This window comes from Bradyrhizobium sp. 521_C7_N1_3, from assembly GCF_052075975.1.
GTDB lineage: Bacteria > Pseudomonadota > Alphaproteobacteria > Rhizobiales > Xanthobacteraceae > Bradyrhizobium > Bradyrhizobium japonicum.
This window is the reverse complement of record NZ_CP197232.1, coordinates 3,250,547-3,306,794: the sequence shown is the minus strand read 5'-3', so window position 1 is coordinate 3,306,794 and position 56,248 is coordinate 3,250,547. Positions and strand designations below refer to the sequence as shown.

The 56,248-nt window shown below is 61.5% G+C and carries 52 protein-coding genes and 1 pseudogene (2 of these 53 cut by a window edge); 30 read left to right on the top strand and 23 right to left on the bottom strand.

Features of this window, described 5'->3' with window-relative positions; genetic code table 11:
- The 7 genes in view from AB7008_RS15385 to AB7008_RS15355 are tightly spaced (at most 50 nt apart) and all read right to left on the bottom strand, a layout consistent with a single transcriptional unit that may run on beyond the window.
- A protein-coding gene (locus tag AB7008_RS15385) for a branched-chain amino acid ABC transporter permease (protein WP_441259007.1) crosses the window boundary here: on the bottom strand, positions 1 to 639 show its 5' portion. It extends 243 nt beyond the left edge of the window; the window shows 639 of its 882 coding nt (coding positions 1-639); it begins with the start codon at positions 637 to 639; its stop codon lies beyond the left edge, outside the window.
- Positions 636 to 1,523: a branched-chain amino acid ABC transporter permease gene (locus AB7008_RS15380; protein WP_304493189.1), complete on the bottom strand. Its 888-nt coding sequence runs from the start codon at positions 1,521 to 1,523 to the stop codon at positions 636 to 638. Before AB7008_RS15380 ends, AB7008_RS15385 begins: the two co-directional genes overlap by 4 nt.
- A gap of 50 nt (positions 1,524 to 1,573) precedes the next feature.
- Complete coding sequence (locus AB7008_RS15375) at positions 1,574 to 2,818, bottom strand: ABC transporter substrate-binding protein (protein WP_049826269.1); 1,245 nt, start codon at positions 2,816 to 2,818, stop codon at positions 1,574 to 1,576.
- Between the two features lie 2 nt (positions 2,819 to 2,820).
- Complete coding sequence (locus AB7008_RS15370; protein ID WP_304493188.1) at positions 2,821 to 3,534, bottom strand: cysteine hydrolase family protein; 714 nt, start codon at positions 3,532 to 3,534, stop codon at positions 2,821 to 2,823.
- Positions 3,531 to 4,472 carry an allantoinase PuuE gene (locus AB7008_RS15365; protein WP_041958853.1) on the bottom strand — a complete coding sequence of 314 codons (942 nt, stop codon included), beginning with the start codon at positions 4,470 to 4,472 and terminating at the stop codon, positions 3,531 to 3,533. The genes AB7008_RS15370 and AB7008_RS15365 overlap by 4 nt, the downstream gene beginning before the upstream one ends.
- Entirely contained in the window at positions 4,469 to 5,692 is a 1,224-nt protein-coding gene (locus tag AB7008_RS15360) for a CaiB/BaiF CoA transferase family protein (RefSeq protein ID WP_304493187.1), read from the bottom strand. The genes AB7008_RS15365 and AB7008_RS15360 overlap by 4 nt, the downstream gene beginning before the upstream one ends.
- Positions 5,685 to 6,566, bottom strand: a complete 882-nt coding sequence (locus AB7008_RS15355; RefSeq protein ID WP_304493186.1) for an HpcH/HpaI aldolase/citrate lyase family protein — start codon at positions 6,564 to 6,566, stop codon at positions 5,685 to 5,687. Before AB7008_RS15355 ends, AB7008_RS15360 begins: the two co-directional genes overlap by 8 nt.
- Before the next feature lie 177 nt (positions 6,567 to 6,743).
- Between AB7008_RS15355 and AB7008_RS15350 the strand changes: the two genes are divergently transcribed.
- The 7 genes from AB7008_RS15350 to AB7008_RS15320 all read left to right on the top strand — a co-directional run bounded on the left by AB7008_RS15350 (position 6,744) and on the right by AB7008_RS15320 (position 15,182).
- A complete protein-coding gene (locus AB7008_RS15350; protein ID WP_304493185.1) occupies positions 6,744 to 7,673 on the top strand; it encodes a LysR family transcriptional regulator in 930 nt (309 codons plus the stop codon).
- A 777-nt stretch (positions 7,674 to 8,450) separates the two neighbouring features.
- Positions 8,451 to 9,452 carry an autoinducer 2 ABC transporter substrate-binding protein gene (locus AB7008_RS15345; protein ID WP_014491732.1) on the top strand — a complete coding sequence of 334 codons (1,002 nt, stop codon included), beginning with the start codon at positions 8,451 to 8,453 and terminating at the stop codon, positions 9,450 to 9,452.
- Positions 9,453 to 9,564: 112 nt separating this feature from the next.
- Positions 9,565 to 11,049 (top strand): sugar ABC transporter ATP-binding protein, encoded by a 1,485-nt coding sequence (locus AB7008_RS15340; protein WP_304493184.1) that lies wholly within the window; start codon positions 9,565 to 9,567, stop codon positions 11,047 to 11,049.
- Positions 11,042 to 12,046: an ABC transporter permease gene (locus AB7008_RS15335; protein ID WP_028156546.1), complete on the top strand. Its 1,005-nt coding sequence runs from the start codon at positions 11,042 to 11,044 to the stop codon at positions 12,044 to 12,046. Before AB7008_RS15340 ends, AB7008_RS15335 begins: the two co-directional genes overlap by 8 nt.
- Positions 12,043 to 13,050: an ABC transporter permease gene (locus AB7008_RS15330; RefSeq protein ID WP_441259006.1), complete on the top strand. Its 1,008-nt coding sequence runs from the start codon at positions 12,043 to 12,045 to the stop codon at positions 13,048 to 13,050. The genes AB7008_RS15335 and AB7008_RS15330 overlap by 4 nt, the downstream gene beginning before the upstream one ends.
- Before the next feature lie 6 nt (positions 13,051 to 13,056).
- On the top strand, positions 13,057 to 14,472 hold the full coding sequence (locus AB7008_RS15325) for a carbohydrate kinase (RefSeq protein WP_441259005.1): 1,416 nt from the start codon (positions 13,057 to 13,059) through the stop codon (positions 14,470 to 14,472).
- The gene (locus AB7008_RS15320) at positions 14,469 to 15,182 is read left to right on the top strand and encodes a class II aldolase/adducin family protein (RefSeq protein ID WP_304493182.1); all 714 of its coding nucleotides are present in this window, start codon (positions 14,469 to 14,471) and stop codon (positions 15,180 to 15,182) included. Before AB7008_RS15325 ends, AB7008_RS15320 begins: the two co-directional genes overlap by 4 nt.
- A 305-nt stretch (positions 15,183 to 15,487) precedes the next feature.
- Here the strand turns inward: AB7008_RS15320 and AB7008_RS15315 are convergent, their stop codons facing one another.
- From AB7008_RS15315 to AB7008_RS15295, 5 genes are all read right to left on the bottom strand, one after another.
- A complete protein-coding gene (locus AB7008_RS15315; RefSeq protein WP_248881815.1) occupies positions 15,488 to 16,150 on the bottom strand; it encodes a LuxR C-terminal-related transcriptional regulator in 663 nt (220 codons plus the stop codon).
- A gap of 319 nt (positions 16,151 to 16,469) precedes the next feature.
- Positions 16,470 to 17,825, bottom strand: coding sequence for an HlyD family type I secretion periplasmic adaptor subunit (locus AB7008_RS15310; protein WP_441259004.1), 1,356 nt, complete (start codon positions 17,823 to 17,825; stop codon positions 16,470 to 16,472).
- A 12-nt stretch (positions 17,826 to 17,837) separates the two neighbouring features.
- Entirely contained in the window at positions 17,838 to 20,402 is a 2,565-nt protein-coding gene (locus tag AB7008_RS15305) for a cadherin-like domain-containing protein (RefSeq protein WP_441259003.1), read from the bottom strand.
- Positions 20,399 to 22,156, bottom strand: a complete 1,758-nt coding sequence (locus tag AB7008_RS15300) for a type I secretion system permease/ATPase (RefSeq protein ID WP_304493178.1) — start codon at positions 22,154 to 22,156, stop codon at positions 20,399 to 20,401. The genes AB7008_RS15305 and AB7008_RS15300 overlap by 4 nt, the downstream gene beginning before the upstream one ends.
- 82 nt (positions 22,157 to 22,238) lie before the next feature.
- Positions 22,239 to 31,241 (bottom strand): peroxidase family protein, encoded by a 9,003-nt coding sequence (locus AB7008_RS15295; protein ID WP_441259002.1) that lies wholly within the window; start codon positions 31,239 to 31,241, stop codon positions 22,239 to 22,241.
- 356 nt (positions 31,242 to 31,597) lie between these two features.
- On the opposite strand from AB7008_RS15295, the pseudogene AB7008_RS15290 reads away from it, so the two are divergent.
- A pseudogene (locus tag AB7008_RS15290) lies at positions 31,598 to 31,896 on the top strand (PRC-barrel domain-containing protein).
- A gap of 525 nt (positions 31,897 to 32,421) precedes the next feature.
- Here the strand turns inward: AB7008_RS15290 and AB7008_RS15285 are convergent.
- From AB7008_RS15285 to AB7008_RS15265, 5 genes are read right to left on the bottom strand one after another with little or no spacing between them, the layout of a single operon-like run.
- Complete coding sequence (locus AB7008_RS15285; RefSeq protein WP_052435660.1) at positions 32,422 to 33,525, bottom strand: branched-chain amino acid ABC transporter permease; 1,104 nt, start codon at positions 33,523 to 33,525, stop codon at positions 32,422 to 32,424.
- Between the two features lie 8 nt (positions 33,526 to 33,533).
- On the bottom strand, positions 33,534 to 34,403 hold the full coding sequence (locus AB7008_RS15280; protein WP_264621389.1) for a branched-chain amino acid ABC transporter permease: 870 nt from the start codon (positions 34,401 to 34,403) through the stop codon (positions 33,534 to 33,536).
- A gap of 4 nt (positions 34,404 to 34,407) precedes the next feature.
- Positions 34,408 to 35,106 (bottom strand): ABC transporter ATP-binding protein, encoded by a 699-nt coding sequence (locus AB7008_RS15275; protein WP_028156538.1) that lies wholly within the window; start codon positions 35,104 to 35,106, stop codon positions 34,408 to 34,410.
- Positions 35,107 to 35,109: 3 nt separating this feature from the next.
- Positions 35,110 to 35,826 (bottom strand): ABC transporter ATP-binding protein, encoded by a 717-nt coding sequence (locus AB7008_RS15270; RefSeq protein WP_028156537.1) that lies wholly within the window; start codon positions 35,824 to 35,826, stop codon positions 35,110 to 35,112.
- A gap of 22 nt (positions 35,827 to 35,848) precedes the next feature.
- Positions 35,849 to 37,177, bottom strand: a complete 1,329-nt coding sequence (locus AB7008_RS15265; RefSeq protein WP_041958844.1) for an ABC transporter substrate-binding protein — start codon at positions 37,175 to 37,177, stop codon at positions 35,849 to 35,851.
- A gap of 134 nt (positions 37,178 to 37,311) precedes the next feature.
- Here AB7008_RS15265 and AB7008_RS15260 point away from each other — a divergent pair, with 134 nt between their 5' ends.
- The 10 genes from AB7008_RS15260 (at position 37,312) to AB7008_RS15215 (ending at position 44,950) form a co-directional block, all read left to right on the top strand.
- Entirely contained in the window at positions 37,312 to 38,100 is a 789-nt protein-coding gene (locus AB7008_RS15260; RefSeq protein WP_028156535.1) for an IclR family transcriptional regulator domain-containing protein, read from the top strand.
- A 116-nt stretch (positions 38,101 to 38,216) separates the two neighbouring features.
- Entirely contained in the window at positions 38,217 to 39,806 is a 1,590-nt protein-coding gene (locus AB7008_RS15255; RefSeq protein ID WP_304493172.1) for a 4-hydroxyphenylacetate 3-hydroxylase N-terminal domain-containing protein, read from the top strand.
- A 5-nt stretch (positions 39,807 to 39,811) separates the two neighbouring features.
- Positions 39,812 to 40,300 (top strand): flavin reductase family protein, encoded by a 489-nt coding sequence (locus AB7008_RS15250; RefSeq protein ID WP_028156534.1) that lies wholly within the window; start codon positions 39,812 to 39,814, stop codon positions 40,298 to 40,300.
- Positions 40,301 to 41,324: 1,024 nt separating this feature from the next.
- On the top strand, positions 41,325 to 41,570 hold the full coding sequence (locus AB7008_RS15245) for a type II toxin-antitoxin system HicB family antitoxin (RefSeq protein ID WP_441259001.1): 246 nt from the start codon (positions 41,325 to 41,327) through the stop codon (positions 41,568 to 41,570).
- Positions 41,571 to 41,677: 107 nt separating this feature from the next.
- Positions 41,678 to 42,106, top strand: coding sequence for a hypothetical protein (locus tag AB7008_RS15240; protein ID WP_441259000.1), 429 nt, complete (start codon positions 41,678 to 41,680; stop codon positions 42,104 to 42,106).
- Entirely contained in the window at positions 42,106 to 43,122 is a 1,017-nt protein-coding gene (locus tag AB7008_RS15235) for a tail fiber protein (protein WP_441258999.1), read from the top strand. The genes AB7008_RS15240 and AB7008_RS15235 overlap by 1 nt, the downstream gene beginning before the upstream one ends.
- Positions 43,123 to 43,128: 6 nt before the next feature.
- Positions 43,129 to 43,578 (top strand): DUF5681 domain-containing protein, encoded by a 450-nt coding sequence (locus AB7008_RS15230; protein ID WP_441258998.1) that lies wholly within the window; start codon positions 43,129 to 43,131, stop codon positions 43,576 to 43,578.
- Positions 43,566 to 43,781, top strand: coding sequence for a hypothetical protein (locus AB7008_RS15225; protein ID WP_441258997.1), 216 nt, complete (start codon positions 43,566 to 43,568; stop codon positions 43,779 to 43,781). The genes AB7008_RS15230 and AB7008_RS15225 overlap by 13 nt, the downstream gene beginning before the upstream one ends.
- A gap of 92 nt (positions 43,782 to 43,873) precedes the next feature.
- The gene (locus tag AB7008_RS15220; RefSeq protein WP_441258996.1) at positions 43,874 to 44,347 is read left to right on the top strand and encodes a CC0125/CC1285 family lipoprotein; all 474 of its coding nucleotides are present in this window, start codon (positions 43,874 to 43,876) and stop codon (positions 44,345 to 44,347) included.
- Positions 44,348 to 44,359: 12 nt separating this feature from the next.
- Positions 44,360 to 44,950, top strand: a complete 591-nt coding sequence (locus AB7008_RS15215; protein ID WP_441258995.1) for a hypothetical protein — start codon at positions 44,360 to 44,362, stop codon at positions 44,948 to 44,950.
- Positions 44,951 to 44,956: 6 nt separating this feature from the next.
- On the opposite strand, the gene AB7008_RS15210 is transcribed toward AB7008_RS15215, so the two are convergent.
- Positions 44,957 to 45,172, bottom strand: coding sequence for a ribbon-helix-helix domain-containing protein (locus AB7008_RS15210; RefSeq protein WP_441258994.1), 216 nt, complete (start codon positions 45,170 to 45,172; stop codon positions 44,957 to 44,959).
- Positions 45,173 to 45,378: 206 nt separating this feature from the next.
- Between AB7008_RS15210 and AB7008_RS15205 the strand changes: the two genes are divergently transcribed.
- From AB7008_RS15205 to AB7008_RS15175, 7 genes are all read left to right on the top strand, one after another.
- Positions 45,379 to 46,314 (top strand): site-specific integrase, encoded by a 936-nt coding sequence (locus tag AB7008_RS15205; protein WP_441258993.1) that lies wholly within the window; start codon positions 45,379 to 45,381, stop codon positions 46,312 to 46,314.
- Between the two features lie 61 nt (positions 46,315 to 46,375).
- A complete protein-coding gene (locus tag AB7008_RS15200) occupies positions 46,376 to 46,924 on the top strand; it encodes a DUF4258 domain-containing protein (RefSeq protein WP_441258992.1) in 549 nt (182 codons plus the stop codon).
- 13 nt (positions 46,925 to 46,937) lie between these two features.
- Positions 46,938 to 47,417 carry a helix-turn-helix domain-containing protein gene (locus tag AB7008_RS15195; protein ID WP_441258991.1) on the top strand — a complete coding sequence of 160 codons (480 nt, stop codon included), beginning with the start codon at positions 46,938 to 46,940 and terminating at the stop codon, positions 47,415 to 47,417.
- Positions 47,418 to 47,755: 338 nt separating this feature from the next.
- On the top strand, positions 47,756 to 47,941 hold the full coding sequence (locus AB7008_RS15190; protein WP_441258990.1) for a YjzC family protein: 186 nt from the start codon (positions 47,756 to 47,758) through the stop codon (positions 47,939 to 47,941).
- Positions 47,942 to 47,950: 9 nt separating this feature from the next.
- On the top strand, positions 47,951 to 48,202 hold the full coding sequence (locus AB7008_RS15185; RefSeq protein ID WP_441258989.1) for a hypothetical protein: 252 nt from the start codon (positions 47,951 to 47,953) through the stop codon (positions 48,200 to 48,202).
- 358 nt (positions 48,203 to 48,560) lie between these two features.
- Positions 48,561 to 49,457, top strand: a complete 897-nt coding sequence (locus AB7008_RS15180) for a 3'-5' exonuclease (protein WP_441258988.1) — start codon at positions 48,561 to 48,563, stop codon at positions 49,455 to 49,457.
- Between the two features lie 97 nt (positions 49,458 to 49,554).
- Positions 49,555 to 50,349: an FkbM family methyltransferase gene (locus tag AB7008_RS15175; RefSeq protein WP_441258987.1), complete on the top strand. Its 795-nt coding sequence runs from the start codon at positions 49,555 to 49,557 to the stop codon at positions 50,347 to 50,349.
- Between the two features lie 163 nt (positions 50,350 to 50,512).
- On the opposite strand, the gene AB7008_RS15170 is transcribed toward AB7008_RS15175, so the two are convergent.
- The 3 genes from AB7008_RS15170 to AB7008_RS15160 all read right to left on the bottom strand — a co-directional run bounded on the left by AB7008_RS15170 (position 50,513) and on the right by AB7008_RS15160 (position 52,723).
- Positions 50,513 to 52,093: a recombinase family protein gene (locus tag AB7008_RS15170; protein WP_441258986.1), complete on the bottom strand. Its 1,581-nt coding sequence runs from the start codon at positions 52,091 to 52,093 to the stop codon at positions 50,513 to 50,515.
- 70 nt (positions 52,094 to 52,163) lie between these two features.
- Positions 52,164 to 52,382, bottom strand: coding sequence for a hypothetical protein (locus AB7008_RS15165; protein WP_264621283.1), 219 nt, complete (start codon positions 52,380 to 52,382; stop codon positions 52,164 to 52,166).
- A 98-nt stretch (positions 52,383 to 52,480) separates the two neighbouring features.
- Positions 52,481 to 52,723 (bottom strand): hypothetical protein, encoded by a 243-nt coding sequence (locus AB7008_RS15160; RefSeq protein ID WP_441258985.1) that lies wholly within the window; start codon positions 52,721 to 52,723, stop codon positions 52,481 to 52,483.
- Positions 52,724 to 52,972: 249 nt separating this feature from the next.
- Here AB7008_RS15160 and AB7008_RS15155 point away from each other — a divergent pair, with 249 nt between their 5' ends.
- From AB7008_RS15155 to AB7008_RS15135, 5 genes are all read left to right on the top strand, one after another.
- The gene (locus AB7008_RS15155; RefSeq protein ID WP_441258984.1) at positions 52,973 to 53,227 is read left to right on the top strand and encodes a hypothetical protein; all 255 of its coding nucleotides are present in this window, start codon (positions 52,973 to 52,975) and stop codon (positions 53,225 to 53,227) included.
- A gap of 43 nt (positions 53,228 to 53,270) precedes the next feature.
- On the top strand, positions 53,271 to 53,543 hold the full coding sequence (locus tag AB7008_RS15150) for a hypothetical protein (RefSeq protein WP_441258983.1): 273 nt from the start codon (positions 53,271 to 53,273) through the stop codon (positions 53,541 to 53,543).
- A gap of 139 nt (positions 53,544 to 53,682) precedes the next feature.
- The gene (locus AB7008_RS15145) at positions 53,683 to 53,808 is read left to right on the top strand and encodes a hypothetical protein (protein WP_441258982.1); all 126 of its coding nucleotides are present in this window, start codon (positions 53,683 to 53,685) and stop codon (positions 53,806 to 53,808) included.
- Positions 53,805 to 54,086 carry a hypothetical protein gene (locus AB7008_RS15140; RefSeq protein WP_441258981.1) on the top strand — a complete coding sequence of 94 codons (282 nt, stop codon included), beginning with the start codon at positions 53,805 to 53,807 and terminating at the stop codon, positions 54,084 to 54,086. The genes AB7008_RS15145 and AB7008_RS15140 overlap by 4 nt, the downstream gene beginning before the upstream one ends.
- 10 nt (positions 54,087 to 54,096) lie before the next feature.
- Positions 54,097 to 54,252 carry a hypothetical protein gene (locus tag AB7008_RS15135; RefSeq protein ID WP_441258980.1) on the top strand — a complete coding sequence of 52 codons (156 nt, stop codon included), beginning with the start codon at positions 54,097 to 54,099 and terminating at the stop codon, positions 54,250 to 54,252.
- A gap of 51 nt (positions 54,253 to 54,303) precedes the next feature.
- On the opposite strand, the gene AB7008_RS15130 is transcribed toward AB7008_RS15135, so the two are convergent.
- Positions 54,304 to 54,513 carry a hypothetical protein gene (locus AB7008_RS15130; protein ID WP_441258979.1) on the bottom strand — a complete coding sequence of 70 codons (210 nt, stop codon included), beginning with the start codon at positions 54,511 to 54,513 and terminating at the stop codon, positions 54,304 to 54,306.
- A 590-nt stretch (positions 54,514 to 55,103) separates the two neighbouring features.
- Positions 55,104 to 56,248, bottom strand: the 3' portion of a protein-coding gene (locus tag AB7008_RS15125; protein WP_441258978.1) for a hypothetical protein. 367 nt of this gene lie beyond the right edge of the window; 1,145 of the gene's 1,512 nt are visible here — the last part of the coding sequence; its start codon lies beyond the right edge, outside the window — the gene reads right to left on this strand; the stop codon is at positions 55,104 to 55,106.

Here is a 56,248-nt window from a genome sequence, read left to right as displayed (position 1 = left end):
ATCGAGGAACAGGATGTACTGGGCATAGAAGAAGCCGCCGACGGCTGTGAGCGCAGCACTTATCATGGTGACGATCAACTTTACCCTGACCGTCTTGATACCCATGCTGGCCGCCGTTGCCTCGTCGTCGCGAACAGCGATCAGATAGAGGCCGAGCCTGCCGCGATGCATCCAGCGGGTGATCCCGTAGACCGTCATCATCAGCGCGAAGGCCGCGACGAGATAAGCCCACCGCGAGCTGAAGATGAATGTAGAGATACCTGGTTGGAACGGGATCGCGATGCCGCTTGGGCCGCGGGTGAGATCGCTCCAGTTATTGGCGACGATTTCCATCGCGATCGGGAAGACCAGCGTTGCGAGCGAGAAGAATGCTCCCCGCAGCCGAAAGCAAGGCCAGCTGATCGCGACGGCAAGCCCGGTCGTAACAAAGATACCAGCGATCAAGCCAAGCCAGGGCGAAACACCGTATCTGGTGAAGGCGATCGCGGTGATGTAGGCGCCGATGCCAAAAAAAGCCGACTGCCCGAGCGACACCAGTCCGCCATAACCCGCCATCAAATTCCAGGCTCCGGACAGCGCCGCCCAGAGACAGGTCATCACGGCGATGTTGAGGTAGTAGTCATTGAAGAACGCGCTCATTTGGTGCCGACCTCTTCCATGCCAGCGCGGCCGAATAGTCCCTGAGGACGGATCAACAGAATCAGAATGAACAGCACGAGCGCGATGACGTCCTTGAGTTCGACCGAGACGTAGAAGCCTGTCAGCGTCTGGGTGACGCCAATGATCAGCCCTCCGACCATAGCGCCGGCGACGCTGCCAAGCCCTCCGAGAACGACGACGACAAAGGCAGTGATGATCAGGTCGACCCCCGCGGTCGGAAACGTATAGAACATCGGCGTCAGGATGCAGCCGGCCACCGCCGCGCAGGCAACGCCGGCGCCGAACGCCAGCCGGTTCAGCCGCTCCGTGTTCACGCCCATCAGCGAAGCTGCATAGCGGTTCTGAACCATGGCGCGCAGCGCCTTGCCGTCGCGCGAGAGTTGGAGAAACGCGATCAACGCCCCTGCCATCAGAAAGGCGACGATGAAGGCGTAGAGTGAGCTCACTGAGATGGCGACATTCCCAACGACAAGGGATTGCGAGGAATAGGCCGTCTGAACCGAACGATAGTCGGGGCCCCAGAACGTAAGAGCAATGTTCTGGAGCACCACCGAGAGTCCGAAGGTCGCGAATATCTGCATCGCATGCGGCGCCTGCAGGATCGGCTTGATCACCACGCGTTCGGCGAGCAGGCCGAGACCGAACAGGACGGGCGTGACGATGAGGATCGACACATAGGGATCGATTCCCCATAGCGCGTTGAGCCAGAAGGCGCCGAACATGGCGAGCATGATGAACTCGCCCTGCGCGAAATTGACGATTCGCAGGACACCAAAGATCAATGTCAGGCCGATCGATAGCAATCCGTAGACACCGCCGATGAGCAGGCCCGAGACCAGCAATTGAGGAAGGATGTCCAGCATCTCGTATCCAGGCTATGGGCGGTGACTGATTGCCAGCCACCGCCGCGGGATCAGCGCTTGTCCCAGGTCTGGAGCGGCACCAGCACCGGATCGCCAGTCTTGAAATTATCCGGCGCCACCACGACGAGTTTTCCATCCTGCCATTGCTGCGCGACCGGGAAGGAACGCTCGTTCTGACCCTGCATCTCGCTACCCGGCTTTGCGAACTTGACCCCCCAGCCGAGCGAGGTGCCCCCGGCGGGAATGTCGAGCGCAAGCGCTGCCTCCTTCAGCTTGGCGGGATCCGCCGCGCCGGCCGCGCGGAGCACCTTGTCGAGCAGAATGTAGGTGCCGACAAAGCCCTGGGTGCCGACATAGGATGGCGCCTTGCCCTGACTGGCCTGGAAGCGCTTCTGGAACTCAGCGAGCAGCGTTCGCGCCTCGTCCGAGAGCGACGCGGGATTGATCCCCGCCGATCCCTCGGTGTCGAAGATTCCATTGACGGCGCTCCCCAGTCCCTCGCCGAAGCTCGCCAGACCGTAAATGCCGCCGGTGCCGATGAAAGCCGCGACGTTGACGCCGAGTTGCTTCATCTGGCGCTGGATCAGCAACGCGTCATTGGCATAGGACGAAGCAATGACGATGTCGGCGCTGCTCGCCTTCATACGCAGCACGAGCGGGGCGAGATCGGTGGTCGCGGCCTTGTACGGCAGACGCCCCGCGACCTTGAAGCCGAGCTCCTTGGCCTTGTTCTCCGCCGCGGTCGCAACCGAGGTACCGTAATCCGAGTCCTCGTGAACGATGAGCACGGTGAGATCGGCCGGCTTCTTGCCAAGACGTGGCGCGATAGCGCTTGCGGCGAGATTAGCGGCAAGCTGACCGTTCGAGCTTGCCGTGAACACGATGCGGAAATAGCCGTTGAACCCGCGCTTGGTCAGACCGTCGGCAATGCCGCCGGTCTCCCAATACAAGCCGCCGCGCCGCTCCACCACTTGGCTAGCAGCATATGACAGCCCGCTCGAATAGGTGCCGGTGATGATCTGCAGATTCTCGAGCGAGGACAGGCGCTCGGCCTCCGACTGGGCCTTGTCCGGAGTCGAGGCGTCGCCCTGGACGAGTTCGACTTTCTTGCCGGCGATGCCGCCTTTCTCGTTGATCATGTCAACGGCAATACGCGCGCCATTGAGGTTCTCGTTGCCGAGCAGCGCGAGCCCCCCCGTCAGCGGGTAGAGTGCCCCGATGCGCCACGTTTCCTGCGCGTCCGCGGAGAAGCTCGCTGCGGCGAATACAAGAGCCGCCAATGCAAGACGTTTCATGTCTATTCCCCCTTGCTGTGTTTTTGCAGTCTGGCAATGACGGCGGCCGCATCCGTCACGTCGGCGAATTGCCGATCCATGTCGAAGAGGCTGATCGCGTGCGAGATCGGCAACCTGTCGAACACCGCGTCGGCCGGAACGATCGCGCGATAATTGTAGGAAGCGGCGTCGAAGACGGTGGCGCGCACGCAATTGCTGGTCGCACCGCCGAGCACGATCACGGTGTCGATGTTGCGTTCGACCAGATAACCAAGCAGCGGCGTCCCGTGGAAACCACTGGGCTTCTTCTTCACGAAGACGATATCGCCTGGCTTGGGTCCGACCTCGGGCAGCAACTCGGCGCCCATCGTTCCCTCGATGCACCAGTCATCGCGCTCCTTCATGAAGGCGCGCTTGCGGCCATAGACACCGATATCATTGCCGCTGGCGTCGAGGGCAAAGCGGGTCAGGAACACCGGGACGCCTGCCGCTCGTCCGGCATCCAGGATGGCGGCGATCCGATCGACTGCCGCCCATCCGATTTCGCCGCAGGATGAAGGATAGCGCTCGTCGCGAATGCCGCGCTCGCCGACCATATAGCGTTGCGCGTCGATGACGACGATCGCCGGCTTGGCGCCGAAGCCCATCCGCTGCGCAAACCGTCCCCTGGACAATACGGCGCGGTCGGCCTCACCCAAATAGCTGTCCCAGATTTGCGGACCCGTCGTGTCGTTCATCGTTCAGCCTCCGAGGGCGCATGATGGGCGTGCCAGTGCTCGGCGACATCAAGGCGCCTGCAGACCCAGACGCGGTCATGCTTGAGGATATGGTCGAGGACGTTTGCCAGTGCCCGCGCCCTCGCCGGTCGTCCGCTGATGCGCGGGTGAAGGCCGATCGACATCAGAGCGGGCTTCTCGGCCCCTTCCGCGTAAAGCTGATCGAAAGCCGACTTCAGATAACCCTCAAAATCGTCGGGCGCAGAGAAGCCGGAGGGAGCCGCAAACTTCCCGTCATTGGCATCCATCGTGTAGGGCACGACGAGATGGGTCTTGCGCTCGACCTCGACCCAATAGGGCAACTCGTCATTGTAGGCGTCCGAATCATAGCGGAAGCCGCCCTCCTCGACGATGAGGCGGCGCGTATTCTCGCTCGGCCCGAAACGGCAATACCAGCCGAGTGGCCGCTTGCCGGTCGTGCGCTCGATCGAAGCAACCGCGCGCGCGATGCGTTCGCGCTCTTCCGCTTCACTCAGGCGGAAATGCTCCTCCCAGCGCCAGCCATGACAACAGACATCGAAATTCGAAGCAGCGATGGCCTCGCCTACCTGCGGATTGCGCTCGAGCGCGACAGCACAGCCAAACACCGTTGCCGGCAATTGCCGTTGCTGGAACAGATCGAACAACCGCCAGATCCCGACCCGGCTGCCGTACTCGTACATGGTCTCGAAGGCGAGATCGCGCTGTCCGGCCGGCACCCGTCCGCCCGGAGCCTCGGCAAGACCGAGCTCGGTACGACCGCTGCCGTCGGGAATGCTGTATTCTGATCCTTCCTCATAATTGATCGCAAAATTCACGGCGATCCGGGCGTTGCCGGGCCAGCGCGGATCGGGACGCTTTCGGCCGTAACCAACGAAATCGCGCGGATGTTCGGCGCTTGGCCGCCAGACGCTTGTCATGCCCTATCCTCTTCCCGTGCCGGGAGCCGGCCTGCGGCCCGCAACTCATCGATGATCTCGGCACGATCCTGGTCGATCCGCGCGCCGGTGCGACGGATAGCACCGGGGGTGCGCGACATCACCGGGAAGACGTTCTGCATCCGCACCGGACCGAGATCCTCGTCCGGCACCGAGACCACCGAGTTTCGCGCGATATATTGCTGATCCCCGAAGATTTGCTCGACATCATAGATTGGCGCAATCGCTGCCTCGACGCGCTCGAAGGTTTCGAGGACTTCGGGCAAATCATGCTTGGCGATCCAGCCACCGACGATCCGATCGATCTCCTCGACATGCTTGATGCGGTCGAGGTTGGTCTGGAAGCGCGGATCATCCGCCGTACCCGGCCCCCCCGTCAGATCGAGCACGCGCCTGACGATGCTGGGTGTCGCCGCCGATAGCGCCACCCAACGCCCCTCACGCGTACGATAGGCATTGCGCGGCGCGTTGTTGACCGAACGATTTCCGGTGCGGTTCTGAATTACACCGAGCTGGTCGAAGATGATCGGCTGCGGTCCCAGCAAGGCGAAGATCGGTTCGTAAATCGCAAGATCAATATACTGGCCCCTGCCGCTGCCGCCGATGTCACGTTCGTAAATCGCGAACATCGAGGCGAAGCAGCCGTAATAAGCCGCGATGCCGTCGGCGAGGCCAAATGGCGGTAACGTCGGCGGCCCATCGGGCTGGCCAGTGATATGAGCGAAGCCGGACATCGCCTCCGCCAGCGTGCCAAACCCGGCACGCCGGCTATATGGCCCGGTCTGGCCGAAGCCGGTCACCCTCACCATCACGAGCCGGGGATTGATCTTCGAGAGCACGTCCCAGCCAAGCCCCCAACTTTCCAGCGTTCCGGTTCGGAAATTCTCCACGAGAATATCTGCGTCGATGATCATCGCCTTGAAGATCTCCGCGTCCGCGGCAGTCTTCAAATCGAGCGCGATGCAACGCTTGTTGCGCCCTGTGGTCTTCCACCACAAGCCGTGCCCTTCTTTTTTGGCGCCCATGTTCCGTAAGGGATCGCCGCTCGGATGCTCGATCTTAATGACGTCCGCCCCGAAATCGCCCATCAGCGTCGAGATGATCGGTCCCGCGAACAGCGTTGCGCAATCAATGACGCGCAGACCCTTCAGAGGGCCTGCGGCTGCGGGCATGGTGAGTTCGGTTTTCATGGTCTCAGGCATGGCGGGCCGCCCCTTCCGCGATTCTCAGTACGGTGCGGGCCCGGTCGATGAATGGCCCATCGGCCATAACGCCATCGACCATGAACGCCCCAACACCGCGTGCGAGCATCTCTTCGGCTTTGGCCACAACACGCCGCGCATTTTCGATTTCCGCGGCGCGTGGAAAGAATACCGCGTTGACGATGTCGATCTGACTGGGATGGATGCAGCTCTTTCCCGCAAGACCTAACGCGCGGCCAGCTTCAGCATCCATTCGGAACGCTTCGCCATCCGCCACACCGACGAATGCTCCGTCAAAGGCGTCGATACCGGCTTCGGCAGCGGCAAGCCGGACAGCCAGCCGCACCGGTGCCAGCGCAAGCGGACTACGCTCGACTCCAAGTGGCTCGAACAGATCGCCGAAGCCGAGCTGCAAGCCGATGACCCGCTCATGGGACAACGAGATCTCGGCCGCCACACGAAGGCCTCGGGCGGTTTCGATATTGGCGAGAATGCCAACGCGGCGGCCGATACCGTTTTCGCGCTCGAGCCGATCGAGGAGGCGCGCCGTCTCCAGGATCGTTTCGGCACTTTCGACCTTCGGAAGATTGACGATGTCGAGGCCGGGTCGCACGACCGCCTCAAGATCGTCGGCAAAGAAAGGCTCGCCCCAGGGATTGATGCGGACAATCACAACCTTTCCCGACGTTGTGCGACGTTCAAGCGCCCTCGCGACGTAGTCGCGCGCTTCGATCTTGCGATCTTCCGCGACGGCATCTTCGAGATCAAACGAGATTGCATCAGCGGCCGATTGCCACGCTTTGTCGAACAACTCGGGACGGGAACCCGGAACGAAGAGCTTGCTTCGCATCGACGGGGAACGGGTAGCAGACATCGCCACGACCTACCTATGAGAGCGGGTTATACCTCGCCGTCCAACGAGCCCCCGTTTTCGCGTTGGCTTTTCCGGAAAGCTGCGTCATTCCATCCTTAGATTGCTTGTTCGGCAAATATAATGTTGTTAGAGGGGCATTCCTGCAGGGAATGCCCTAAACAATCAAAACGTGCAGCCATGGACCTTCGCAAGCTTCGATATTTTGTCGACGTCGTCGAGGCCAAAAGCATCAGCAAAGCGGCTGCGAGTCTTCACGTAGCCCAGCCTGCCTTGACCAAGAGCATCCAGTCGCTCGAACAAGATCTAGGTGCAGTGCTTTTGCAACGCTCGGCCAAGGGTGTTGCTATGACGGAAGCAGGGGCCAGGCTCTACGAGCACTGTCAGATTGTCTTTAAGCAACTCGACCGGGCCCGGCACGATGTACGCAAATCGATCGAACGACCGTCGGGAGTAGTGACCGTCGGACTACCGCACAGCCTGATGACGGTGCTCGCCTTGCCACTGTTGCAGCTCACTACGGCGCGCTATCCCGATGTTCGCCTGGAGCTGAAGCAAGAGCACACCCATTTGCTGGTTAACGATATCCGAGCGGGAAAGTTGGATTTCGCCGTAATGGCAGAACCGCGCTCAGCATCGGGCCTGCACTGCCAGCAACTTCTGAAAGAGGAGCTTCTTTTTGTCGGACCGACCTCAACCGACCTGAGTGCCCGTCAGACCCATATTTCCTTCATGGATGCTTCAGCGCACGAATTTATCCTTCCTTCGGTCGGCAATGGGCTGCGCCATACGGCAGAAGGACATTTTCGCGCCCGCTCCCTGCCGCTCAACGTCAAACACGAAGTCGATGCCATCGCCCTGATCACGCAATGCGTACAGGCCGGGCTTGGCGTCTCGCTGCTACCAGGCGGGTGCATTCGCATGGATGCCGAGCAGGGCCGTATTCGGGCGAGGCCTTTCGCGGAGGGGGGCTGCCATCGTACCATTGTGTTGTGCCAGGCGGCGGGAGCAGCCTTGTCTCCAGCAGCAGCCACCGTGGTGGCAGTAGTGGAAGAGGCTGCCCGGGAATTGGTGACTGGCGGTCAGTGGCTTGGAGCTAGGCTGGCTTGAGCGCTTCTCGCGTTGCAAATGCGCATTCGACAGCCCGTCGCAATCTACGCCAACATGCGCGTGCGATCTGCCCTTTTGCCTTCGAAGCATCGCTTTGTTCTCCGGCCCAGCTTCGCTGAGCCAGTCTGGATGAAAGCGGGAATATCGCAGTTTGCATCTCTCCGAAGATCCGAGCTTTGATGACGCCTATAATGTCCGGTTTCGGCTTTTTAGTTTGTGCCTCGCCACAGTTTGAAGCGAGCTGGTTCTAGGCGGCATCTTTCTAAGGCTGCGGCAATCGCGCCTCGCGACGGAGTGGAGTAACTCGCTCGAGGCGATCCCCCGCTCTGCGAGCTGTCGGGGGTTCGAGTCGGGAGAGTACTGCACGCCTCTCCCCACACGACGCAAATCCGCGATATTTGCTCCGATCGTCCGCCTGAACTCAGAAGCCGGTCAAACGGTGGGTTCAATTCGGGGACCGCAAACCTCCTCCAAAGACTTCCGCCGGTCGTGATCTGCCTACGTTTGTAAGGATTTGGTCCGCTCCCTTCGTGAGGGCAGACTTTGGCGGTTGCTAGCTGCAGGTCGGCCATGGCCATGCCCGGACATCGCCACAGGCGGGGCTGGTTGACATGTCACTTGCTTGACACCTTTCGTAGCGTTGGTCTCTAATCCCCACGCAAGTCCTGAGGCTGGAGGTGAAATTTTCGCCGCCAATCAAGAATGAAGCCAACTGCTCCGCCAGGCGAGTGCCGGGTAAAGGAGCGGAGGCTAAAAATAGCTTCCTGGGAGGGAACAATGGACAGACGCCAGACACTCAAAATGCTTGGTGGTGCGGCGGCGATCGCCGGTACCGGCTTTCCGGGGTTTGCTTTTGCGCAGGCTCAAAAGGAAATGGTCACGGTCGTGAAGATCGCCGGCATTCCGTGGTTCAACGCTCTTGAAAAGGGAATCCAGAAGGGCGCCAAGGACTTCAGCATCAATGCCACCATGGTTGGACCGGCGAACGTCGATCCGGCACAACAGGTAAAGCTGCTCGATGACCTGATTGCCAAAAAGGTCAACGTGATCGGCTTGGTGCCGCTGGACGTCAAAGTGTGCGAGCCGGTGCTCAAGCGCGCCCAGGCCGCCGGCATCAAAGTCATCACCCATGAGGGCCCCGAACAAGAAGGCCGTGACTGGAATGTCGAATTGATCGATTCCGTTCGCTTCGGTGAAGTGCAGATGGAGCGTCTCGCCAAGGACATGGGCGGCGAAGGCGATTACGTGGTTTATGTCGGGACGTTGACGACGCCGCTTCACAACAAATGGGCCGACGCCGCGATTGCCTATCAGCAGAAGAATTTCCCGAAAATGAAGCTCGTCGCCGACCGTTTCCCCGGCGCCGACGAGATCGATACCAGCCAGCGCACGACGCTTGACGTGATCAAGGCCTATCCGAACCTGCGCGGCATTCTCGGCTTCGGCTCGAATGGACCGATCGGGGCCGGCAATGCGGTGCGTCAGCAACGCCTTGGCAAGAAGATCGCCGTGGTCGGCACGGTGCTGCCGAGCCAGGCGAAATCGCTCATCGCGGATGATACCATCCGCGAAGGTTTCCTGTGGAATCCCACCGATGCAGGTTACGCCATGGTTGCAGTTGCCAAGCTCGTGCTTGATGGCAAGCCAATCACGGATGGCGTCGATGTCCCCGGCCTCGGCAAGGCTGCGGTCGATGTGGCCGGCAAGCAGATCAAGGTCGACAAGATCATGCGGATCAACAAAGAAACCATCGACGGACTGATCGCCGGAGGACTCTAGAACTACACCGATCCCAGCCGCCTCGTCGCGCCGCATTCCCGGTTTTCCGGCCGGGAATGCGATCCTCGTCGAGGCGATCGCTTGACGAGCGGTCCCATTACAGGACGAAGCCTTGACGACTTTCCTGGAGATGTCCGGCATATCAAAACGTTTCGGCGGCGTGCATGCGCTTCGCGACGTCGATCTGACGCTGGAGATCGGAGAGGTGCATTGCCTTGTCGGCGAAAACGGATCCGGCAAGTCCACGCTGATCAAGATCATTTCCGGCGTCGAGGCGCCGGAACCAGGAGGCCGGATCGTCATTTCCGGCAAGGAGTACCCAAAACTAAGCCCGGTCTACTCCACCCATTGCGGCATTCAGGTCATCTATCAGGATCTATCGCTATTCTCCAACCTCACCGTCGTCGAGAACATCGCCATGGCGCACCATCTTGGCGGCGTCCACACGGTGAACTGGTCCTCTATGCGGGCCATCGCCATGGCTACAATGGCGAAGGTCGGCATTGAGGTCGATCCAGAAACAAAAGTCTCCGAACTCAGCATTGCCGGACGCCAGTTGGTCGCGATCTGCCGGGCCTTGGCGGCGGATGCCAAACTTCTCATCATGGATGAGCCGACGGCGTCGCTGACCCGCCACGAGGTCAACACCTTGATCAAGCTCGTCAGCGACCTGAAAAGAAGCGGTATCTGCGTCGTATTCGTGAGCCATCGCCTCGACGAGGTGCTTGAGATTGCCGAACGCGTGACGGTGTTGCGGGACGGCGCCAAGGTAGGCACCTTTGCCGCAGCGACCATCAACGGCAGCAAACTCAGTCACCTGATGACCGGGAAGGCTTTCGAGTATCAGAAACAGGTGCCCGACCTTGCCGTGGGTGCGGTTGTTCTCGAAGTCCAGGGGCTTGGCCGCGATGGTGACTACGACGATGTGAGCTTGCAATTACGCGCCGGAGAAGTCGTGGGCCTTACCGGATTGCTTGGATCGGGCCGAACCGAGCTCGCACTGTCGCTGTTCGGCATGAACCCACCCGATCGAGGCACCATGGCGCTTGACGGCCACCGCATCGCGCTGAACACGAATGCAGACGCGATCCGTCGAGGCATCGCCTACGTATCTGAAGACAGGCTTACGCTTGGCCTCATCCTTGACCAGTCGATCACGTCGAACGTCACGCTGACTGTGTTGGAACGTCTCGCTGGCGCGTTCGGCCTGATTGGCGCACGCGCGCGGCAAAGCCATGTCGCGCGATGGGTCGCCGAACTCGGAATCAAGGTCTCTGATCCCAACAACCCGGTCAAGACGCTCTCCGGCGGCAATCAGCAGCGGATCGTGCTCGCCAAATGGATGGCGACCAACCCGCGGGTGCTTATCCTTGATAGCCCAACGGTCGGTGTCGATATCCGCGCCAAGGATGGGATTTATGAGATCATCCGGCGGCTGGCCCGCGAGGGCGTCGCAGTGCTGATGATATCAGACGAAATCCCCGAGGTGCTTTATCACAGCCATCGCGTGCTGGTGATGCGCGAGGGGCGTTTGACCGCTGACGTGATGGCCGCAGACACCTCCGAAGATGCGCTTCGGCAGGCGGTCAATGCCTAAATCGCGGTTTGCTTCATTTGGCAGGTTTCGGCGCAGCCATGAGTTCTGGCTGTTGATCGTGATCCTCGTGCTCTGCGCCAGCCTGGGCGCGGCGAACGGCCAGTTCCTGACCATGCAGAACCTGTTCGACCTTCTGACCTCCTATGCATTCGTAGGCATCCTCGCCCTCGGACTGCTCGTGGTGCTGATCGCCGGCGGTATCGACATCTCCTTCACGGCGACGGCATCGGTGGCGCAATATGTCACGCTTACGGTGGCGAACGCATACGGCGCGAACTGGATCTGCGTTTTTGCGATCGCGATCGGCATTGGCGGTGCGCTCGGCGCTCTCAACGCGATCTTCATCCAGAAGCTTCGGATACCATCAATCATCGTGTCCGTCGCAACGTTGAACATTTTCTATGGGCTGCTGATTTTCTTCACGGGCGGTAAATATATCTATTCGTTACCCGACTGGTTCGCGACCGGGATATTCTGGTTCGAGTTCGATTGGGGCAAGGATACGTCCTACGGCGTCAACCTGCAGATCCTCGCGCTCGGGTTCTCATTTCTCTTCACCTGGCTCCTGCTCAATCGTAGCAATATCGGTCGTCAAATCTACGCCATGGGGGGCAATACCGATGCCGCGCAGCGACTCGGCTTCCATGTCTTCGGCCTCAACATGCTGGTCTATTGCTACATGGGGGTCATGGCCGGTATCGCCTCACTGGTCCAGGCGCAGCTTGCACAGTCCGTCGCTCCGACGGTGCTGGTGGGCAAGGAGCTCGATGTGGTTGCGGCCGTCGTGCTCGGCGGCGCCAGCCTGATGGGCGGCGTCGGCACCGTTCTCGGCACGTTTCTGGGGTTGGCACTGCTCGCCATCCTGCAGAACGGAATCATTTTGCTGGGCGTTTCGTCCTACTGGTCGCCATTTTTTGTCGGGTTGGTCATTCTGATCTCGGTCTCGGCGACAGCCTGGTCGCAGCGAGAACGGCGGACCCGGAGCGCGCGGCCATGAGAAATGCGTCCACCGTTGCCCTTCGCGGACGCCTGATCCGTTTGGCCGGCAGCGGGACGATCGCAACCCTGATGCTGTTGTTGGTCGCGCTCTGGTTGGTGTTCGCCATTACCATCGGCGGCCGGTTTTTCTCCGTCAACACGCTGCAATCGATGGCCTTCCAGATGCCGGAGCTCGGCATCCTTTCGCTTGCGATGATGCTGGCCTTGTTATCTGGCGGCCTCAACCTTTCCATCATTGCCACCGCCAATCTCTCTGGACTGACGATTGCCTTCCTGCTGACGCACTACATTCCGGGCACTCAGGGCATTACCTGGGCCGGCGTACAGGTGCTGGCGATTGCGGCAGGGTTTGCCGTCGCGGCACTGGTCGGCCTTGTCAACGGATTTGCCATCGCCTACCTCGGCGTTTCACCGATCCTCGCAACCCTCGGCACCATGACACTCTGCAAGGGACTCGCGATCGGCCTGACGCGCGGCAATGTCATCTCCGGATTTCCGGAGCCCATTGTTTTCATCGGCAATGGAACGGTTCTCGGGGTGCCTTTTGCCCTGATCGTGCTGGCGCTCTGTGCGTTGCCCGTCGCGCTCATGCTAAACGCAACGCCCTTCGGGGCGAGGATTTACATGATCGGCTCGAACGAGAAGGCAACCCGCTACTCCGGCGTCGATACCCGCGCCGTCCTGCTCAAGCTATATGTCCTCTCGAGCCTGCTCGCCGGTGTCGCAGCGGTCGTCATGCTGGCACGTTTCAATTCAGCCAACGCGGCATATGGCGAGAGCTATCTGCTCGTCACCATTCTTGCAGCTGTGCTCGGTGGCGTCGATCCATTTGGCGGCTTTGGCAAAGTCGGCGGATTGCTGCTTGCACTGATAATCCTTCAGGTGATCTCCTCGGCGTTTAACCTTCTCAATCTCAGCCAGTTCCTCACTCTGGCGATCTGGGGTGGCATCCTGATTGCCGTTGCCGCGGTTCCTCATCTGGGCGGTAAAGCGCCCCGGTAGACAACGATGACAAGATCGGAAGCCTCTCCCCGGATCGCGGTTCTCGACATTGGCAAGACGAATCTGAAGCTGCTGGTCGCGAGTGAGGACGGCTGGCCACTCGAAACACTTTCGATCCCGAATGTCCCGACCACGGCAGGACCATACCTCGCCTATGATCTTGCCGGGCTGGAAGAGTGGTTCCTCGACACTTTGGCCGTGGTGACGCAACGCCACACCATCGGCGCGGTGATCGCGACCGCACATGGGTGTGGCGCCGTTCTTGTCGAAGGCGACGAGCCAGTGCTGCCGATGATGGACTATGATGCGGTCTCGCCGCCTGAGATCGACCAGGCCTACGCCCGGATTGCGCCTGCCTATGATGAAGTATTTTGCGGTATCAGCGGCGCGATGCGGCTCGGCAAGCAATTGCTCTGGCAGGAAAGCGCATATCCCGCCGAATTCGCCCGCGCGAAAACCTATCTTACGACTGCGCAGTACTTCGCCTTGCGGCTCGGCGGGTGTGCTGCAAGTGAAATTTCACAGCTCGCGGCTCAGAGCCATATCTGGGACCTTTTCCACCATCAGCCTTCCTCCCTGGTGCGCAAGCGCGGCTGGGACCGGCTTCTGCCGGAGCGGGCATCCGCCGGTGCGGTGCTAGGGAGGGTTTCGGAGGCCGTAGCCAAGCGTACCGGCCTGGCGCGCTCGACCGAAATCCTCTGCGGCGTGCATGATTCCAACGCCAACCTGTTCCGCTACAAGGCCGCCGGCATGGCCGATACCTCGATCCTATCAACAGGCACCTGGATGATCGGCTTTCAGCGCGGCCTCGCGCTAGACAAGCTCGACGCCACACGCGGCATGGTGCTCAATATCGATGTCGACGGTGAGAACGTACCCTCCACGCTGATCGCGACAGGCCGCGAATACGACTTGATCAGCAGAGACCACGACGCTTCTGATGCAGCCGTCCTCGCCGCATTGCCGAGGCTACTGGCCCTTGGAACCCTGGCACTCCCCTCCTTCGTTGGGAATGATGGACTGTTCCCCGGTGCAGCTCACCGCGGACGCATTATCGGACCGCGGCCCGAGACGCCAGCCGAATGGCAGGGGTTGGCAGTCCTCTACGCTGCATTCAGCGCAAACCGCTGTCTAGATGCGCTTGGCAGCTCGAAACACATCGTCATCGACGGTGGCTTCGCCGCCAACCTGCCCTTCGCGCGCGCTCTGGCCGCGTTGCGGCCATCGCAGAGCGTCTCGGTGAGCCAATCTCGGGATGGAACGGCGCTCGGCGCGGCGCTGCTGTGGCGGAGATTTTCGCGGACGATTCCGGTTTCGAGCGTGGTGCTTGAAGCTGTCACGCCGCTCGGCGAGGATGAGTGCAAACGCACCCTTTCCGCCGCCTATCAATCCTGGATTTCTTTTTCGGAGCACCCATCATGACAGACCGTAATCATGCCGATCTCCGCCAGGGTATCGTCGACACTTGCAAGGAGATGAACCGAAACGGTCTCAACCAAGGGACTTCCGGCAATCTTTCGCACAGGATTCCAAACGGCATGCTAATCACACCGACAAGCTTGCCCTACGAGCGCATGCGGCCAGAAGACATTGTCGCGATGGATTTCGCCGCGAATTACCAGGGCAACCATCGCCCTTCTTCAGAATGGCGTTTTCATCGCGATATTCTGCGAGCGCGGGACGACATAAACGTCGTACTTCATACGCATTCCACCTTCAGCACCATTCTCGCCGTGCACGAGCGTGGCATTCCCTGCTTCCACTACATGGTCGCGGTAGCCGGTGGCAACGATATCCGTTGTTCGCCTTATGCCTGCTTCGGTACACAGGCGCTGTCGGATTATGCCGTCAATGCGCTCGAAGGACGAAATGCCTGCTTGCTCGGCCATCATGGCTTGATCGTAACGGCGCAGACATTTGAAAAGGCGCTTTGGCTTGCCGTGGAGGTGGAGACCCTAGCGAAGATGTATGTCCACGCGCTGGCGATCGGCGAACCTCCGCGGCTCAGCGAGACCGAAATGGCACAGGTCCACGAACAGATGAAACGCATGGGCTACGGCCAAGCGCCCGATCTCGACGACGTCGGTGATGTTCCACGCGCCATGCCTCAGTCGAAACTGGCGTCACATTGACTCAGAGTGTCGTTGAACGCGGCTAGTCTTCTCTTCGCTAAGGAAACTTGCAAGCAACTCTACCAGCCGCCGGTGATCAAGCGAAAATTGTCACACGGCGAGCCAATATCCCTTGTGAATATCGAACTTCACGGCGCCGTCGTCACGCATCTTCAACAAGAGCGATTGGCAATCGTCCTCATGCTTTATGTTCACGCGCTTCATGATTTCGAAAACCTTCAGAGGCTTTTCGCCAAGGTGATCAGAATTTTGGACAGGCGAAGGACTAAACCGGCCGGGCGGGCAGCGCGAATCCTTTTCCTGTTTCAGGCGTCGAGCGACTGGAGTCGGTACTCGGACATCCTCTGGGCGGCGATGATGACCTCGACCCTGTTCCTGGCTTGCATCTTCTGCATCAGCTCGGTCATGTAGTGCTTGACCGTCTTCTCGGTGATGCGAAGCGCCGCAGCGATTTCCTTGTTGGTCATGCCACGCAGCAGCAGCCGGACAATCTGCCCCTCGCGCTGACTGAGCTTGATGGCCTCGGCGACGCGGTGGCGGACGTCGGTGTTGCGGAGCGCGTCGATCACCCGGATCGCAAAGCCCTGGGTGATATAGGTCTCATCCTTCAGCACGGCCCGGACGGCGGCCATCAACTCGTCGGCCGAGGAGCGCTTGAGGACGTAGCCGTGAGCGCCGGCATCGAGCGCCCGGACGGCATGGTCGACGCCGTGCTGGGAGGTGTAGGCGACGATCTTGATCGCAGGCAGGACGTTGCGGATCGTGCGGATGGCGTCGTAGGTCTCGTCGGGGACGGAGGGGCTCAGAATCATCAGCCTGGGGACATGGAAACGGGCCAGCCGGATCATGTCGGCGGCAGTGGCGCCGAAGGCGACGATCTTGAAATCGGTCGGCGCCGAAAGAAAGGTCGTGAGGGCCTTCATCATCAAAGGTTGGTCCTCAACAATCGCGATCGTAATATCGCTCATCAAACCCACCCAAAAGAGCCATCATTTAAACTTCCGCCGGTGGAGAACGACGGTTCCAAGGCATTCACGAGGAAAGAAAAAATCCCCGAGCCCGAAAGAAAATACCAATTCGTGGAATCCGTCCTTGGATATTCCGAAGGTGTGGCAAGATGCCCGGGGCTGCGGTGCTGGGCCGGAAGGCCTCCGAAACCCCGCCGAATGTCGCCGATTTGCGGTTTCCGACGCTCCCCTTCGCTGAAAGGTTAACGTAAGGAACCCCGGCGGCCACCTCGGCGGTCGATGCCGTCCTCGGTGTGTCGGCGGGGAAATTCATCATGCCTCAGCGCTCCCGAAAGGCGCGGGTCATCTGGTCGGTGACGGGCTTGGCCAGATAGGAGGCAGCGGTGCGCTCTTGGGTCGAGACGAAGACCTCCGCCGGCATGCCGGGAACGAGCTTCAGTCCCTTGTACTGTATCAGGTCCTCCTCGGCTGGAAGCAGGCGGACGTGGGCGATGTAGTGCTCCTGGCCGTTGGACGGATCCCGGGCCGAGGCCGGCGACACCATCGCGACCTTGCCCTTCAGCTCCGGTGTGGTGGCGCGGTTGAAGGCGGAGAGGCGGATGCGTGCCGGCTGTCCAACCCTCACCTGGTCGATGTCGGCCGGCGAGACGCGAATCTCGAACTTGAGGTCGGCATTCTCCGGCACCACGGTCGCGATCTTGGCCGCCGGAGTGATGACGCCGCCCACCGTGTAGGCGAACAGTTCGTTGATATAGCCGGACGCGGGGGAACGTATCTCGGTCCGCGACAGCCGGTCTTCGATGGCGAGCTTGCGCTCCTGAAGCTCGGCGATGCGCGCCTCCACCGTGCGCAGGTCCTTCTGGGCCTCGGTCGAAGCGCTCTGGTCCACGGCGATGATCTGCACGCGGATCTCGCTGGTCCTCACCTTGGCTCGGGCGATGCTCGCCTGGATCTCGCCCTGCTCGCCCATGATGCGGGCGTAGTCGCGCTGGGAGGTATAGACGCGCTGGTACTCGACGATCTTGCGCTCGAACAGCGACTGCAACTTCTCGCGCTCGGCGCCGACGAGCCTGCCCTCCTCCTCCTTGGCGGCGAGGCGGGCCGCCATGCCCCTGATCTCCTCGCCGGTCTGGGCAATGCTGAGCTCGAGCTGCTCCTTCTGGCTGTCGCGCGCGGTCTTGTTGCCGGCGAACAGACGGGCCTCGCCGTGGATTACCGATCCAGCGGTTGAGGGGAATAAGGCGTGCATGTCGTCGGGAAATTCGACCGACGTCAGATTGTCGCGTTCGGCTATCAGGCGAGCGCGGCGCCCGAGTGCCTCTACCAACTGAGCGCGCACGATCAGATGCTCGGCCTTGATCTGGACGTCGTCGAGGGTCGCCAGCACCTGGCCTTCGCGAACCTGGTCGCCCTGGCGCACCGACAGCGTCTTGACGATGCCGCCGTCGCGGTGCTGTACCTCCTTGAGGTTCTGATCGACCTTGACCGTGCCGGCGGCGACCACCGCGCCCTCCAGCATCGCCCAGGCCGCCCAGCCGCCGCAACCGGCGACCAGCAGCGCGCTCAGCAAGATGCCGGCGACGATGCGCGGCCACAGTCGCAACGGCCGTTCGCGAGGCGCGTCCATGGCAGGATGCTCCGGGCGGACGAGTTCGGATACATCGACATGCTTCATGGCTTCACTTCCTCAGGAATGGATCGATGAGAATTGCAGATGGTGGTGGCCGGCGACCTCGATCGTCATGCCGTCACCGTCGTCGTTGCCGTAATGGACGTCGATGGCGGTGTATTTGCTGTTGGCGAGCTCCTCGAAGCGGAAGCGCACTGGGCGATTGTGGCCGCCGTCGTTCTCCTCGAGGTAGATCTGTTCGAACAGGTCGGCGACCTGCTCCTCGGCGTCGCCGCCTTCCTTGATCGTAATCTGATAGGTCGCGGCCACGATCTTGTCGCCGACCGTGAAGTCGGTGATCTTCTTCACCACGTCCTGCTGCTGGCGGCCATCGTCGTCGCGCTCGAACTGGAAGCAGTCGTCGCCGGCGCCGCCGGTCAGGACCACCGGGCCGCTGCCGGCGATGATCACGTCGTCGCCGGAGCCCGCGATGATCTCCTCGAAACCTTCGATCAGGTCCTTGCCGATCTCGCGTCCCATGGCGGTGCCGCTGCGCAGATCGATGGTGACGGTGACGGTGGTCGCCGAATAGTCCAGGGTGTCCTGGCCCGAATTGCCATCATAGGCGTCGTCGGCGCCGTCGACCGACGCCAGCACGAGATCGTCGCCGAAGCCGCCGTCCACCTTGTCGGCTCCGCCGCCGTCGGCGATGGTGTCGTTGCCGGCCCCGCCGGCAAGAGTGTCGGCCCCCGCACTCCCGGTGATGACGTCGTCGCCCGCGCCGCCGACGACGGTCTCGAACTCCGCGATCGCGTCCTCGCCGATGTCCTCGCCGGAGGCCCGGCCCGAGGCGAGGTTCACGGCGATCTTCCTGATGGCCGAGGAATAGTCGAGGGTGTCGGTCCCGGCACCGCCGTCGAGGCTGTCGTCCGCGGCATCGGCCACGGCGAGAACCAGATCGTTTCCGGCCTCGCCGGCGACCGTGTCAGATCCGCCGCCGTCCGAGATCGTGTCGTTGCCGGTCCCGCCGGACAGCGTGTCGTCGCCGGCGCCCCCGGCCACGACGTCGTTTCCGCCGCCGCCGTCGATCGAGGCCGAAGCCGATCCAGCGGCCGTGAGGGTATCGTCGCCCGCGCCGCCGATGACGATCTCGAACTCCGCGATCACGTCGTTGCCGATATCAGTGCCGGAGGCCGTACCAGAGGCCAGATCCACCCCGATCGAACGCGTAGCCGATGAATAGTCCAGCGTGTCTACGCCGGCGCCGCCGGCGAAGCTGTCGTCCGCGGCATCGGCGGTCACCATTACGATATCGTTCCCCGCACCGCCGGTTACGAGGTCGTTTCCGCCGCCGTCGGCGATGATGTCGTTGCCGCTCCCGCCGGACATCCGGTCCGAGCCCTCGCCGCCGTCGAGGTGGTCGTGGCCGTCGCCGCCCTCAAGGGTGTCGTCGCCGGCTCCCGCAAGCAGGATGTCGCGGCCCGCGCCGCCGTCGAGGTGGTCGTCTCCCTCCTCGCCCAGCAGGGTGTCGTCGCCTTCGTTGCCCCACAGACGGTCGTCGCCGGTGCCGCCGAACACCACGTCGTTGCCCGTGCCCGCGAACACGATGTCGTTGCCGTCGCCCGCATAGACCACGTCGTGGCCCGCGCCCGCCAAAATGTGGTCGTCGCCGGCCCCGCCCGAGATCCGGTCGTTGCCCCCTCTGGCGTCGATGTTGTCGTCCCCGCCGAGTCCCGCGATGGTTTCGGCGCACTGGGTGCCGAGCAGGATGTCGTCGCTCTCGGTCCCGACGATGGGCGGCGCCTCAACCACATTGAAGTAGGCTGTCTGCATGACGATGTGGGAGCCGTCGCTGATCGCGTAGGTCAGCTTGACCTCGCCGAGCATGTTCGGCGCGCGGTCGAATTCCCAGCCGTCCTCGGTGCGGACCAGAGAGCCAGAGGAGGAGAAGATGCCGACCACGGTCAGATTGTCGCCGTCCGCATCTGTGGCGCCGGCCAGCAGCGCCGCCATCGATATCGCCAGCCCATGGCAGGCCACCACGTCAGGAAGATGCACCGTGCCCGAGACGCGGGGCGCGCGGTTGCGGTGATCCGGCGCTGGCGGGTCGCGCGGTCTGTCGCTGCCGCCACCTCCTCCGCCGCCGCCACCTCCTCCGCCACCGCCACTGCCACCGGAGCCGGAGTCCTCCTGGCGAGGCCGGTGGTTGTCGTTGGCGACCTTCGGATTCGCGCCGGACCCCTTGTTGTTCAGCTCGGGCTTGTCGGTGCGCGCGCGTGCGCTGAAATCGGTCGCACCGCCGCCTACGGCGCGCTCCTCCTCGGCGTGCGCGACGATCCTGCCCTCCTCGGTCGAGCCCGACGACCGGGGCGGCTCAGGCTGCTCCTCCGCGGGTTCCTCGGCCGCTGCGAGCGCGTCCTCCTTGAGGTTCTCCTCCTCGCCCGAGCCGCGGACCTTTTCACGGTCCTCGCTGGCCCCCAGCTTCATTGGCAGGAAGCTCTTGAGGTAGGCTGTGCAGGATCCGACGATGAGCAAGAAGATCAGCGGCACGAAGCGGCGGCTGCGATCCTGCTTCTCTTCGTAGTCCTCGCGGCCGGGGGCAGTCTCGACGGTGGACTTGCGGGTGGCCTGGACGTTGATCATGCAGGCCTCCGCATTTGGGCTTCTACGGGAATCGTGCCGGCCGGGGTCGGCGCGGAAGACTGCAGGACAGGAGTCATGATGTCCTGCTTCTTGCCGAAGGCGACCATGCGGCCGGCCTGGACGATGGCGACGAGATCGACCGCCACCAGCGCGCTCGGGCGGTGCGCGATCACGATGGCGATGCCGCCGCGAGCGCGGATGCCCTCGATCGCCGCGGTGAGCGCGGCCTCACCCTCGCCGTCGAGATTGGAGTTGGGCTCGTCCATCACCACCATGAAGGGATTGCCGTAAAGCGCGCGCGCCAGCGCGATGCGCTGGCGTTGACCTGCGGAAAGCGCGCAGCCCTGCGGCCCCAGCCTGGTGCGATAGCCCTCCGGCAGCCTGACGATCATCTCGTGGACGCCGGCCGCCTTGGCGGCCTCGATCACCTTGCGGGAGTCGGGCTGGCGCTCGAGGCGACAGATGTTCTCCTCCATGGTGGTGTCCATCAGCGCGACCTCCTGGGGGAGATAGCCGATGTGCCTGCCGAGGTCGTCCTCGCGCCACTGGGTCAGATCGGCGCCGTCGAGCCGCACGCTGCCGCGCAGCGCCGGCCAGATGCCGGTCAGCGCGCGCACCATCGTGGTCTTGCCGCCGGCGCTGGGGCCGATGATGCCGAGCGCCTGGCCGGCCTCGAGCTCGAAGGCGACTTCGCTCAGCACCACCTGTCCGGTCCCGGGGACCGCCACGGTGATCTTCTCGACGGAGAGGCGGGCGGTCGGGTCGGGCAGTCGCATCGGCTCGTCGGCGGAGGCGAGCGCGATGACGGTGTCGCGCAGCCGTTGGTAGGCCATCCGCGCAGCGATGAAGGCCTTCCAGTTGCCTATCGCGAGATCGACGGGGGCCAGCGCGCGCGCCGAGGCGACCGAGACCGCGATGATGGCGCCAGCCGAAAGCTCACCCTTGATGGTGAGGTAGGCGCCGAGCCCCAACAGGGCCGACTGCAGCACCATGCGCAGCACACGCGAAACCGCGGCGAAACCGCCGGTGATGTCGTTGGCCCTCGTCTGCAGATCGAGATGCTCTGCATTGGCCTCGTTGAAGCGACCGACGGCGCGGCCTGCGAAGCCCATCGCCTTGAGCACCTCGGCGTTGCGCGCGTTGCAGTCGGCGATGCCGTTGCGTTCCGTCGCCGCCTTGCGCGTGGACACGATGAGACGGCGGGTCATGACTTCGCTGACCACGGTGAGCACGACGAGGACGAGTGCGCCCGCGAAGGTCAACGCGCCGAGCATCGGATGAAGGAAGTAGATGAAGGCCAGATAGATCGGCATCCAGGGCAGGTCGAACAACGCCGAGGGACCCTGGCTGCCGAGGAAGCCACGGACGGTGTCGACGTCCCGCCCGCGCTCCAGCGCTTCGGAGGTGGAGAAGCCAAAACGCGGCATGTCGATGGCGACGCGATGCGCCAGCGGTGCGATCTTGCGGTCGATCCGGGCGCCAACCCGCACCAGCACCTGGGAGCGGACGACGTCGAAGGCACCCTGGAATAGATAGAGCCCGATCGCGAGCACCGAGAGCGTGACCAGGGTGGGGATGCTGCCGCTGGTCAGCGCACGGTCGTAGATCTGCATCATGTAGACGGAGCCGGTGAGCGCCAGCACGTTGATCATGCCGGAGACCACGAAGAGAAACAGGACGATGCTGCGGAAGCCCCTTGTCAGCTCGGCCAGGCGGCGGCGCTTCGCGGGTGTGAGCTCTTTTGGTTTGGCCATTTGTTTGGATGCCCTCAGGTGCGAGGAACGGAAATCTGGCCGGAACGGGAAGATGCTCCCGTTCCGGCATAGGGTCGTGAAGCTAGAGCGTGACGTTGGAGCCGAAGTTCTGGTGGCCCGCGATCTCGATCTTGAAGTCGGCGGCGGCGTTGCCGTCGACGTTGCCCTGGATGACGGTGAATTCCTGACCGTCGTGGGTCTCGTAGCTCACCGCGAGCTGCCCGGCCGCGGTGAACGCGGCATCGGAAACCAGTGTGAAGCTCTGGTTGCCGTCGACGGCGTAGTTCGCGTCGATGCCGCTGAGATCGATGCGGTCTCCCGGCTCGAAGCCGACGATGGTGTCGCCCTTGGCCGCTTCCACCGAGTTGAAGCGGAAGGTGTCGTCGCCGAGCCCTCCTTTCATCACGTTGGCGGCGGTGCCGGCGACGATGACGTCGTTGCCGGAGCCGGTGGTGACGTTCTCGATGCCCCACAGCGTGTCGTTGCCGGTCTGCGAGCTCGAGGCGCTGCCGTTCGCGAGCGGGCCGGAACCCAGGTTGACGGTGACGGCCGTGCTCGCCGCTGACATGTCGAGCGTGTCGGTGCCCGCCCCACCGGCGCCTTCGTCGCCGAAATAGGCGTCGTTGCCATCGCCAATCTCGGCCACGATCAGGTCGTTGCCGGCTCCGCCGAACACGGTGTCGTCGCCCGCACCGGCGTTGATCAGGTCGTCGCCCTGATCGCCGAAGATGCGGTCCACCCCGGCATCGCCGTAGACGATGTCCGCGTCGGCTCCGGCGAACACGTGGTCGTCGCCCGCACCGGCGAAGATCACGTCCCGGCCAGCACCGCCGTTGACGAAGTCGGCCCCCTCGCCGGCCGAGATCGCATCGGCGCCAGCATGGCCGACGGCGATGTCGTCTCCTGCGAAGGCGACGATGCTGTCGTCGCCGGGTGTGCCGACCAGCGTATCGGACTGCGCCGTGCCGGTACGGACCACGCCGTCGGTTGCGGTCTCGGTCTCTTCTTCGTCGTCGCCGCCCGCGGTTGGCGTCTCGTCATCCTCGTTCGGCGTTTCGGTTTCTTCCTCGTCGTCCTCGTCCGGCTCATTGGTTTCGAACTGGGGCGGCACCATGCCCGAGAAGGTGACCGAATGGGTTCCGTTCGAGATGGTCTTGGTGCCGTCCTGGTTCTCGACCAGGTGGTAGGTCGCCGGATCCGCCCCTTCCGGAAGCTCGATCACGTCCTCGGCCTGGAGGGCGCCGATGATGGTGTCGTTGCCGCCGTTGGACCTGAACACGATGCGATGGGCCGAGGTGAGGGCCGAAATGTCGATCGTGTCGTCGCCCTCGTCGCCATCGATCGTGATGGTGTTGAGGCGCAGGCTGGTCGCGGTGAAGTCGCCGACGACCGTGAACGTATCGCCTGCTCCCGCGCCGCCCGTCGCTCCAGTCGGTTCGATGCCGTTGATACGGATCTCCTCGATCTCGCTCAGTTCCGCGATCACGCTGGCGAAGGCCGAACCGCCTCGGGTGATGACGATTTCCGGCGTACGTCCGCCGAAGCTCGCGATGTCGTTGCCGGCAACGGCATCCCAGGCGGCCAACGTATAGATCGTGTAGGCCTCGCTGGAGGTGTTGCCATTGATGACGAAGGTGTCGCCCGCGGTGCCTTCGGTGCCGCCATTGACGATGTCGCGGCCATCGGTCGGGGCCGCCGTCGCATTGGCGTTCCAGACGATGGTGTCGTCTCCGGCACCGCCGTTGACCGTGTCTGCCCCGGCATTGAGGCTCGGCGCGGTGACGTTGACCGTGAAATTGTCGACGTAGAAGTTGTCGCCATTGTCCCAGTTGTTGCCGTCGCCGGTAGTCCGGAAGCGGATGGCCGAGTTCGAGCCGATCTGGGCGGGCGTCAGGGCGGCGCTGAAGTTGAAGGTGCCGTTGGCACCGCCTCCCAGCGTTCCGCCAGTCACGACCTCCCAGGCGTTGGTGTTGACATTCCGTGCCTCGACGATGACGGTCTGGCCGCCGTTGAGATTGTCGTCCTCGTAGGTGAACGACACCGTCGCCGCAGTCGCGCCGGCGAGGTTGACGGCGCGCTCGATCGTCTCGCCGCCATCGACGCCCTGATTGAACTGAAGGCGGCCGCCGGTGATCGAGATGTCGCCTGCTGTCGGGCTGGTCGTCTCGCCGCCGCCTTCGGTCCAGTTTCCCGTGAACGCGAGCGTGCCGTTGCTGTTCGAATACGACGCCGCTCCGAAGCTGTCGACGTAGGCGCCGCTGTTGCTGCCGGTGCCACCGGTCAACGTGTCGTTGCCGTCGTCGCCGTTGAGGGTATCCGCGCCCTCGCCGCCGAGGATGACATCGTCGCCACCGCCGCCGCTCAGCGTATCGTTGCCGCCGAGGCCGTCGATGAGGTTGGCACCGCCGTTGCCGGTGATGACGTCGGCGTTGGCACTCGCCGTGCCGAACGGTGCCGGCGCGGCCTGCGCAAGGACGTAGTCGGACGCGTCGATCGCGGCCGTCGTCGTGTTGTTGACCTGGATGGTGCCGATCGTCGCCAGGGACGCATCCCTGACCGTGAGCAGGGTATTGGCGCCCACCTGGGTCTCGACAACACGCGTCGCCAGGTTGGCGACCGTGATGCCGAGGGCGCTGAGGTTGATCAGGTCCTGGCCCCCGGCCGCGGTCGAGTCGAAGCCGGTGATGGTGTCGGCACCGAACCCAGCGGCGTTGTAGACCACCACGTCGTTGCCATCGCTGACGTTGATGGTGTCGTTGCCGGCGCCGCCGATGATGGTGTCGGTATCGCCGCCGGTGCCTCCGCTCAGCGTATCGTCGCCAGTACCGCCGTCGACCAGGTCGGTGCCGTTGCCGGCATCGATGGTGTCGTTGCCGCCACCGCCGAAGATCTGGTTGTTGGCGCCGTTGCCGGCGATGGTGTTGGCCTGCGCGTTGCCATTGCCGTTGATGGCGCCGCCTCCGGTCAGCGTCAGGTTCTCGACTTCGGCCCCGAGTGTGTAGGAGACCGAGGACTGCACCGTGTCGGTGCCGCCGGCCGCAAGTTCGGTCACCACGTCGGCGGCATCGTCGACGACGTAGATGTCGTTGTCGGCGCCGCCGGCCATAGCGTCGGCCCCGGCTCCGCCGTTGAGGGTGTCGGCCCCGATCCCACCTGTCAGCGTGTCGACGTCGTCGCCGCCGTTGAGGGTATCGTTGCCGTCGCCGCCGTCGAGCGTATCGTTGCCCAGACCGCCGTTCAGGGTGTCGTTGCCCGCCAGGCCGCTCAGCGTGTCGGCCAGATCGCCGCCGGTGACGACGTTGTTGCCGGCGTTGCCGGTGCCGATGAACTGGTCGGCGTCGACGCCGCGGTAGGTGAGGTTCTCGACGTTGGCCATGTTCGCGATGGAAAGCTCGGCCAGGAAGGTCTCGACGGTGTCGGTGCCCTCGTCCTGGGCCTCGATCGCGACATCGAGCAGATCGTCGATGCCGTAGGTGTCGTTGCCCGCACCGCCGACCATCGTGTCGGCGCCGACGGCGCCTTCGAAGTCGTCACCAGCGAGGTTCAGCCGAGCGTCGAGATCGTCGTTGCCCGCACCGCCGACCAGCAGGTCGTCGCCGAGCCCGCCGACGAGGTCGTCGTTGCCGGTGCCGCCGAAGATCAGGTCGTTGAGGCCGCCGCCAGTGATCTCGTCGTCGACGCCTTGCTCGCCCACCACGAAGTTGGCTTGAGCGTTGGTCACCGCATTCAGCGACATGTCGACGTCGCCGCCTGCCCGGTCGGCCGGATCGGAGCGGCTGATGAAGTAATCCTCCGCGCCGAGCGCATAGCCGGCGAAAGTCGCGCCGTTGAAGTTGATGCGTTCGACGCCGGTCTGCGCGTTGGTGCCGGTGAAGTGGCCTGCCACCGTGATGGACTGGGCGACGGAGCCCGTAGGCCCGGTCGGTAGGCTGTAATTGATGACCAGGTCGCCGGTCTGGGTCGCGGTGCTGCTGTCGAAGGCGTCCAACGCGGTGATCGTCGGTACCGGAAGCAGGGTCACCGGGTCGATGATGGGCTGACCGGACGCGTCGACCGCGTTCGGAGCCTGGATCGAGATGCGGTCGGCGGTGCCGCCGCTGGCGGCATTGACAGCTTCGTTGATGAGGTCGTTGCCGTCGCCCAGCCCGAACGCGTAGGTGTCGTTGCCGAGCCCCCCGTTGAGGATGTCGACGCCGCCGTTGATTCCTGGTCTGACGATCGTGATCGTCAGGTTGTCGACGTAGAAATTGTCACCGTTGTCCCAGTTGTTGCCGTCGCCGGTTGTCCGGAAGCGGATTCCCGAGTTCGCGCCGATCTGGGCAGCGGTCAGCGTCGCGCTGAAATTGCCGTTGCCTGTCGCGGTGGTGCTGCCGAGCGTGCCGAGAACTTCCCAGGCGCCGCTGCCGCTGTTGCGGGCCTCGACGATGACACTCTGGCCCGCGCCGAGATTGTCGTCCTCGTAGCTGAAGGACAGCGTTGCGGCCGTAGCCCCCGCCAGGTTCATCGAGCGTTCGATGGTTTCGCCGCCATCGACGGTCTCGTTGAAACGAAGGCGATTGCCATCGATTTCGATATCGCCGCTCGTGGCGCTGTTGTTGTCGTTTTCCGTCCAGTTTCCGGCGAAGTTTGCAGCGTTACCATCGTTGCCGGAATAGCCGCCCGAATTGAAGTTGTCTGCAATCGTTCCCGTGGCGGAGCCTGGGCCGCCGACCAGGATGTCGTTGCCGCCGAGACCGTTGAGCACGTCGGCTCCGGCAAGGCCGACGATGATGTCGTCGGTCGCCGAACCGTTCAGCACGGGACGGTTGTCGGATGGCGGGCCCTGCGGGGCGAGGCCATTGTCGCTGAACGGAGTGCCCATGACGATGCCGAGTGTGCCATCGGAAAACTGCAACCTCTCCATGTTGCGCAGCAGGTCGGTGCCCTCGAGCGGATCGAGGCCGCCGGTGTTGGAGACCACGAGGGTGCCGTCGGCGCGCGCCGAGAACGAATAGTTGGCGCGGACGTCGGAGTAGACTGCGGTGTCGACGTTCGATGCCGCCGCGCCGTCGGAGACGATGTCGCGGACGATCTTGAGCTGGCCGGGATTGATCTGACCCGAGAACACTTTCTGGACCAGAGTCGTCATGCTGTCGTGGAACTCGAGCACGGTGTTGCCGACCGGGCCGTTCTCGTCGAAGTCGGACATCACCGCGATGCGCACCCGCAGCCATCGGTCACCGTCGATGATATCGTCGCCGCCGCGGCCTTCGATGAGGTCGCTGCCGGCACCGCCGAGCAGGATGTTGCCGCCGACGAAGCTGCCGTTGGCATCGAACGAGGCCGGTCCCGCGCCGGCGAGAAGCGCCTGCAGGCCCGTGATGAGGGCGATGCCCTCGGCATCCAGGGCACTGCCGCGGAAGCCTTCGGTCGGCACGAGGTCGGCGGTGACGTCGGAACCGCGGATGACGTCGTTGTGGGACGATCCGGACGCGCCTTCGACCTGGGTGAAACTGTCGAGCGCCGCGTTGCCCGGAAGCACCGGCAAACCGGGCAGGATCACCCGGTTGAGGTCGACGTCGACCGCCAGATTCATGTTGGCGTAGGTCGTCCAGTCGTAGCCGGACATGCCGTCGAACTTGCCGCGACCAAGGCTGCCGAACCAGATATCGTCGCCGCCTTCGCCAATGAATTCGTCGAAGCCGCCGTCCCCGTGGAACACGTCGTGGCCCTTGACGGCATCGAGCTGGAACTGGTCGTCGAAATTGTCGCCGACTGCGCCGGTCCAGGCGCCGATTTCGATCCAGTCGTCACCTTCGCCGCCAAGCGTCTGCTCGGTGGTCTTGCTGCCGAGAACGAAGTCGTTGCCGACCCCGCCGAAGGCCTCATCGAGACTGTCGGCGCCGAGCACGATGAAGTCATTGCCCTCGTCGGCGACGATCAGGTCGACGCCCTGGCCGGCGTTGACCGCGTCGTGACCGCGGCCGGTGCGCATGATGTCGTCGCCGAACTGGTCGGTGATGATGTCGTCACCGTCGCCGCCGATGTACTGGTCGTTGCCGGCGCCGCCCTCCATGCGGTCGTTGCCGGCGTCGCCGTAGAGGGTATCGTCACCCTCGCTGGCGATCAGCGTGTCGGCCTGGTCGGTACCGCCCAACAGGACGTGGTCGGCGCCGGTATAGCGCAGGTAGTTCGCTTCGGCTCCAGCGGTCGCCGGGTCGTCGCGCAGGACCAGCGGCGTCAGGATCGTGCCACCGGTCGGATCGGCCGAATCGAGCCCCGGATTCCATTGCCGGGTCTGGTCGACTTCGAGGATGAGGCCGGGCGTGGAGAACACGTCCGATGGCAGATGGCCGGCGTCGGCATTGAGGCCGATTACCTTGGCGAAGGTGTTGTTCTCCATCTCGGACAACAGATGCAGCCCGTCCAGCCGCTGCAGGTAGTAGAAGCGGTCGCCGTCCTGCAGCTTTTCGAGCTGAACCTCGAACACGAAGTTGAAGGTGGAGCCCAGCATGCCGCCGAACGGCATGACCTTCTCGGCGAGACCGCCGATCCAGAGATCGACGTTCTCGAGGCCGCCCAGCGAGCCGCCGGCGTAGATGCCGGTCGCATTGAGAAAGGCTATGCGGTCGGCATTGAATGCCGCGAGCTCGGCCGGGTCGGTCGGAACGACGACGTCGCCGAAGCTGGTGCCGAAGATCAGCGCCATGGCCGCGTCGCGCTTGCCTTCGACCGTCGTCTCGCCGGTGATCAGCGTGTGCGTTCCGTAGGCGGCGACGAAGTTGATGATCGAAGCCTCGTTTTTGAGGTGGCTCGCGAAGTCGACCCAGCTCGCATAGGGCCGCAGCTCTTCGGCGTGGCTGCTGGCCTCGAAGAAGTCGCGACGCGCAACATTCAATGACGGCACGCCTGCATCGCGTCCTCGCGCAAGGTTGATGGTAGCCAGATCGAGCGGCAACCCGAGCAGATTGTTGCGCAGCGCGCTGGTGACGAACTCATCGATCTCGTTGCCGACCTGCCGCGTCATGCCGCGGATGATGTTGCCGGCGGCGACGCTGTCCGCGACGGTGTGGCCCGAGTCGAATTCGATCGGGTTGAGGAAGGCCTCGATGAGCCCGATCTGGTCGTTGGTGAAGGTCGGGTCGAGCCGGTCGATCGTCTCGGTCAGCATTGAGTGGCCGAAGCGGTAGACCACGTGCGCGAATTCGGCGACAATGCTCGGATTGATGTCGGCGTGGTATCCGTCCGGCACGACAAAGAAGTCGATGTTGGGCTGCACCTTGCGGGCGAAGTCCTCGAAGACGAGATGTTGGTATTGCATCTCGGTGCCGAACTTGGCGGCCTGAAACAGGCGTTCGCCATCCCAGACGAGGGCGGCGATCTGAGCGGGCGTCGTCGGCAGTGCGGCGAGGTCGACGGCCAGCCATTCGTTGAGGAAGGCCAGGTCGTTCGAGGCCAGGACGATCTCTTTGGTGTGCTCGACCAGCCGGTTGTGCTCGGAGTGGAAGATGTGATGGACCGCGGTCAGGCCGATGTTCTCGTTGGCGCGGCCGTCGCCGGCGATGAAGTGGGCGTCCAGCAGTTCGTTGTCGTAGACCGCCGGGTTGTTGCCGGGGTTGAGCAGCCCGATTTCAATGTCGCCGTCGGCGATGCCGTTCGGCACGGCGTCGTGCGCGATGTCGGCAAGGAAGGCGGCGTTGATGCGGATCGCGGTGGTGACGCTGACCGGCGCCGTCGAGGTGCCGGAGATGACGATGTCGTCCGCAGTGTTCGGAATGCCGTCGGCGCCGACGCCGGTGATCACCTGGGCGAAGCCCGCGGCATTCGGAATGAAGTTGCCGTACGGGTCGGTGCGAAGCAGCGGCACCGCGCCGACGTCCTGGTCGGTCAGGAGGATGCCGAGCATCTTGGCCTGTTCCTTGACCTCGCCCCAGGTGGCCATGCCGCCCGGCTGGTCTCCGCCGCCCTCGATCAGCTTGCCGGTAGCGTGCGGGACGCCGTCGGCGTCGAGCGCGTACTGGCGCAGGAAAACCTGGTGGGAGGCATGCGACGTATAGGTCTGGTTCTGGTCGACAAACGGCGTCGTGGTGTTGACGGGACGCACGTCGTCGGCTGTCCCCATGACGCCGTCGGCGCCCGGGCTGACGGTGGCGCGGGTCAGGACCATGAAGTTGGTCGAGCTACCCGGAACGTACAGCGGATCGTCCGGCTGGAGCGGAACGAACACGGTGCCGCTACCGCCCTTGTTGACGAGATCCAGACCGTGATCGAAGAACTGGCCGAACAGAGTGAACCAGGAGTTGAACGGGGCCGACAGGCCGACGTCCGGAGAGACGTTGACGACCTGGACGTTGTCGCCGTCCATTGTGATCCCGAACGGCTCGAGGCCCGCATCGCGGACCGCGCGCGCCACCGCCAGATCGTTGAGCATGACGTTGTGCGCCGCCGTGGCCGCCGCGAAGGCGTCGATCGCCGCTTGTTCGGCCGCGCCGGGAACGGTGGACTCGTCGCCGTCGCTCAGCTGGTTCGCCGCCGCCTTGGCGTTCTGCATCACCACGCGGGCCTGATACTCGGCGTCGAGCGCGGGTTTGAAGGCGTTGTAGATATCTTGCACGAGGGCGACGTTAGCCAGCGTGGCCTCGACGATCCCGCCGGACTGCAGGCCCTTTATGATCGCCGCCGGGTTGGCGAGCGTTTGATCGACGATCAGGTTAGAGATGGTGCGCAGGCTCGAATCGAACACCATCGAACCCGGGTTATTGGACGGCGCGTAAGACGTCGGCACGGCGGGCGCGCCCGGCGGCAGGAAATTGCCCGGTACGTTTTCGGCGGGCCTGAAGGTCGGATCCAGCAGTTCGGGGAACGGCATGTCCGCAGCGCCCCACTTCTCCTGGCCGGGCAGCAGGTTGTTGTTCTGTCCGTCGACGGTACGAAGGCCGATGCTGAGGTTGTAGGATGGGACGGAGCCAACCTGGCCGGCCAGACCGGCTCCGTAGAGCGGCGCCGCGTTCGGGTCGAGCGGATTGACGATATAGGCGGCGTGCTTCTCCGCGACCTTGATCTGCGCGAGAATGAAATCCAGATCGCTCCTGATGTACGCAACCATGGCGGCCTCACCTGTTGTGCGCACGGTCCGCCGCGGCGGCCGAGCTGTTGAAATTTTTGCGAGCCGTCCGCGTCGGATGGCTCCTATGGGCTCAGGTTAGATTTTTCTGTGAACAACGGGACAGGGTACAAGGTCCAACGACCTCGTGGGACCGAGGTCTGGCGCTTCGGCCGACCATGGTCGTAGGACCTTGGTCCGATCGGCGGACGACTATCCTCGCTTCGCCAGCGCCTCGGCCTGTCACAGGCGCTTCGCCTCGCGCGTTGCGATGAATTCACCAACTCGGGTGAAAACGTATGAACGAGCGCCTCCCGATCTCAGTTGTTGCGCATCAATGTTTCTAGAAGGAGACGACGATGGAAACGCAAAGGCGTGAAACAGGTACGCTAATAGGCAGCGACAAGGTCGAAGGCACGGCAGTCTATGGGTCTGACGCCCAGAAGATCGGTTCGATCGAGCGCGTCATGATCGACAAGGTCAGCGGCCAAGTGTCGTACGCGGTTCTCGGCTTCGGCGGCTTCCTCGGCATCGGGGACGATCACTATCCGCTGCTTGGCAATCGCTAAAGTACGACACAGGTCTCGGCGGCTACCGGACCAATCTTACCGCAGACAGGCTTCAGGGTGCGCCGAAGTACGGCAACGACAATGCCTGAGACTGGAACGACCCGGGACGTGCCAGAGCAGTGAACGACTACTATTCCGGGTTCTGACGGTTACCGGCAAGCCCGCCTGCGAGAGCGGGCTTGCCTCGGCGGTTAACGCCGCCCCGGGGTGTATGGGCGCGAGTGGGGATACGGTCGGGACACCCCGCGCACAAGGCGGATGATCGTAGGTTCAAATCATCCGCAACCAAAACACATAAGCCATCGCGTCATCTGTTGCACAACCTGCAGTGGGCGCCGTGCGAACACCGAGCCACGGCGGCAGTTGTATCGCTCCCCTGACTATTGGATTAACCCGGTTTCCGATTTGGGTCACAAGCCGCCGGTCACGCTCAAGATGGCAGACTTCCGCCTTGCGTTGGTAAGCCGACGTTTAATAGCGCGCGAATGCCACTACCCCGACTCCTTTCCGCTCGGCTGCCCCACGAGCGTGCTCAGCCTCCTCAAAGCGCCAATACGTCACCGCGAAACCCGTCCAGAGTAACGACGCAGGGCTCATGTCACGAGGCCTAGATCTCATCCATCGCCTGCCAGGCCTTTCACCTCGTCTTTCTCTTTATCAATGATGAGTCGCCGCCGTATTGGAAACAGCGTCAGGTTATAGCGCTCGGCCATCGGGCCCCAGAGGCCTCTGGGGGCGAAGAGCATGACAACAACTCCCAGCACGCCCAATAGAACGAGATACCAAGCACCAAAATCGGCGAGATAGCGCTGCATCAGGTAGAAAACGATCGCGCCAATGATCGGGCCTTCGATGGTCCCGATGCCACCGATCACCGTGATGAAGATGACATAAGCGGTCCAGTCGAGCACCGAGAAGGCAGCGTCGGGCGAGATGCGTGCCTTCTGGAGATAGATCAGCGCGCCGATCATGCCAGTCATAGCTGCGGTGGCGACATAGACAGCGAGCTTGATGCGGTTGATGTCGACGCCGAGGCTCGCAGCGGCTGTCTCACGGTCGCGGATCGCACCCAGCGCCAGGCCTTGGCGCGAGCGCAGCAGGAGATAGACGAAGGCGAGCGTGCCGACCACCAACGCCAGCGCCAGCCAGTAGGATACGATGTCGCGTGCGGCTGGCGTGCGCACATCAAGGAGCGTCTTGACCCACTCGATCCCAGGTACGGACGAGGTGATGGATGGGGTGAGCGATGTTCCGGTGCCCCCACCGAGTGCCTTCACTTGCGCGAAAACGAGACGGTAGACTTCGGCCACGACCCAGGTGCCGATCGCGAAATAGGCGCCACGCAGGCGGAAGACGATCAGCGCCGTCGGCAAGGCCAGCGCCGCCGACACCATGCCCGCGACTGGTATCGCGAGCAGCGGGTTGACGCCGGCCACGAGCGTCACCGCGAACAGGACGTAGCCGCCTAATCCGACGAACGCCTGCTGACCGACCGAGATCAGTCCGGCATAACCCGCAAGCAGGTTCCAGCATTGCGCCAACGCCAGCATGTAGAACAGGAAGATCAGATCCTGGATGAGATTGCGGCCAGCAAAGGTCGGCAGCAGCACGAGCACGAGAAGGACAATGCAGGCGATGGCCGCGGCCGGGCGCGACACGCCGTCCGCGGTCGCGATGCGAAAGATCCACTTCGGTTTAGCCGCACCGGCATCGATCATTCTGTGCCTCAATCGATCGCGCGCGGAAATAGGCCGCGCGGCCTGACCACCAGCACCACGAGGAATGCGAGGTGTCCCGACAGGATCTGCCATTCCGGATCGATGCGCGCGCCGATGGTCTGGGCGAGGCCGAGGATGATGCCGCCAGCAAGCGTGCCCCAGAAGCTACCGAGCCCGCCAATGATCACGGCCTCGAAGGCATACAGCAGTCGCGCCGGACCGATGGTGGGATCGAAATTCGCCCGCAGGCCAAGATAGAGTGCCGCGATCGCGATCACGACGAACGCGATGCCCATAGCTATCGCGAACGTGCGGTTGACGTCGATCCCCATGAGCTGCGCGACATCGAGATCGTCAGACGTCGCGCGAAAGGCCCGGCCGATCGACGTCCGATAGAAGATGAAGTTGAGAACCACGATCACGGCGATCGCGAAGACCAGCGTCAGCAGCGGAACGACGCCCACGGCGATGTCCCCGCCCAGTGACACCGAGGCGGTTTCGATCGCACCGGAACGCAGGCGGCGGCTGTCAGCCGAGAACATCTGCAATAGCCCGTTCTGGATAATGATCGACAGACCGAAGGTGACGAGCAGCGGCGGCAGGAGGTCGCGTCCAAGTGTCCGATTCAACAGCACGTGCTGAAGGCCGAAGCCGATCGCAAACAGGATCGGGGCTGCGAGGAGAACCGCGACGAACGGATCGATGCCGAGTTTCTCCGTCACCAACAGAATAACAAAGGCGGCGAGCACGATGAGGTCACCATGGGCAAGATTGACCAGCCGCATCACGCCGAACATCAGCGAGAGCCCGGTTGCGAACAGCGCATAGAGGCCGCCTAGCAGAATTCCCTGGATGATCGCGTCGAGAAGGCCGGTCATCGTATCAACCGAAATAAGCGCGGTGAATCTGATCGCGCGAAAGCTCGCCGGGGCGGCCTTCGAGCGAGACGCGCCCCTCCTGGAAGCAGAAGACGCGATCGGCAGCCTTCATCGCCTGTGCGATGTCCTGCTCGACCAGCACGACGCTGGTGCCCTCGGCCTTGATCTGCGGAAGTGCGGCGTAGATGTCAGCGATGACGATTGGCGCGAGCCCGAGACTGATCTCGTCGCACAGGAGCACGCGGGGATTGGACATCAGGGCGCGGCCGATCGCGGCCATCTGCTGCTGGCCGCCCGAAAGGATCGGTGCGGCCGAAGCCCGCCGCTCCTTCAGGATCGGGAACAGGCCATAGACTCGATCGAGCGTCCAGGGTCCTGGAAGCTTGCGGCCGTGGCCGCCGATCAGAAGGTTCTCTTCCACGGTCAGCGAGGGAAACAGCCGTCGTCCCTCGGGCACCAGCGCAACTCCGAGCTTGACGATGTCGGCGGCACGCTTCGCCCCGATCGGATGGCCGTCGAGCAGCACGCTGTCCGGGCGAGACGGAATGAGGCCGGCGATCGCCTTCAGGAAGGTCGACTTGCCCGCACCGTTCGCACCGATGATGGCGATAGTCTCTCCGGCATCGAAGCTGAGATCGATGCCGTAAAGTGCCTGGAAGTCGCCGTAGAAGGCCGTGAGATTGTGTGTCCTGAGCAACAGCATGGGTCATGCCTCGATGCCGATATAGATCTGGTGCACATCGGGCCGCTGCATGACCTCCTTCGGCGGACCTTCCGCGATCTTGCGTCCGAAATTGAGCACGACGAGGCGATCGATGACGGCAAACAAGGCGTGCACGACGTGCTCGATCCACAGGATCGCAACACCGGACTTGCGGATCTGGCCGACCGTCGCGACGAGCTCGGCGCATTCGCCCTCGGTCAATCCGCCGGCGATTTCGTCGAGGAGCAGAAGCCGGGGGGCGCTGGCGAGCGCGCGGGCCATTTCCAGCCGCTTGCGCTCGAGCAATGTCAGGGAGCCCGCGAGCACGTTCGCGCGCTTGAGCAGACCGAGCTGGTCGAGAATCTCGCCGCAGGCTTGCGCGGCCTCGCGCTCAGTCTTGCGCCGGCCGTGAACCGCGCCGACCAGAAGATTTTCGAACACAGTGAGGTTCTCGAACGGCTGCGGAATCTGGTGTGTGCGACCGATACCGGCGCGGCAGCGCCCCTGCGGCGGCAGGCCCGAGAGATCGCGTCCGTCGAAGCGCATGCGACCGGCGCTCGGCGACAAGCCGCCGGCGATCAGGTTGAAGAGCGTGGTCTTGCCGGCGCCGTTGGGCCCGATGATGCCGACGGCCTCGGAATGCGCGATCGTCAGGTCTAGATCGTCGGCTACGACGATCGCCCCGAAGCTCTTTCTGAGGCCGGCGATTTCCAACAGCATTGGTCTTCAGCACGCCGCGCGATCAGGCAATCGGCTCCATCTTGTCGCCGACGGGAATTGCCGGCGCCGTCCTGTTGTCGGTAATGACGATATCATACTTGCCGTTCTTGAATCTCCACTGACCGCCGACGAGCGGCGTCTTGGCGACATTCTTGGCAGCAAAGGGCGGGAGGCTCGCAGAGCCCCATTGCAGCTTGCCGACGACGGTGTCGAGATTGGTGGCGGCGATCGTTGCGGCGATCGCCTTTCCGTCGCGATCAGGGGCGCGTTTCAGGACATCGACGGCGACTTCGAACAATGCGTGGACGAAGCCGATCGGCTGGGTCCATTGCTTCTTGGTGGCGCTTTCATAGGCTCCGGCGAGGTCCTTCGCGTTCACCCCAGTGAGTGAGGACTTGAAGGGATGGTTCGGCGTCCACCAGACTTCGGAAGACAGGTTGTGACCGTCCTTACCAAGTGCCTCGACGGCGACCGGAAACAGGATCGCCTTGCCGATCGATGCGACCTTGGGTTTGAAGCCCTGCTGCAATGACTGCTTCCAGAACGTAGTGAAATCCGGCGGCAGCACTACACCGGTGACGATCTCGCAATTGGCTGACTTGAACGCCCCGATCTGCGCGGAGAAATTGTCGGTGAGATTCTGGTAGCGGCCTGGGTCTGTCAGCTTGTAGCCGCCTTTATCGAGTGCGGGCGGGAATCCTACCACCTTGTCGCCCCAGGCGTTGCCGTCACCATCGTTGGGAAACAACCCGCCGACGGACTTATTGGTCGCGACCTGGCTCCACATGTTGGTGAAGACGGCGATGACGTCCTCGAGACCCCAAAAGAAGTGATAGGTGTAGTTGAAACCCTTCCACGCCGGCGGCCCGCCACCGGGATTCTCCTGACGACCGATGAACCAGGGTTGCCAGGGCGCGACAGTGGAGATGCACGGCACCTCCTCGATCTCGCATTGGGTTGAGACTGGATTGGTGGTCTCCGGCGTCGATGCCACCAGCATGAGATCGATCTTGTCCTGAACGATCAGATCCTTGGCGACCTCTGCGGCCCTGTTCGGATTGGACTGGCTGTCCTTGACGATCACCTCGACCGGGATCGTCGCGTTGCCGACCTTGATGCCGGCCTTGGTGGCCTCCTTGAAATTGGCGAGGATGAAATTGTCGGCTTCGGCAAAGGCGGCGAGCGGGCCGGTGAGTGGCGAGACGTAGCCGAGCTTGATCGCGCGTGTCTGGGCGATTGCCGGCGACCTCAACCCGACAGAGAGTGCGGCCCCGGTCGCGGCCGAGTATTTCAGGAGCGTGCGGCGGTTGATGGAATGACGATCAGCCAAGCTGAACCTGCTGCGAGTCATCTGCGCGTCCTCCCCTTTGGATGCGCCGGATTCTCAGTGTGATTTGACACACCGGCCGACGTTCGATATTCGAACATATGTTCGTAATTCGACCAGTGTCTTCTAGCACTCAAACGGAGTCAACAGGCCGCCTCATGACGCAGGCATCAGAGCGCCACAAGGCAGGTCCGGACGACAAAGAGTTCATGACCACGCTGGCCAAGGGGCTGGCTGTGCTTGGAGCCTTCGGTCGTCAGCGCCCGACCATGACCCTGTCGGAGGCCGCCGCCGTCGCCGATCTGTCGCGCGCCACTGCGCGCCGGGTGCTCCGCACACTGACCCTGCTTGGTTATGTCGTGCAGGACGGTCGCACGTTTGCGTTGTCACCGCAGATCCTGGATCTCGGCTTCGCCTATTTGTCGACGCAAAGCTGGATCGATCGCGCCCTGCCTCTGATGCGCGAGCTCAGCGAACGGCTCGGCGAATCCTGCTCGGCCGCGATCCTCCAGGACGCAGACATTGTCTATGTCGCACGCGTGCCGGCGCGGCGCATCATGTCGGCAGCATTGTCGGTCGGAAGCCGGCTGCCCGCGCTGCACACGGCATTGGGGCGCGTTCTGTTCGGCTATCTCGACGAGGCGGAGATCTGGCGACGGCTGAAGTCGCAGCGGATCGAGGCTTACACGCCGCAGACCATCACCGACCTGCAAGCGTTGTTCGACCGTATCCGCGCCGACCGCGCGCAAAGATTCTCGATCGTCGACGAGGAGCTCGAGCGCGGTCTGCGCGCGCTTGCCGTGCCGGTGCTCGATCGTAGCGGTCAGATCGTCGGCGCCATCAATCTCTCGACGCACTCGACACGAACGACCCGCAACGAAATGCGTGAGCATTTCCTGCCTGAACTCAACCGCATCAGCGAGCAGATCTCGTCGATGACCGTCTGAGGCGTACGCAACGGCCTCTCGACCCTTGCCATTCAGGAGGAGCAGCCCTATCGTCACGCCAAGTTCGAAATACGGACAATCGTTCGATTATCGAACAAATTATGGGAGATCGCACGATGGCAGGCAAGGCGCAGGGCGTCGGGGCCGTTCCGCCGGAGCACACCGGCAACGTCAAAGTCACGCGTCCGCAAAACGGCGCGGAATACCTGGACTCGCTGCGCGACGATCGCGCCGTCTACATTTACGGGGCGCGGGTGAAAGATGTCACCACGCATCCCGCCTTTCGCAATACCGCGCGCATGGTGGCTCGCCTCTACGACGCGCTTCACGATGACAAGCACAAGGACAAGCTCCTGCTGCCGACGGACACCGGCAATGGCAGCACGACGCACGCCTTCTTCAAGGCGCCGAAATCGATGCAGGATCTGATCGCCGGGCGTGATGCGATCGCGGAATGGGCCAAGATGACCTATGGGTGGATGGGCCGAGCACCCGACTACAAGGCCGCATTCCTCGCGACGCTGGGCGCGAACTCCGATTTCTACGACCCGTATCAGGACAACGCCACACGCTGGTACAAATTTAGCCAGGAGCGCGTGCCCTTCATCAATCATGCGATCATCCATCCGCCGGTCGATCGCGACCGCCCGCCGAACGAGGTCGCCGACGTCTGCTGCCATGTCGAGAAGGAGACCGACGCTGGGCTAATCGTTTCGGGAGCCAAGGTTGTAGCGACCGGATCGGCGCTGACGAACTACACCTTCGTCGCGCATCACGGCTTGATTCCACTCCAGGACAAGAAGTTCGCGGCAGTATTCATGGTGCCGACCAACGCGCCTGGCGTGAAGTTCATCTGCCGCACGTCCTACGAGATGAGCGCGAGCGTGATGGGCAGCCCTTTCGACTATCCGATCTCGAGCCGGCTCGACGAGAATGATGCCGTGTTCATCATGGACAAGGTGCTGGTGCCCTGGGAGAACGTTTTCGTCTATGGCGACATCGAGAAGGCAAATAATTTCTTCCCGCGCACCGGCTTCCTCCCGCGCTTCGTCGTGCATGGCTGCACGCGCCTAGCCGTCAAGCTCGACTTCATCAGCGGGCTACTGCTCAAGGCAACGGAGGCAGCCGGCACCAAAGACTATCGTGGCGTTCAGGCTAATGTGGGCGAAGTGATCGCCTGGCGAAACCTATTCTGGAGCCTGTCGGACGCGATGGTTCGGGATCCCAAGCCGTGGATCGGCGATCATGTTCTGCCGAACATGGATCCCGGCAACGCCTACCAGATCATCGCCACCATGGCCTACACCAAGGTGAAGTATCTGATCGAGCAGACGGTCGCTTCCGGCCTGATCTATCTCAACAGTCATTCCAGCGACTTCAAGAACGCCGAGATCCGCCCCTACCTCGATCGCTATTTGCGCGGCTCCAACGGTTACAAGGCCGAGGAGCGGGTGAAGCTGCTCAAACTGTTATGGGACTGCATCGGCAGCGAGTTTGGCGGTCGTCACGAGCTCTACGAGATCAACTATGGCGGCTCGACTGAGGAGATACGCCGCTACTGCCTGTTCGGTGCTCAAGCCTCTGGCAACGCCGACCGCTTCAAGGGTTTTGCGGAGGACTGCATGGCTGAATACGACCTCGACGGCTGGAAGGTGCCGGATCTCACCGATCCTGGCGAGCTCAGTTATCACATGTTGCGAAAGTGAGATCGATGTTGAGCAGTTCCGCCATCGATTCCAAACGCTTCCGGTCGATGATGGGAACATTTCCGACCGGAGTCGCCATCATTGCGACCGAATGGAATGGCGAGCTGTTCGGCGCGACGATCAATTCGTTGACATCGGTCTCGCTCGCCCCCTGCATGCTGCTGTTCTGCATGAACGAGGGGAGCACAACGGGAGCCGCCATCCGGCAGCGCGGCCTGTTCTCTGTAAACATTCTCGGCGAGCATCAATCCGATCTATCTCACCGTTTTACCAGAGAGTTGAAAGATCGCTTCGAGGATCTCGCTCTGGCGTTCAGCGCGGACGGATTGCCGTTGCTGCAAGGAGCCGCGGCCAGGCTCTGCTGCCGCGTTGCCACCATTCATAAGGCAGGCGATCACGACATCGTTCTTGGCGAAGTGCTCTCGGGCGAAGAGTCCGTTTGCAGCCCTCTCGTGTTTCACAAAGGTAACTATGGGAGCTTTCGGCGCACGTGAGATACCCCTCTAGAACTAGGTTTTGCCGCCAAACCGTACTCGACTCGTCGACCTGGATGCGCGCTTGCGCCCGAAACTGATCCTGGTCAGGCAGCTAACGACATCGCTGGTCTTTCGGCGAGCGCACTTCTCACCCCCGATGTGTCCCGATCGCCTACGCCAAGGAAACAATGCAGCGAGCGCTGGCTGCGACTCGCAAGCGGCATGCGCATCTGTTGGCACAGAAGCAATTCGAACAACGAGACACCGCTGCAGCTGTAGAAGATCAGACTGGCGGCGACGGCGTCGCGCGCCAGCACGCTTCATAACTGCGTCCGACGTTCAACTACCGGGGCAATCGCTCGCGACATTGCTGGGCTGGCTGTAGGTAACGCGCACTGATCTGCGCGGGTCACGCGCCGCGCTGATATCGGAAGTCACCAGCAGACTAAGTCGGGCGATAGAGCATTGAGGCGCGCGCAACTAACGCCGCATCTCGTGCATCGGCGAAGGTAGGAAACGAAAGCAGCACAGAATTTCCAAATGACGGAGCAAACGAATTTCCAAATGCGCTCAAAAAGCACACGAGAACAAAGCTCTTTCAATAGCAAATTCATGGGCTTGGGGTGGCTGGGGCGGGAGGGATCGAACCTCCGAATGGCGGAATCAAAATCCGCTTACTTCCGCAATAATATCATTAGCCATTCTGAACTTTCCAGTTCTGTTCTCTCATTGAAAGCATTGGGGGATTGCGCGCGTTCAGAATGAAACGCGGAGAACGAGACACCCAGACATCATGATCGACGCCCAGGGCGCTGCGGATTGTCGCGTCCCTTGCGCTTCAGCACGGTTGCTTAGCTGAAACCATCAGACACGCCTTGGCGAGGTCCGGTGGTAGCGCCGGACCTTTAGCGACCTTGTTGAGGCTAGTAGGAGATAAGTGAGGAGCGCTCCATGGAGGGCCGACGGCACTCCTTCAAGAGGCCCCATTGCCTGTATAATAAACACAGGCTAGTGAGCTTCCTCGAATCGTCAGGAGGATCAAGTGAGTATCTCGACTGAGTACGCTGTCACGATCCAACCCCTTCCTGCCGCTGATGGGGGCGGGTTTGTCGCCGTTGTGCGTGATTTGCCGGGCTGCATGTCGGACGGGGAAACCCCGCAAGAGGCTCTGACAAATGCTCAGGACGCTATCGCGTGCTGGATCGAGGCCGCTCATAAAGTCGGCCGCTCGGTTCCAGAGCCGACGCCGGCAGACCTCTTTGAGTCCGAACTTCGCGTGATCACTTAAAAGCCCTCGTCCAGCGTTTTTATCAAAGCGACCCAAACTGCGCTCTTACAAATCGCTAGTCGGCTGGTGACAAGCTCCTCCCATGCAAATCGCATGTGAGAGGAAACATGGACGCTTCCGTCAAATTTGAGCAGCTGGTGCAGTTTCGGGTGCCGACCCACATGTCGGCAGCCATCGACCAGGCCGCCAAGCAGAAATGCCAATCGAAGTCCGACTACGTCCGTCAGTCGGTTGTCCGGCAGCTGGAGGCAGATGGAATTACGATACCGGGCGCCGCTGCCGATGCCGGCGCACTTTACGACCGCCTGACCGACGGCAAGCAGCGCTATGCACTCATCGTCGGCGACGACATTGCGGGCATCTCCTACCACGACGCGAAGCCAGAGGATGGCCGAAACTGGATTCCGGTCGTGCACGTCGATAGCGAGCCGTTTGACGTGGCGCGCCATTGGCGGCTCGCTCCGGTCTACGCAATCGAGGCCGGTCGAGTGGTTTGTACCTATCCCGTGGTCGCGAAATCGCTGGAGCATGCCTGATGCCCAGCGGCTTTTATACTTGGTCCGAAACGGCAGCGAACAACGGTAGCGCTGATAGCGCGATCAATTTTGCAGAAGGCATGTCGCCATCAGGCTTGAACGATTCCGGTCGCATGGTGATGGCCGTGCTTCGCCGATGGGGGAGCGATACCGCCGGCGGCATCGTCACGAGCGGCACTTCCACGGCCTACGCCCTGACCTCGCACCAAGGATTCACGTCCAAGGCCTTGATGGACGGCGCGGAGATTGCGTTCACCGTCCACGCGACAAACGGGCCAGCTGCAACGCTGAACGTGGACGGGCTTGGCGCGGACACGATCATCGTCGACACATCTTCCGGCGCCACGCCCGTGCCGCCCGGCACCTTGATTGCCGGAGGCGTTTATTCTGCGGTCTACTTCAATTCTGGAAATAACTGGCGGCTGAAGGACTTCTACCAACTTCCGTTCACGGTGCCGATCGGCGGTATGATTGACTATTTCGGAACGACCGCCCCTTCGAGCAACTTCGTCTTTCCGTTTGGCCAGGCCATCTCGCGAACGCAGTATGCGACCTGCTTCGCCTTGTTTGGGACGACCTATGGGACAGGCGACGGCACGACGACGTTCAACATCCCGGATATTCGTGGGCGCGTCGTTGCCGGCAAAGACGATATGGGCGGCTCCGCGGCTAATCGATTGACGGCATCGGTTACCGGCGTTCCGAATGGCGCAGTGCTCGGGGGTGTGGGGGGCACGCAGGACCACACGCTTACGACGGCTCAACTTGCGTCGCATAGCCACGCCAACACCCTGACTGATCCCGGCCACTCTCACCAAGAAAAGGCCGCGGGCGGTGGTGTCGTCACTAGCAACATTGTCTTCGCGCAGGGCGATAATGGCAACTCGGGATCTAATCAAAGTACAGTTGCAGCCGTCACCGGCATCACCATCAACAACGCCTCGGCTGGTAGCGGCAACGCTCACAACAACACGCAGCCCACGATCATCGCGAACAAGCTGATCAGGATCATCTAGCGGTACATGACTGACAGCTCTGAAAATACAGGCCCGAAGCAGGATACCCGGTTCCAGCCGGGCCAGTCCGGCAATCCGAGAGGTCGCCCGAGAGGTTCGCGAAACCAGACCACGCTCGCGGTCGAGGCGCTTCTTGACGGTGAGGCGGAGACCTTGACGAGAAAGGCGATCGAATTGGCTACAGGGGGAGATATTCAGGCTCTCCGCATCTGCCTGGATCGGCTTTGCCCGCCTCGCCGTGAGGCTACGGTGCCTTTCGAGTTGCCAAAGATCGAAACCGCCGCCGATGCAGTCAAGGCCATGGCCGCAATCGTGACGGCTGTTGCCGATGGTGATCTAACGCCCGGTGAGGCACAGGCTATTTCCGCCCTGGTGCAGAGCTTCTCGAAGACCATCGAAACCGCAGACTTGGAAGCCCGCATTGCGAAATTGGAGCGCGCCACATGCCCAGTATGATCGAGAACAGGTTGAACAAGCTGGAGCAGGCCCGAGGGCCGGTCCGCACATCCGATGTGCATCGGGTGATCGGCGATAGCGAAAGCGAGTGCCTAGCCATGATCGAGAGCCTCGTTACGTCAGGCCGCGCAATCGAAAGCGACATCTTCATTGCGAGGGTGATCATCTCGCCGAGCGGCCTTTCCCGTGATACCGCGGCCTGAGTCCCGGCCTCGCACCCCATCTAATTGCTTAGTAGAGCCTATTGATCTCGCCTGCTGGTTGCGGTTGATTACCGTCAGGGACAGGGGGGGCGATGCGTATTTTACGATGCTTGGTGATGTTGGCCGTTTTGGGCGGCTGTTCCACCAAATACCAAGAGATGGGCTTTACCGGCGGCGTCGCCGCTCAGCAGATCACCGCGGATACGTGGCGAATCCAGTCTCGAGGAAACGCCTATACAGGCGCGGCGACCGTCCAAGACTATATTCTGTTAAAGGCGGCTGAGACCACACAATCCGCCGGCGGATCACATTTCCAAATCGTCAGCGCAGCCGACGCCAGTCGAGCCTCGACATTTGTCACGCCAGGTACCAGCACAACGACCCTCGTCGGGAATCAGGCCTTCACTACCACTTCGCCGGGCAGCGTCGATACCGTGATCAAGCCGGGTCAGGACGTGTATGTCCGGGTCCTGAAGCTGCCGCCCACGACACCGCCTGCGCCGGGTCTGTACTCGGCAGCCGAGATCATTCAGTTCGTCGGATCACGAGTTCAGCGACCGACTTGAGGGGATTTCGGTATGGCTGCATCGATCCTCAGACTATTCCTCGTGCTCTTATTCTTGATGCCAGCTTGCTGGGGAAGCGCGTTCGCTCAAAGCTGCCGGGAGGCAACGATCCAGCATCCCGTGCCTTTCATGGGAAACAACGATGAGGTTTTTCGGCTGGACGATGGCTCCATCTGGAAGGTGCAATACGAGTACGAATACCTATACGAGTACTATCCTCGTGTGATGGTGTGCGCCGGCCAAGGGAAGTTGGTGATTGGAAAAAAGGTCCTGAGCGTTGTTGAGCTCTTCTCAGGGCCTCCGAGCCGGCGCTCAGGGCCTGCCCCCGCGCCGATGAGGACCCCGAACCAGATCATCGTTGTCGCCGCCCAGTCGGGTTGCCGAGACTACTTCGTGGCTGATGGCCCGACAGGATTCTATCTTCTTGAGTGGTACGGCGGATACTCCCCCTCAGCAGGAGACATCATTCTTGGGGATATGAGCGGCTACGGCTTCAAAGACGTCCTATATCAAAGGAATGGCGCTTCGGGGCGCGTCTACGTAGACGACTACATGCTCTCCCGTGCCAGGGCGATCGAGAAATACGCTGAAAAGTGCAACTGAGAGCGCTCATTCGAGAAGTGGGTTTTCGACGTTCGGTCGCTTACCGCTTTTCTTGAGCAGATCATTGAAGGCTTCGACCGCCAGGGCATTTAGGGTCCTCTCCTGCTCAACCGCCAGAACCTTTAATGCCTTCCAACCTTCGGCATTTATGCGAACCAGGACCGATTTGAATGCTCCGGGATCGCGAGCACGTGGCCCCGTCGTCTTTGGCTTGCGTCCCATGAGACCCTTCCCGTTGATTATGTAGCCAACCCAGTCTGGCGCAGCGAATCGAGGCAAACCTACAACACCGACAGCCCGCGATCTGATTAGGATCATTTTGTGATTGCACGATATCATGCAATGGTGTTTACTTCCGATAATGTTTCTTCTCGGAAGTAACGGAACCCAAGCAATGACTACGCTTCCAGCGCTTGCCGCCGCCGCCAATGTCCCCGCCCCCCCTCGCCCCCGAGCTGGCTGCCGCCGTCGAATACGCCAAGGCCGAAAAGGCGCCGGCTACGCGCAAGGCCTACGGGACCGACTTCCGACTATTCCGCGCCTGGTGCGACGAGAAGCAAGCCCGCGCGCTCCCGGCCTCGCCGGAGACGGTGGCGGCCTATCTGGTGCGCGGTGTGGAAGAAGGAGCCAAGGCTTCCACGCTCGGCCGGCGCCTCGCAGCCATCCGCTACGCGCACAAGCTGGCGTCCCTCCCCACCCCGACCGACTCAGAAGCCGTCAAGGCCACGCTCCGCGGCATCCGCCGCGCCATTGGAGCAGCCAAGGTCAAGAAGGCGCCGGCAGTCACCACTCGGATAAAGGCCATGGTAGCCACGTGCCCCGCCGCGATAACCGGCAAGCGGGACCGGGCTTTGCTGCTGCTTGGGTTCGGCGGCGCGTTCCGCCGCTCCGAGCTCGTCGCGCTCAACGTTGAGCATATCGAGGAGACGCCGGAGGGGTTGCTGGTGCTCATTGCCAAGTCCAAGACGGACCAGGAAGCCGAGGGAGCGACTATCGCCGTGGCCCGGGGGTCGTCCTCCGAGACGTGCCCGGTCGTGGCGGTACGCGAATGGCTCGACGCTGCCGGCATCGAGGCTGGCCCGGTGTTTCGTCCGATAAATAAGGCGGGCGCTGTCAGCGCCGAACGTTTGACCGATCGATCGGTCGCAAACATCGTGAAGGCCTATGCAGGCCGTGCCGGGCTCGACGAAAGTCTTTTCTCGGGGCACTCGCTGCGCCGTGGTTTCCTGACTTCCGCCGCGGCCGCCGGCAAGTCCATTTTTCGGATGAAGGACGTGAGCCGCCACAAGTCCGTGGAGACGTTGAGCGGCTACATTCAGGAAGCGGAACTTTTCAAGGATCATGCGGGACACGGGCTTTTATAGCGTCGTGCGCGGCGGCGGCGCGGGGCAGGCTGGAAGCCGAAGGAGGACCCAGAGGGGAGGCATGCAGCCCCTAAAATACGCTGTTTTGCGTTTACCGGCCGTACTGCACGTTCCTAAAGCTGTCACATTGTCGCGAATTTATCGTTTCCAGGAACGATCCCCCAAAGGATGTGTTGACAGCGCAGTAACCTATAATATTTATACGTATATGCATGAACCGGATGAGAAGCCAAAGCGACCGACGAAGGCAGAGCCGGAGCATCGGGCCCGTCGTTCGGCCGAAGTTGTATCGATCCGGCGGCCATTCCCGCCAGCGAAACAACCGGATCGTCTCAACGACGCCGACGCGCTTAAGCTTATCCGTATGCTCGCTGGCGACAGTAATAACATTGTCGTCATCAAGCACGCTCAAAAGCGCCGTGTTCAGCGAAATATTACGCGCCCTCAGATTGAGCGGTGCATTCAGAAAGGAACTATCACAGAAGGTCCCTTCGTCAACGCGCAAGGCAACTGGCAAGTCAATCTGTCGCGGTTTACGGCCGGTGAGCAAATCACCTGCGTGGTCGCGATTGACTGGCCGGCGCGATTGATCGTCGTCACCACCTTCTGAGGAGGAGCAGTCCATGTCAAAGATGAAACATCACTACACGGAAAGCGGCCTCGACAATATCTATCTCGCGGACGGCTTTACGGTCCATAAGACGCCGTACGGCGAAGGCGTATCGATTCAGAATACCGCCGGTCTGCACAAGGCCATCGGTAAACATCTGATCGCGCGCCCGATCCCTCTCAATGGGGCCGAGCTGCGATTCCTGCGTACGGAGATGGAGCTCACCCAACGAGATCTCGCCGGCATCATCGGCGCGACCGAGCAAACCCTTCGGCTATGGGAAAAGAACAGGGGCAAGCTGATTCCTGGCACAGCTGATAGACTCCTCCGCGCTCTCTATTCAGAGTTCGTCGGCGGTGACGTTCACATCAGAAAGATGCTTGAGCGCCTCGCGGATCTCGATCGACTGGAAAACGGGCCTACCTGCTTCAAGAAAAACAACAGCAGCTGGAAGCCATTACACGTGCCGCAACTTGAGCAGATGCAAGCGTAGACCAGGTTTACGTGGTTACGAATTTAACTGTGGAAGTGTTTAAGGGCCCGTTTTCGGGCCCTTTTTTTCCGTCCACGGCCGGCTAACGGCCGCCTCCAAACATTTTGCCGTTTGGCAGCCTTGAAACCTTCTCGAACCTATAATATTTATAGGTCAGCGGGCGAGCTCTTAACGAGATGTGGCGCCCGAACGACGAAGCCGCCAGGTGATCAGACCTGACGGCTTCAAAAACCGCCCCATGTGGTCGAGAGCCGCCATGGGACAGGCCTAGTAAGGCGATCTGATATTCGTCAGATCGTTGCCCGCGGTCAATCCCGGCTCTCGGATAGGAGAGCCGTATGACTAAAATTTTCAAACCCGGTGAGGAAGCGCCCCGTTCGGGGCAGTACGAGCAAGTCGGGCCGCGCGGCGGTCGCACTGGCGAGGAGCGCACGGTTACCCGCGGCGAACCTCTACCCCCCACGCCCTCCTCCGGCATGGGATACGTCTTGGTCGACCCGACTAAGCACCGCACCGGTCGCTAGGAGGGCAGCATGTCTACTTGGGAAGTGGCACTTGTGCGCGAACAGGGAATTGAGTTTGGCGTGGTCGTAGTTCAGGATCATGTCCTCAACAATCCCAATGAGCGTGAAAGTCTGGTAAGCCTGTGGGCGTCCGAGTTAGGGCGCCCGATTGTGCTTATGGGTGGGCGTCACCACAAAACCTACGGCCGCAAGGATATCGTGGCTTGGCTGAGCGGGGTGCATCCCTCGCGGCTACCCTGGCGTAAGTTGACTCTCAACTAGAGCTGAAGCGGGGGGCCGGGTGAAATGCCCGGCCTTTCACTTTGATCCGAGAGCCTCTCGCTCTTCGAAGCGGAGCAGTCCTGAGCAGGTCGTTTGCGGACGCGGCCCCGGCCTGGCTCCTCACCGGCTACCAGATAGCAAGCCGCCACCTCGCACCGCCGAATTGCTCGCCCGAAGGTTGCACTTGAGCGCGTCACGCCTTATTGCTCAATGTTTCTGGAGGCGCCCGCGTGCGCTGGGGCATGGGCAATCAGGAAAGCGTCTACAGGCCACACGTTGATGGCTTACGAGCTATCGCGGTATCGCTGGTCGTTTTGTATCACGCCTAAGACTGACGGCCAAAGGATTCTAGTGTCCCATGCCTGAGAACGACCTAACCTTGGCCGCCATGGCCGAGATATTGGCCAAATCCGCCGATTATCGCGTCCTTCGACGCCTGGTGCGCCGCGAGCTTTCTGTTCCATCTGACCAGAAAACGACTAAGACCGGCATCCTTCTCGATGTCGAGACGACCGGCCTTGACCAGCGGAAGGACGAGGTCATTGAGCTAGGTATGGTCAAATTCGACTACTTACCGGATGGTCGTATTGCCGGCCTCAGAGACACCTTCACTTCGTTCAACGAGCCATCCACCCCGATTCCCCCGGAAGTGACCGCCCTCACCGGCATCACCGACGAGATGGTCGCCGGCCACCAAATTGACGAGGAAGCTGTCTCGCGGTTCGTGGATGACGCCGTGATCGTCATCGCGCACAACGCTGGGTTCGACCGCAAATTCGCGGAACGTTACTGGCCAGTTTTCCAACGCAAGGCTTGGGGATGCTCTGCAACGGAGGTCGAGTGGCGAAAGCACGGCTTTGAAGGCTCTCGCCTGGGCTATCTCTTGAACGGTGCCGGCTTCTTTCACCAGGCCCATAGGGCGGTCGACGATTGCCACGCACTGCTCGAATTGCTCGCGTTCCAACTGCCCACGACTGGCACATCGGCGCTTTCTGTTCTGCTGGAGCAAGCGCGAAAGAAGACGATGCGCGTGTGGGCGGAGCAATCGCCCTTCGATCTCAAAGACGCCCTGAAACGACGCGGCTACCGATGGTGCGATGGAAGCGACGGCAGGCCTCGGTCCTGGTTCATCGACATCGATGAAAGCAAGCTGGACGACGAAGTCACTTTTCTCAAGACTGAGATTTACCTTAGGGACGTAGAGCCGCGCTTGCAGATCTTGACGGCATTCGACCGCTTTTCGATCAGGACCTAGGCTAGGAGCGCGCGAAGCAAATTGCTGCGTCGCAACTAAGATGATCTATTGAGGCGAACAACCCTGAGGAGTACCGTAACCTCGGGGGTTGTACTTGATGAATATTGAAGACGCACATTTTCTTGTCCGGTGTCTGCGTTACCGCTACCGCACAGAGAAGCTTCCGCTGAAGACGCTGATGCTCCTTAATCTGCAGGGGGCGACAGTTGTCGATATCGGCGCAAACAAAGGGATCTATTGCTTTTGGCTAGCCCGTGCGGTTGGCCAATCGGGCAAGGTGCTCGCCTTCGAACCCCAACCGGAGATGATCAACTACATTGAGAGCCGTAAGAAGTCCTTTGGGCTGAACAACGTCGAGACGATTGGAAGCGCATTATCTGATTGTCGTGGCGCTGCTCAACTAACTAGGCAGCGCGTCGGGGATGGAAGCGCGTCACTATGCTTGGAGCGAGGGAAGACAGGCGATGAAATGATATCAGTGCCGCTTGCGCCCCTCGATGACCTCGCCCTCCGAAACGTCAAGTTCATCAAGTGCGATGTTGAGGGGCACGAACTTGGCGTCTTCAATGGCGCTCGACGCTTGATCGAGACATCTCGTCCTGTGATCCAATTTGAGAGCCTAGCTGCGAATGCTCTCAATCTCTTCTCGTTCTTTGAACAACTCGGGTACCTTGGCACGATGTACTTGGGCAATCAGTACCTGCCGTATAGGGCCGGTTGGCAGGTTCCGCATCCCAAATTCGGGCTAGGCGGGCACCGCGACTTCCTTTTCTTTCCGGAGACCGCAATCGGATCTACGATTCCGCTTTCTTTATATCGACGGATTAGCTCTGCGGAAGCGCGCGTCCGCGGCGCTGCATTAATGACGCCAGAAGCACAGCCAGCGGACTGATACTAACACGCCCCTCTCTCGTGCCTGGCTTGGAGACGCGACCTTCTATCCTTGACAGGTTCTGTGCGAGGAAAGTGCAGAACAGGTCAATGTTGAAGAAATCGCCCTTGCTGGGTCGGAAGGTCGGATCGACGACTTGCGACGAGCTCCGCAGGCAGCGTTTTCATGTCAGTAGATCCGCGACTTTGGTCATGATGACCCGCAAGACGTCATCCATCGTGGGGCAGCGATAGGCCGCAAACCGAGATCGGGACGTCGCCGTGAGACCGATTACCTGTTTGGCCTCGTTCAGGGGCAAGAGGAAGTAGTCAACAACCTTCCGGTTTGTCTCCTTGTCCAATCGCAGCGCAAGAATAAGTCCGGCTGGCTCTATCCTCCGCCGATGAATCAACCAAGTCGGAACATGCCGCGCGCCTTGGTAGCGCGCCATCCGCAGCGAGATAGCTAACCTGCCAGCAACCGTCATCACTTCACTATCAGCATCAAAGACCGCGGCAACTCCCTGCGCTCTGATGCGAGCAACAAGAACTGACGCCTGCTTCGACAGTTCAGCGTCAGACCATTGTCGCGAGTCGATGTAATCGAAATCCTGCTCATAATTAATATATCCGACACGGCGAAAAGCTTCTCGTAGACTGCCGAATCGAAATGCATATAGCGCGGCGCTCGGCATGGCATCTGTAGCAGTTATGATCGAAGCACTTAGCTTTCCCTTCATCGCGAGCGTCTTTCGCAACTGCCTCAGCATCTGTTCATTCGACAACCTGCCGTATTGGTTTTGGTCCTTCGATAGCTCCTGAGCCTTAAGGAAGATGCTCTTGTCAACGATGGGCTCGAATATACCTGTAGCCCGAACCCATAGTTCGGGCGGATTCTTCCTCCTCACCTGCCTCAACCGCCACGACGTGCGATTATAGATGCAATTGCCAATGTAAGCTTCATTGGTCAGGATGTTGTGGATCATCCGTTCTGACCACGGCGTTCCTCGATTGTTTGGCACATGCTCGTTGTTTAGCCGGCGAGCGATAGATGCTCTGGATCGGCGATGAACAACGTACTCCCTGAAAACCTGCGCAACAACGCGCTGCTCGCTCTCCGGCCCGGGCTGGATCAGCACTCGATCTGTCTGCAAATGTTTGCGCTGGCCTTTCAGCAAGACACCCTTCGAACACCTATTTTCGTCGACTAGCTCGCGCTGGAGGCCATAACCCGGGACCCCACCCTGTCTGAAACCAAGGCTGGCAACGCGGCAAGCTCCCGCGTGCACCTTCATTGAGAGCTCTCTCGAGTATTCGGCAGCCATCACCCGCTTGATGTTCTTCACGATGCTCGCAATGACGCCTCCGTCGTTGTCGAACTCTTCAGCGCAGTAGCAAACCTTTATCCCAACCTGACGGCAGGTGAATTCGTAATAGGCGCTTTCATCGACGTCCTGGAATCTCCCCCATCGGCTCACGTCATAGACAAGGACATGATCGAAGTCCGCGCGACCGCTCCGGACATCGTCGATCAATTCGATCAAGCCCGCGCGGCGATCAATACTGAGGCCGCTCCGCCCCTCGTCTTTGTAAGTACGAACGATCATGAGATCATGCTGCGCCGCATAGACGGCGATGGCGGCGGCCTGGTTCTCGGTCGAATAGCGCTGATGGTCCGTCGACATCCGGACGTATTGAGCGGCGCGCCCTTCGGTCGTTGGCGACAACAAATCGGTCCGGGGTCGGACGATCAATGCATGGGACATGGCGTGCCTCCGCGAAGGAGATCATGAACCGCCGCTCGATCTTGCTCCCTAATACCTGCATCGTTCAAGCCTAGGGGAGCCAGGGAAAGCCATACTTCGCAATCCAGCCTAAGACGCTGGAACAAACGACCGACGCGAGGCCCGCCCACAGCCATGAGCGGCTTCGCACGGCGCTGATCGATCTTAGATATAGAAACGCCCCAAGCAAGGGACCGTAGTTTCTCCGGAAGTCGCCATTGAGCTTGGCAATCTTCGACAGTTCGGAAGACGTTTCGGCTTCATCAGCCATTGTGCTGGTCCTCTCTCGGTTAGAGCCAGCACCCTATGAACCACTGTTTTGCCCGACGGCACAAGCGAAATTTCGGGATATCGAAATTATTCTTGAACTCAATGCACGCACACCGCATCGATGTACTGGTCGCCCCCCGGGGAGTTCGACCGATTCGTAATTTTGAAAGCGCCGCCGCATTCCTTCTTCAGCAACTCAATGGCGTTCTGTTCGTTGATCGCATGGTTGATGCCGCCAGCGTAGTAGGTGATCTCGATATTGTCGCCTGTGTGATAGACGACTGACGCCTGTTTGAAGACCGTTGCTTGGATAAGAGGATTGTTGCCGCTGCTATCGGACATGCATCCTGCGAGTTGGCACGCAAAAATACCGCAAAGCAAAAGACCCCACCCCCTCATTTGATTCCTCCCCCGTTCGACAGCGATTAAGCAACAATTTGTCGGACTTGCAAAGTGCTCCCATCTCCTTCTGGTTGTTCGCCTCGTCCGCGCGGATTTGTCCACATCCCCTACCGGCAGGGCCTAGGGCTCGCTCCGCGCCTCAAGGGATTGATAATTTGACTCTCGCCTGCGCCGCGGTTCGATGGCGTCATGACCAAGGCAGAGAACAGAGCGGCGGCGAGAGCTTGGCACCAAGAGCGCATGCGTCAGCGCGCGGAGGAAGTGCGGGCCGAGGCGATAGCGGCCGATCTGGTCGAGCTCAGCCGGCTTCGCCACTACCTCATCTTCGGCAGAAAGGACCGCAGCGCGGATCGCGAGAAGCTTATGCAAGCCATTGACGACTACGTCGAAGAGATGACTGGCGATCGGACCAGGCTCCACGCCCAGAACCATAAGTGCGGGTGAAGCAGTTCGGCCTTGGGATGAAGAATCGGGTAAATCGATCTGCATGAACCTCACCGCCGAACGTGCCTTTGCCGCTCCTGAAGCCGCCGCCCGCAAACTGGTCGAGCTCGCGAAGACCATTGAAGCTGTCCAGGACGGCCGCATTCACATCGAAAAGCTCAATGCTCCGTTTCTTTACACGCTCAAGGCCACCGGCTCGGAGTTCGGCGCCGGCATCAAGCATGCAGTTGAGAAGGGCTGGCTCGAGCTGCACGAGAGCGGGACCTATGTCCGGCTGATCGGCACCACCGCAAAAGCGGCCCCAGCAAAAGACTAAGTTGCCGGGGCCGTTTGGAGGCTACCTTGGCGGTAATGGGGTCGCCAGGTGGTCAGGAGCATAGGAAAAACCGGCAATCAGTTCTGTCCGCTTTTGTACAAAGCGGTATAGTTCCAGATCGAGAACGGAACCGATCGCAATGAAAGACATGCAGGCTCAGTTGGAAAAGCTCCGCACGGATGCTGCCGAGTGCGCCTTGATCCTGGCCGACGAGGTTGAACGTGCCATTGCGACCGCGGGACCCGAGCTGAAGCGGAAGGAATGACGGAACGAGGCTGGCGCCGGCCTTTCGAGGCTCCGATCAGGATCGGCGATCGCGTACTAGTGACGCTACTCGACGCTGGCGAGTACATCGCCGCACTGCCGAAGAAAGAGCACGCCGCGCCGGAATGGCAAGCGGCAACGGACGCCTTGATCCTGGTGGCGGAAGGTGGCGGCCCCACAATGTTCGCTCGCATTGGGGTCGTGCGGGCACTGAACCGACACGACGTCCCAGAGTTTAACCCGAAGGGCAAAGAGCCTCATTGGGGCGGCGCAAGCTGAAGAGGGACCAATGACCGTCTTCGTATACGTGAACACTGCCAAACAGGTCAGCGATGCCGACCACATCAAGGTCTTTTCCACGGTCGAAGCAGCGGAAATGTGGTTCGAGGAGAACGATCCCGAGGGAGTGGCATTCGAGTACGACGTGATAGGCCCGCCAGCGTGAACCGGCGGGCCATTCAACTGCGGTATGAGCGCGGGACCGAAGCCTCGCGCCTCAGCCGCCCTCGCGCAGTCCCTGCTCGATCACTTTCAAACGTTTTCGGAGAGCGCGATCTAGGGCGCTGGCTTCTCTTGGCGCAATTCTACCGGTGGTAATATCGGACAGCATCCTGCCCTGAAACGTCGCGATCTGGTCTAACGTCATCTGCTCGATTTGAGCAATCCGCGCCTCAACGTCGGCATTTGCTTCCGCCCTGCTGCGCATGCGCTTGCTCCCCTGATGAGTCGCGATTTTGATTTTGGATCCCGGCGGCGCCGAAGCAAATGCCCGCGGCGCCGGAATTGTGGATAAGCTACCGCTTCAACCGGTGGGGGTGCGCCGCCGGCCGCTACCACCGCGCTTCTATCGGACGATCCGATCAAGACGGCAGCCCGTTATACAACCAAATATCTGATCTTTCATTTGGGTACCTACCCGGCAACCCCTAATGCAAGCGCGCACATCGTCGCCCCACACACGGCCCTTGGTTTGAGAACTCGAGATACATCGATTGTTGCATGCCTTGTCGTTATCGGGGCATTTGGACAAACACGCCGCAAGGCCAAGTCGCTCGCCTTCTGAAAATGTCGCTTCTTGGGCGGTTGCGAGCGTCGTCGTTGTCGCCGTAATATAAAGCGTTAGCGCGAACGCGCTCTTTAGGATTTCTGTCACCGACATTTTTTCCTGCCTCTGTTTGAGACCTCGGAAAGCAGCGTACGCCGGATACCCGCCAAGGCGAAAGGCGGCCAGGAAATATCGGATCGCGAAGTAGCCCGCCAGCGCGAACCGGCGAGCCTTCACCTTTGCGGTTCAGTTCACGACCAAATGGGTTCCGAAACCATCTCGACGCGCGACATGGTCCCGTCGAGATAGGCTGGGGCGTCGAGAGGCAACGGCGTGCGAATATCGCCGTACGTCTTCATGGGATTGTCCTTGTTGTAAGCGGCAATCATGCGATTTGCACAAGCCGGTACGCCAGCACGATCGACACGGCGCTCTACCAGCTCAAGGTACAGGTCCCCGACGATTTCCTCGCGAGCGCTTCGTTGAAGGTATCGCGGTGTTAGGCTGTAGAGCCATTCGTAATCACCCTCTTCCGGGACGTAAAGCGGGACGTCGCTGCGGACAAAGTCGACCGGGGCGGCGAGCGTGAGACCTGGCACGCGAGCAATAGTATTGCCGCTCATGAAGCTTCGGATCGTCGCCGGATTCCGCAAGGCACGCATGAAGCGTTCGTTGATGTCAGGTCGAGTCCGACGCACCGTCCTCCATTGTGCGTACGTAATCGTTGGCCTTTTGCCGTCTCTTGGCGTCGTCAGATCGCCGACGCTCATGCCTGTCAGCAACCCACGCTCCACGTTGTCAAGCATTTGAGGCGTGACAGGCGCGCCTGCGAATGTGCGATTGCACGTGAGGCAAAATCGAGAACCGTTCGATGGCTTGATACCGGTATTCTCGATGGTGAGCTCATGACCGTATTTGCAATGGCTGATCCGTCGCTTTCGAGACCCGACGACTACGGCAACCTTGGCATTGCGTTCAATGATGGGCCTGAGCCTCGGCTCCAAATCCGGATTGTTCTTTAGGGCAAGCCTGAAGCGGATCGCATCCCATGCACCGAGGAGCTTTCTCAGCGAAGCTCCCTTGATGAGCCAAGATTCGATCAGCGCAATGTCGTCGGCGGAGAGGAATCGCGACCCGCCTGACAAGGTCAACCGCTCAACATTCGCAGGCGGCTCAATGACGTCTGCTTCCTCAGCAAAATAGCGGCCGACCCCCTGCCACCTCCGAGCGCAAGCTTCGCACCATCGATGGTCGTACCTGCGCTCCGCCTGCATACGCGCGATAATCTCGGGCGACAGCGGATGCCCTTGATTACAAGCCGTGCGATCTGTCGCGCGTTTGACGATCCCATCCAGGATTCGGGACTTGCTGTTTGCCTCCACAAGCGCAAGTGCTT

Excerpts from the sequence above, each read along its gene's own strand:
- AB7008_RS15380 (WP_304493189.1), bottom strand. The coding sequence starts at position 1,523 with ATGCTGGACATCCTTCCTCAATTGCTGGTCTCGGGCCTGCTCATCGGC.
- AB7008_RS15375 (WP_049826269.1), bottom strand. The coding sequence starts at position 2,818 with ATGAAACGTCTTGCATTGGCGGCTCTTGTATTCGCCGCAGCGAGCTTC.
- AB7008_RS15370 (WP_304493188.1), bottom strand. The coding sequence starts at position 3,534 with ATGAACGACACGACGGGTCCGCAAATCTGGGACAGCTATTTGGGTGAG.
- AB7008_RS15365 (WP_041958853.1), bottom strand. The coding sequence starts at position 4,472 with ATGACAAGCGTCTGGCGGCCAAGCGCCGAACATCCGCGCGATTTCGTT.
- AB7008_RS15360 (WP_304493187.1), bottom strand. The coding sequence starts at position 5,692 with ATGCCTGAGACCATGAAAACCGAACTCACCATGCCCGCAGCCGCAGGC.
- AB7008_RS15355 (WP_304493186.1), bottom strand. The coding sequence starts at position 6,566 with ATGTCTGCTACCCGTTCCCCGTCGATGCGAAGCAAGCTCTTCGTTCCG.
- AB7008_RS15350 (WP_304493185.1), top strand. The coding sequence starts at position 6,744 with ATGGACCTTCGCAAGCTTCGATATTTTGTCGACGTCGTCGAGGCCAAA.
- AB7008_RS15345 (WP_014491732.1), top strand. The coding sequence starts at position 8,451 with ATGGACAGACGCCAGACACTCAAAATGCTTGGTGGTGCGGCGGCGATC.
- AB7008_RS15335 (WP_028156546.1), top strand. The coding sequence starts at position 11,042 with ATGCCTAAATCGCGGTTTGCTTCATTTGGCAGGTTTCGGCGCAGCCAT.
- AB7008_RS15330 (WP_441259006.1), top strand. The coding sequence starts at position 12,043 with ATGAGAAATGCGTCCACCGTTGCCCTTCGCGGACGCCTGATCCGTTTG.
- AB7008_RS15325 (WP_441259005.1), top strand. The coding sequence starts at position 13,057 with ATGACAAGATCGGAAGCCTCTCCCCGGATCGCGGTTCTCGACATTGGC.
- AB7008_RS15320 (WP_304493182.1), top strand. The coding sequence starts at position 14,469 with ATGACAGACCGTAATCATGCCGATCTCCGCCAGGGTATCGTCGACACT.
- AB7008_RS15315 (WP_248881815.1), bottom strand. The coding sequence starts at position 16,150 with ATGAGCGATATTACGATCGCGATTGTTGAGGACCAACCTTTGATGATG.
- AB7008_RS15310 (WP_441259004.1), bottom strand. The coding sequence starts at position 17,825 with ATGAAGCATGTCGATGTATCCGAACTCGTCCGCCCGGAGCATCCTGCC.
- AB7008_RS15305 (WP_441259003.1), bottom strand. The coding sequence starts at position 20,402 with ATGATCAACGTCCAGGCCACCCGCAAGTCCACCGTCGAGACTGCCCCC.
- AB7008_RS15300 (WP_304493178.1), bottom strand. The coding sequence starts at position 22,156 with ATGGCCAAACCAAAAGAGCTCACACCCGCGAAGCGCCGCCGCCTGGCC.
- AB7008_RS15295 (WP_441259002.1), bottom strand. The coding sequence starts at position 31,241 with ATGGTTGCGTACATCAGGAGCGATCTGGATTTCATTCTCGCGCAGATC.
- AB7008_RS15285 (WP_052435660.1), bottom strand. The coding sequence starts at position 33,525 with ATGATCGATGCCGGTGCGGCTAAACCGAAGTGGATCTTTCGCATCGCG.
- AB7008_RS15280 (WP_264621389.1), bottom strand. The coding sequence starts at position 34,403 with ATGACCGGCCTTCTCGACGCGATCATCCAGGGAATTCTGCTAGGCGGC.
- AB7008_RS15275 (WP_028156538.1), bottom strand. The coding sequence starts at position 35,106 with ATGCTGTTGCTCAGGACACACAATCTCACGGCCTTCTACGGCGACTTC.
- AB7008_RS15270 (WP_028156537.1), bottom strand. The coding sequence starts at position 35,826 with ATGCTGTTGGAAATCGCCGGCCTCAGAAAGAGCTTCGGGGCGATCGTC.
- AB7008_RS15265 (WP_041958844.1), bottom strand. The coding sequence starts at position 37,177 with ATGACTCGCAGCAGGTTCAGCTTGGCTGATCGTCATTCCATCAACCGC.
- AB7008_RS15260 (WP_028156535.1), top strand. The coding sequence starts at position 37,312 with ATGACGCAGGCATCAGAGCGCCACAAGGCAGGTCCGGACGACAAAGAG.
- AB7008_RS15255 (WP_304493172.1), top strand. The coding sequence starts at position 38,217 with ATGGCAGGCAAGGCGCAGGGCGTCGGGGCCGTTCCGCCGGAGCACACC.
- AB7008_RS15250 (WP_028156534.1), top strand. The coding sequence starts at position 39,812 with ATGTTGAGCAGTTCCGCCATCGATTCCAAACGCTTCCGGTCGATGATG.
- AB7008_RS15240 (WP_441259000.1), top strand. The coding sequence starts at position 41,678 with ATGGACGCTTCCGTCAAATTTGAGCAGCTGGTGCAGTTTCGGGTGCCG.
- AB7008_RS15235 (WP_441258999.1), top strand. The coding sequence starts at position 42,106 with ATGCCCAGCGGCTTTTATACTTGGTCCGAAACGGCAGCGAACAACGGT.
- AB7008_RS15230 (WP_441258998.1), top strand. The coding sequence starts at position 43,129 with ATGACTGACAGCTCTGAAAATACAGGCCCGAAGCAGGATACCCGGTTC.
- AB7008_RS15225 (WP_441258997.1), top strand. The coding sequence starts at position 43,566 with ATGCCCAGTATGATCGAGAACAGGTTGAACAAGCTGGAGCAGGCCCGA.
- AB7008_RS15220 (WP_441258996.1), top strand. The coding sequence starts at position 43,874 with ATGCGTATTTTACGATGCTTGGTGATGTTGGCCGTTTTGGGCGGCTGT.
- AB7008_RS15215 (WP_441258995.1), top strand. The coding sequence starts at position 44,360 with ATGGCTGCATCGATCCTCAGACTATTCCTCGTGCTCTTATTCTTGATG.
- AB7008_RS15210 (WP_441258994.1), bottom strand. The coding sequence starts at position 45,172 with ATGGGACGCAAGCCAAAGACGACGGGGCCACGTGCTCGCGATCCCGGA.
- AB7008_RS15205 (WP_441258993.1), top strand. The coding sequence starts at position 45,379 with ATGTCCCCGCCCCCCCTCGCCCCCGAGCTGGCTGCCGCCGTCGAATAC.
- AB7008_RS15200 (WP_441258992.1), top strand. The coding sequence starts at position 46,376 with ATGCAGCCCCTAAAATACGCTGTTTTGCGTTTACCGGCCGTACTGCAC.
- AB7008_RS15195 (WP_441258991.1), top strand. The coding sequence starts at position 46,938 with ATGTCAAAGATGAAACATCACTACACGGAAAGCGGCCTCGACAATATC.
- AB7008_RS15190 (WP_441258990.1), top strand. The coding sequence starts at position 47,756 with ATGACTAAAATTTTCAAACCCGGTGAGGAAGCGCCCCGTTCGGGGCAG.
- AB7008_RS15185 (WP_441258989.1), top strand. The coding sequence starts at position 47,951 with ATGTCTACTTGGGAAGTGGCACTTGTGCGCGAACAGGGAATTGAGTTT.
- AB7008_RS15180 (WP_441258988.1), top strand. The coding sequence starts at position 48,561 with ATGCCTGAGAACGACCTAACCTTGGCCGCCATGGCCGAGATATTGGCC.
- AB7008_RS15175 (WP_441258987.1), top strand. The coding sequence starts at position 49,555 with ATGAATATTGAAGACGCACATTTTCTTGTCCGGTGTCTGCGTTACCGC.
- AB7008_RS15170 (WP_441258986.1), bottom strand. The coding sequence starts at position 52,093 with ATGTCCCATGCATTGATCGTCCGACCCCGGACCGATTTGTTGTCGCCA.
- AB7008_RS15165 (WP_264621283.1), bottom strand. The coding sequence starts at position 52,382 with ATGGCTGATGAAGCCGAAACGTCTTCCGAACTGTCGAAGATTGCCAAG.
- AB7008_RS15160 (WP_441258985.1), bottom strand. The coding sequence starts at position 52,723 with ATGTCCGATAGCAGCGGCAACAATCCTCTTATCCAAGCAACGGTCTTC.
- AB7008_RS15155 (WP_441258984.1), top strand. The coding sequence starts at position 52,973 with ATGACCAAGGCAGAGAACAGAGCGGCGGCGAGAGCTTGGCACCAAGAG.
- AB7008_RS15150 (WP_441258983.1), top strand. The coding sequence starts at position 53,271 with ATGAACCTCACCGCCGAACGTGCCTTTGCCGCTCCTGAAGCCGCCGCC.
- AB7008_RS15145 (WP_441258982.1), top strand. The coding sequence starts at position 53,683 with ATGAAAGACATGCAGGCTCAGTTGGAAAAGCTCCGCACGGATGCTGCC.
- AB7008_RS15140 (WP_441258981.1), top strand. The coding sequence starts at position 53,805 with ATGACGGAACGAGGCTGGCGCCGGCCTTTCGAGGCTCCGATCAGGATC.
- AB7008_RS15135 (WP_441258980.1), top strand. The coding sequence starts at position 54,097 with ATGACCGTCTTCGTATACGTGAACACTGCCAAACAGGTCAGCGATGCC.
- AB7008_RS15130 (WP_441258979.1), bottom strand. The coding sequence starts at position 54,513 with ATGCGCAGCAGGGCGGAAGCAAATGCCGACGTTGAGGCGCGGATTGCT.